Below are 52,057 nucleotides of genomic sequence, written 5' to 3'. Positions count from 1 at the left end.
CCCCGCCGATGCGTGTGCATCGGCGGGCGAACTATATGCCGTGATTAGGCCGAGAGCTTTGCGCGGCCCTTACCGCGGCGGCTCGACAGAATCGCGCGGCCTGCACGGGTACGCATACGCAGACGGAAGCCGTGCTTCTTAGCGCGACGGCGGTTGTTCGGCTGGAAAGTACGCTTGCTCATACTTTGTCTCCTTGATTTTTGCGGTTCGTGCCCTCAGGGGTATCGGAACCGTACGCTTCTTGGTGCACGGAGGTACCGCAACTATTCGCAGTAGGCGGTGCACACACAACAGCACAACTTTAGAAGAGTGGAGGGCGTAAATCAAGTTCTTGACGCTTTTTTCCGCGTGATTCCGGGCTCGTTTGTGGTGTGGAGGCGGTGATTGAGGCGGGTATACAGGCTGTGGAGACACTACATACTCTTGGAGTGTAAGCCTGGGGGTATTTGTGGCGGTATGGTATCCACCACGGTGTATATCCCACCCACACCTCCTACTATCGGCGAGTTATCCACATCCTTGAGCTCTTGGAGTTTTCCGCTAAATATCAAGGAAGAAACCCTGTTGTGCACTTAAATCCACCGCTTATCCACCCCTGTAATTACAAGTTTTCCACCGTGTGGAAAACTCTTGTGGATAACTTTCTCTCCCTGTGTATTAAGCGGGTAGAATCTTAATGACCTCGCGGTGGTTTCCGGCATAATTTCTTTACTGTGCCACCGCTTCACATCGAGTGAAAGTAAAGAATTCCATGACCGACTCCCTTCAGGCGCGCTGGGCGCATCTGCTCTCCATTCTTGCCGCCGATCCGGCAGTGACGGCACGTCAGCGCGGTTTCGTGAATCTTGCGCAGCCTCAGGGGCTAATGGGTTCTTCTCGCCTCATCATTGAGGTGCCGAATAAGCTCACCCGCGCAGTCTTCGAGGAGCAGATTAGTGCTTCGTTCCGTGCGGCCCTGCATGAGGCTTTTGGTCCGTCGACCACCGCGCTTTTCGATGTGAATGAGTCGATGGTTCCGGTTGAACCTGCAAGTCAGGACGTTTTCCATGGTGAGCGCGAGGTGCCTGTTGAGCATCAGTCCATCCCTTCGGTAGCGACGGCTTCTGCACATCCTGAGGTGCCCGCAGGCTCGCGCGCCTTTGAGTACTACACAGAGCCGCATCCGGGCCCTGACCACTATGAGGTGCCCGCCGATGAGCAGGTCACCCGCCCCTCCCTGCAGGCTTTGGAGGCGGAGCGTGCCGGATTTCCCTCCGCACAGCAGCCCGCGCCGGCGCCTCGCGAGTACCCGGCACCCACTTTCGTTCCGGACGCCCCGGCGGTGCCAGAGGCCCAGCAGGTGCATCCGCATGAAGACCCAGAAAACGTGCCGACTTGGGATAGCTCTGCCCGACTGAACCCGAACTACACCTTCGACACCTTCGTGATCGGTCAGTCCAACCGCTTTGCGCACGCGAGCGCTTTCGCGGTGGCGGAGCAGCCCGGCATTGTCTATAACCCGCTGTTCATCTACGGCGGTTCGGGTCTGGGTAAGACCCACCTGCTGCACGCGATTGGCCACTACACCAAGTATCTGTACCCGAATTTGCGGGTGCGCTACGTGAATTCTGAGGAGTTCACGAATGACTTCATTAACTCGATTCGTGATGATGAGGGTTCGTCGTTCAAGCAGATTTACCGCAATGTTGATGTTCTGCTGATTGACGATATCCAGTTTTTGGCGGGTAAAGAGGCGACGATGGAGGAGTTCTTCCATACGTTTAACGCCCTGTACAACCACCAGAAGCAGATCGTGATTACCTCTGATTTGCCGCCGAAGCAGCTGACCGGTTTCGCTGAGCGTATGCGTTCACGTTTCGGTTCGGGCCTGAATGTGGATGTGCAGCCTCCGGAGCTGGAGACTCGTATCGCGATTCTGCGGAAGAAAGCTCAGAACGAGATTTTGCCGGTGCGAGATGACGTCATGGAGTACATTGCTTCCCATGTCACGGCCAATATTCGCGAGTTGGAGGGCGCTCTGATTCGTGCGAGCGCTGCCGCCTCGATGAAGAAGCCGCCGGAGCCCATTACCCTAGCTGAGGCTGAGACTTATCTGAAGGATTTGCTCTCTGACACCGGTGGTGCGGAGATTACGTCGGCGCTGGTTTTGGCGACGGTGGCGAAGTATTTTGATGTGTCCATTGAGGATATGCAATCGAAGTCTCGCACCCGTACGCTCACGAATGCGCGTCAGGTGGCGATGTATCTTCTGCGTGAGCTGACCGAGATGTCTCTGCCGCGTATTGGCAACGATTTGGGTGGCCGCGACCATACGACGGTGATGCACGCGGTGCGTAAGGTGAGCGCGCAGATGGCTGAGCGTCAGACGATTTTTAATCAGGTGACTGAGTTGACGAATTTGATCCGCCAGGAGCAGCGCGCCGCCGGCTAGATGTGTTTTTGTCCCTGTCCCGTAGCTTATTTTGCGCCTCGACTAGGTGTTTTATAGGCTTCGGGGCGGGGCTTCACGATGATTTCGAGGATTTTAGTGACTCGAAAAACTGGATTTTTCGGGGTGTGGATAAGCTGTGCTTTAACTCATGCATTCGTGTGGACGTTAAGTGCATGAATATTCAAAAGGTGTGGAATCGAGGGAATGTATAAATATCCATACACAATGCATCCTCAGCACCAAGTGGGTTCTTCCACATAATGTCCACAGGCTACTTCCGCGTCGTTGCAGGCAAGGAAGGGGTTTTCCACCGTTTCCACAAGCGTTAACAATACTACTGTACTTAAAGAAAAAATCCTCCCCATAACAAGTAGTTCTTCCCGACCGACCTGGCTGGTTCAGGTTTTTCTATGCGTCCCTACTGAAATCGTAGATTTTCACTGATTTGGGTCGATGGCTGCACGCTATCTCTTGGGTTGGGTTTGCGCAAGAAACCAACACTGGGCCATCACTCAGTTCGAACCTGTTTTCGAGTGTGTTTGCCGCCTCTTCCACATATCTTTGTAATTACAAAAATACGGTAACCCTCCATACCTCATCTCACCCGATTTTTCGCTGTAGGGTTGACCTTCGAGTCTCTGTGTAATTACAAAATCCGGTAGGATGGATAGACGCGCGCGCGGAAGATTCACTGCGCATCAGAGCACGCGGTATTTCCGGCTCTATCGTCCAAAGCTTTACGTGCGCCCAAAAACTACTATCTAATTCCGTGAAAGGCGCCTTCTCGATGAAATTCACCGTTGAACGCGATGTCCTTGCCGAAGCAGTCGGCTGGACGGCACGCTCACTTCCGCTGCGTCCCACCTCCCCCGTACTCAACGGTCTGCTGATTACCGCCTCCGCAGGTGAGGTCAGCATCGCAAGCTTCGATCACGAGACCAGCGCCCGTCAGGTCATTGCAGCCGATGTTGAGGCAGAAGGCGTTTGCCTGGTTCCCGGCAAGATTCTGGCAGAAATTTGCCGCTCTTTGCCGAACGCACCCGTCGAGTTCACTGCAGATGAGTCCGTGATTCGTATTCGCTGCCGTTCCGCTAACTTCCAGCTGGCTGGCATGCCGGTCGTGGACTACCCCGAGCTTCCCGAGCTTCCCAAAATTTCCGGTACCGTGGACGGCGCCGAATTTGCTGAAGCAGTCAAGCAGGTTCAGATTGCGGTGTCCAAGGATGAGACCCTGCCGCTTCTGACCGGTATCCGCGTAGAAATCAATGGCGACACCATGACCCTGCTCGCCACCGACCGCTACCGCCTGGCAATGCGCGAAATCAAGTGGAACCCAGCCAACCCCGATGTTCAGGCGGCTGTATTGCTGAAGGCTAAGACCGTCTCCGAGGTCGGTAGTACCCTCTCTGGATCCGGTGAACTGTCTATTGCTCTGCCCGCAGCGGGTGAGCTGATCGGCTTCGCAGCGGGTACCCGCCGCACCACCAGCGTTTTGATGGACGGAGATTACCCCAACATCCGTGCACTGTTCCCCGAGCAGACCCCGATTCACGCGGTGGTTCGCACCTCCGACCTGGCTGAGGCTGCTCGCCGTATCTCCCTCGTGGCGGAGCGCAACACTCCCCTGCGTCTGAAGTTCACTCAGGGTTCGGTTGCTATTGATGCCGGCCGCGGTGACGAGGCTCAGGCTTCCGAGACTCTACAGGCGCACCTGTCCGGTGATGACATCACCGTTGCGTACAACCCCGCCTACCTCTCGGATGGTTTGAAGGTTTTCGGTACTGAGTTCGTTCGTTTCTCCTTCACCGATGCGCCGAAGCCCGCCGTGATTTCCGGTCAGGACGAGCCTCTGGCTGAGGATGACCGCAACTACCGTTACCTGCTGATGCCGGTTCGCCTGCCGTCGAACTAGTTTCAGTGTTTGCCGCCCCGCGCGCCTCCCAAGGTTCTGCCCAAGGAAGCCCGCGGGGCTGTGCTTTCTGCCCTCCCGTACCCATCCCCAACCGAACCGCACGAAAGGAGCTGCTCAGGTGTATATTGACCATATTTCGTTGTTGGATTACCGTACCTACGCTCTGCTGAGCCTGCCTCTTTCGGCAGGAGTTACGGTGTTTCTGGGCTCTAATGGTGTGGGGAAAACCAATATTGTTGAGGCGATTGACTATGCGGCGTCGCTGTCTTCGCACCGCGTGAGCCATGACGGGCCGCTGGTGCGAGCGGGTGCTTCACGCGCCTATATTCGCACCCGTACGGTGCGCGGTTCGCAACAGACGGTGACCGAGTTTGAGATTGCTCCGGGGCAGAGTAACCGGGTGCGCATTAATCGTGCCGCGCCGGTGCGTGCCAAAGAGGCGCTGGGTATTGCCCGTACGGTGCTGTTCTCCCCGGAGGACCTTCAATTGGTGAAGGGAGACCCGGCGGGTCGTCGTCGTTTTGTGGACGATTTGGCAAGCTCTTTGCGTCCGGTGGTTTCCGGGTACCGTAGCGAGTATGAGCGGATTTTGCGGCAGCGTAATTCGCTGCTGAAATCCATGCAGCGTAAGGCGCGGGACGAGAACGCTTTGAGCACGCTCTCGGTATGGGATGAGCAGCTGTCGACTCTGGGTGCTCAGCTGCTTTCTGCGCGTTTTCGTCTGTTGCAGCGTTTTTTGCCGCAGCTTCGCCGCGCCTACGCGGGGCTGACGGACGGCTCTAAAGAGGTCGGTTTCAACTATGAGTCGACTGTTTTTTCGAGCATGGGTGAGCGCTCGATCGAGCATGCGGCACTGATGCGCGTTGAGGACCTCAAGGAGGCTTTGATGCGCGGTTTTGCGGAGCGTCGGCGCGATGAGATTGAGCGTGGCGTGACCCTGGTGGGTCCGCACCGTGAGGATATTACCCTGCTGCTCGGTGGCATGCCGGTGAAGCATTTTGCCTCGCACGGCGAGAGCTGGTCTTTTGCTCTGGCGCTGAAGTTGGCGTCCTGGTTTGTGCATGTTGAGGATGACTCCTCGGTGGGTTCTTCGCCGATTCTGATTCTTGATGATGTGTTTGCGGAGCTTGATTCTGCGCGCCGCCACCGCCTGGGTGCGATGATTGCCGACGCGGAGCAGGTGTTGATTACCTGCGCGGTGCTCAGCGATATTCCGGAGGAGCTGGGTGACTACCGCTTGGTATCGGTGACGGCGGGGCACGCCGAGTATGTGCAGCCTGCCACCGACTCTGTCACTGGCTCTGCGGGGCAGTCGAGCTCGACCGCTTCTGCGCTCGCGGAGGGTGACGGCGATGAGTAACCCCGTCCGCCCTCAAAACCATGTTTCACGTGAAACATTCGGTGAATTCGCGGAACTGCAGTTTACAGAGCCTCAAAACCCGCGCGAGGTTGATAGCGTGGGCGAGTTCTATCGCGACGAGGTGGACGCCCCCTCCGCCCTACTGACCCGTATGCGCGTGGCGGCTCAGGAACGTGGCGAAGCGCCTCTCAACGCCTTCTCTGCGAATAAAATCATGCGCGATTTCGGTGCAGTCATGTCCGGCACCGCCTCGAAGAAGAAATCACGGCGAGCGCAGGGCTGGGACCCTCGCGTGATGGGTGGTTATAGTGGCCCCGGAGAGAGCTCTCGCGACCCTAAACCCCTCGGTGGCATCGTTAGTGCCCTGATTCGCTCTCGCGGCTGGAAAGAGCCCGTGGCGGTCTCTAGCGTGCTGGCGCGTTGGGCTGAGCTTGTGGGCCCCGAAATCGCCGCGCATACCCGCCCGATCAGCTTCGAAAACTCCATCGTTGAAGTCCAGTGCGACTCTACCGCCTGGACCACGCAGCTGCGTCTGATGCATGGGCACCTTATCGAACTTTTCCGCAGGGAACTGGGCGAGGGTGTCGTAGCTCAGGTCCGCGTGTTGGGCCCGAATAACGGTCGCTGGAGTCAGCGAGGCTATCGGCGCGCCACCGGCATGCGCGGTGTGCGCGATACCTACGGGTAGGCGCATCGCGTCGCTGCGTCGCATTGCCACGGCGGGAAACTGAGACATTGGGGGCGTTGTATGAAACGTGCCCCTTTTCTGCACCTCATGATTTTCTGCACGCTATGAAAGCTTTAGAATCGCCGGCAACCTCCACGAAGTGGTGAACCGTACCCCCTATCTCAAAAGGGGGTTGAAACACTCTAAACCGCCTTTGCGGGCTTTTGAGCGGGTGGTGGCGCCCAAAAAAGCTCAATATGTGACGTATGTAGATGGTTTTATGCTCTCTTGCTCGGTAAAATAAAAGAGACAATGCGTAAAGTGTGCCCACCTATGGGCATCACCGGCAACGCGGGTTGTGCAGGCGCCATCTGGTGCCCTTCGTGAGGCGTTCTAGGCTCCCCTCTGAGCTGCCCGCAGTTCTTCTTCGCCGGTTGCATCATCTACTCAAGGAGTTCTGCCTCGTGGCATCTGAACAGAATGCATCTGAACAGCCGCATGAATACGGTGCATCCGATATTACCGTGCTGGAAGGTCTGGAAGCGGTTCGTAAGCGCCCCGGCATGTACATTGGCTCGACCACTGAGCGCGGTCTGCACCACCTGGTCTACGAGGTTGTAGATAACTCGGTCGATGAGGCGCTCGCCGGCTACGCCTCCGAAATTGACGTGACCATTCAGGCTGACGGCTCCGTCCGCGTGAAGGACGACGGCCGCGGTATCCCCGTGGATGAGCACCCCACCGAGCACAAGTCCACCGTTGAGGTTGTCATGACCGTGCTGCACGCTGGCGGTAAGTTCGGCGGCGGCGGCTACTCGGTCTCCGGTGGTCTGCACGGCGTGGGTATCTCCGTGGTGAACGCGCTGTCTACCCGCGTGATTACCGAGGTGCACCGCCAGGGCTACGCATGGCATATTTCCTTCTCGAACGGTGGCGTGCCGGACGGCCCTCTGCGTCGCGGCGAGCCCTCCGATAAGACCGGCACGATTCAGACGTTCTACCCGGACCCGGAGATTTTTGAGACCGTCGAGTTCGACTTTGAGACTCTGCGCGCTCGCTTCCAGCAGATGGCGTTCCTGAACAAGGGCCTGACCATCACCCTGACCGATGAGCGCGAGAAGTTCACCGGTGACGAGGTTGCTGAAGAGGAGAAGGAAAACACCCTCAACCGCGTACGTGCGAACGCTGACGGCTACACAACCGTCACCTACCGTTACGACAACGGCCTGTTCGACTACGTACACTTCCTCAACGCTGGCGCGAAGACCATCGTGAACGAGGAGATCGTCTCCTTTGAGTCCGAAGACACCGACCGCAACATGAGCCTGGAAGTGGCGATGCAGTGGACCGGCGCGTACAAGGAGTCCGTCTACTCGTACGCGAACACGATTAACACCCACGAGGGTGGTACCCACGAAGAGGGTTTCCGCGCCGCTCTGACCTCTCTGGTGAACCGTTACGCGCGTGAGAACAAGCTGCTGCGCGATAAGGACGATAACCTCACCGGTGAAGACGTGCGTGAGGGCCTGACCGCGGTCATCTCGATTAAGATTTCTGAGCCGCAGTTCGAGGGCCAGACCAAGACCAAGCTGGGTAACTCGGAGGCAAAGTCCTTCACCCAGCGTGAGGTGAACGATCACCTCAGCGACTGGTTTGGTCGTAACCCCGCGGTGGCAAAGGACATTGTTCGCCGTGCAATCACTGCCGCTCAGGCGCGTATTGCAGCTCGTAAGGCTCGCGAGACCACCCGCCGCAAGGGCCTGCTGGAGACCAGCTCCATGCCCGGTAAGCTCAAGGACTGCTCCTCGAAGGACCCGTCGATCTCTGAGATTTACCTGGTGGAGGGTGACTCTGCGGGTGGTTCGGCAGTGCAGGGCCGTGACCCGAACACTCAGGCTATTCTGCCGCTGCGCGGTAAAATCCTGAACGTTGAGCGTGCTCGCCTAGACCGTGCCCTGTCCAATGCTGAAATTCAGGCAATGATTACCGCCTTCGGTACCGGCATCGGCGACGACTTCGATATTGAGAAGGCACGCTACCACAAGATTGTTCTGATGGCGGATGCGGACGTCGACGGCCAGCACATTACGACTCTGCTGCTGACCCTGCTCTTCCGCTTTATGCGTCCGCTGATTGAGGCTGGTTACGTGTACCTGGCTCAGCCGCCGCTGTACCGCATCAAGTGGTCGAACGCTCCGCACGATTACGTGTACTCGGATGCTGAGCGTGATGAGGCTCTGGCTCGTGGCGCGGCGAAGAACCTGCGCCTGCCCAAGGATAACGGCATTCAGCGTTACAAGGGTCTGGGCGAGATGGACTACACCGAGCTGTGGGATACCACCATGGACCCGGCACGCCGTACCCTGCTTCAGGTGAAGATGGAGGATGCGGCTGCTGCTGACCAGATCTTCTCTGTTCTGATGGGTGAGGACGTTGAGGCTCGTCGTGAGTTTATCCAGCAGAACGCAAAAGACATTCGATTCCTCGATATCTAGCCCGAAACGGCATATGCCTCATAGGCAATATGCAGACTGGGGCATATGTTGATCGAGATATAAAGTAATGAGAAAGTTATGAGCGAAGAACACCAGAATGAGACTACCAAAGCTGAGGTTGTCAGCAATGGTGGCGCGGAAAGCGTAGACCACCACGGTCACATTGAACAGGTGGACCTGCAGACTGAGATGCAGCGTTCCTACCTGGACTACGCAATGGCGGTTATTATTGGCCGCGCCCTGCCGGATGTGCGTGACGGCCTCAAGCCCGTGCACCGCCGCGTGATCTACGCGATGTACGACGGCGGCTACCGCCCGGACCGATCCTTCAATAAGTGCGCCCGCGTGGTCGGCGACGTGATGGGTCAGTTCCACCCCCACGGCGATAGCGCTATCTACGACACTCTGGTGCGCCTGATTCAGAGCTGGATTATGCGTTACCCGCTGGCTCTGGGTCAGGGTAACTTCGGCTCCCCCGGTAACGACGGTGCTGCAGCGCCTCGATACACCGAGACCAAGATGGCTCCCATTGCCCTTGAGATGGTGCGTGACATCAACGAAGACACCGTTGATTTCCAGCCCAACTACGACGGCAAGTCCCTGGAGCCTACCGTTCTGCCCGCGCGCATCCCGAACCTGCTGGTCAACGGTTCTTCAGGTATTGCTGTGGGTATGGCGACCAATATCCCGCCGCATAACCTGCGTGAGGTTGCCGAGGGTGTGGAGTGGTTCCTGAAGAACCCGCACGCCACCAATGAGGAGCTGCTGAACGCGCTGATGGCGCGCATTAAGGGCCCTGACTTCCCCACCGGCGCACAGATTCTGGGCACCAAGGGCATTGAGGATGCGTACCGCACCGGTCGTGGCTCCATCACCATGCGCGCGGTGGTCAACGTGGAAGAAATCCACGGTCGTACCTGCCTGGTGGTCACTGAGCTGCCGTACCAGGCGAACCCGGATAACCTGGCGATTAAGATTGCTGAGCTCATCAAGGACGGTAAGGTTACCGGCATTGCGGATCTGCGCGATGAGACGTCGGGTCGTACCGGTCAGCGTCTGGTGATTGTGCTCAAGCGTGATGCTTCCCCGAAGGTTGTGCTGAACAACCTGTACAAGCACACCCAGCTGCAGGAGAACTTCTCGGCGAATATGCTCGCCATTGTGGATGGCGTGCCGCGTACCCTGTCCCTGGATGCGTTTGTGCGTCACTGGGTGGATCACCAGATGGACGTTATCGTTCGTCGTACCCGTTACCGTCTGCGTCAGGCGGAGGAAGAGGCGCACATCCTGCGTGGCCTGCTGAAGGCTCTGGACGCTCTGGATGAGGTTATTGCCCTGATTCGCCGCTCCCCCACCGCTGATGAGGCGCGTAGCGGCCTGATGGAGTTCCTGCAGATTGATGAGGCTCAGGCGCAGGCTATTCTGAACATGCAGCTGCGTCGTCTGGCTGCTTTGGAGCGTCAGAAGATTCAGGATCGCCACGATGAGCTGATGCGCATGATCGCTGAGTACAACGCGATTATTGCTTCGGAGACTCGCCAGCGCGAGATTATCTCTGAGGAGCTGGGCGAGATTGTGAACCGCTACGGCGATGAGCGTCGCACCCAGATTATGTACGGCTACAACGGCGATATGTCCATGGAAGACCTCATTCCCGAGGAAGAGGTCGTGGTTACGATTACTCGCGGCGGCTACATTAAGCGCACCCGCAGTGATCAGTACCGTAGCCAGCACCGCGGCGGTAAGGGCATTAAGGGTGCCTCCCTGCGCGGTGACGATGTGGTGGAGCACTTCTTTGTGACGACCACGCACAGCTGGATTCTTTTCTTCACGAATCTGGGTCGCGTGTACCGTGCGAAGGGTTACGAGCTGCAGGAAGCCGGTCGTGACGCGAAGGGTCAGCACATTGCGAACCTGCTGGAGTTCCAGGGCGGCGAGCATATTGCTCAGGTCATGGAGCTGAAGAGCTACGAGGATGCTGAGTACTTGGTCCTTGCTACTCGCGGTGGCATGGTGAAGAAGAGCCGCCTGAGCGATTACGATACGAACCGTACTGCCGGCCTGATTGCGATTAACCTGCGTGAGGGCGATGAGGTTGTTTCGGCGTTCACCGTGTCGGCTCAGGACGATATTCTGCTCGTGTCGCGTAACGGTATGTCGCTGCGCTTCCACGCTGATGATGCGTCGCTGCGCCCGATGGGTCGCTCCACTTCCGGTGTGACCGGTATGAAATTCCGTGAGGGCGACGAGCTGATTTCTGCGAATGTGGTCACTGAGGGCTCTTTCGTCTTCGTGGTCACTGAGGGTGGTTACGCGAAGCGTACGAGCGTGGATGAGTACCGCGTGCAGGGCCGTAACGGTTTTGGCATTAAGGTTGCTAAGCTAGTTGAGGATCGTGGCGCCCTGGTCGGTGGCCTCATTGTGGATGAAGAGGACGAGGTGCTGGTGGTTATGGCTAGCGGCAAGGTCGTTCGTTCGAATGTGAATGAGGTTCCCGCGAAGGGACGCGATACTATGGGTGTTATCTTTGCAAAGCCCGGTAAGGGCGATTCTATTATTGGTGTTGCGCGCAACCAGGATCGTCAGCTGGATGATAGCGACGATGAAACCACTGAGAACACCGAGGCTTCGGAGTCTTCTGAGGCGCCCGGTACGGACAACGAGGGTGAAGCGGCGGCTGCCGATCTCACCGCTACTGGAGGTAACTAATGAGCAGCACTCCCGCGAGCTCCTCTCCTGCGTCGGCACAGCGTTCGGCGTCGGCTGGCGCATCTAAGTCTTCGGGTGCGGCTAAGGCTGGCGCGCGTCGCCCGGCTCAGGCGCGTTCGGGCCAGGCTCGTCCTGGCGGTACCGCTAAGCGTCCTGCCGGCAAACGCCCTGTAAACGCTAAGCGTCCGACCGGTTCCCGCCGTCAGCTGGTGCGTCCGGCGCCGCGTTCTAAGATTCGTCGCGCACGTCTGGTGGTTCAGAAGGTTGATACTTGGTCGGTGGCTAAGCTGATCTTCCTGCTGTCTATTGCTTTGGGCATTGTGACTGTGGTGGCTTCGGTGATTCTGTGGCTGTTCCTGCAGGCTTCTGGCGCGTTTACCGGTGTGAACCAGCTGATTAGCTCGCTGGGTACCGGTTCGACCACTGTGGATATTTCGCAGATGATTTCGCTGGGTCAGGTTGCTTTGGTGACTACTATTTTTGCTGTGGTCAACACTGTGGTCTTTACTCTGCTGGGTATGATTGGCGCGATTCTGTACAACCTGGCTGCGAAGCTGGTTGGTGGCGTGACCTTGACTCTGAGCGATGAGTCCTAGTTTGTAGCTTTTGAGCTTTGTGTGCGGGCGGTGCTGTCTCTGGTGGAGGCGGTGCCGCCCGTTCTGCATACCCCACTCTGTATGCGCGGGAACCCCCAATATTAACATGTGATGCAGAACATGCTTTTTTGATTTGGTGTTACCCTCAAACACCTGTATAGTTATATCTCGTTCTACGGAAGAAATTCCGCAGAGGGAGGGCGTATAGCTCAGACGGTTAGAGCGCTTCGCTGATAACGAAGAGGTCCCAAGTTCGATTCTTGGTACGCCCACTCCACATTATGAAAGGCAATAATGAAGAAATTATTGATTCTTACTGTTCTTTCGTTTGTCACTGTGATGGTTCTGAAAAAGTACCAGAGCAATGAAGTCGTAAAGGCTTGGAAAAATAACTAAACAGTGGTTTCCGCTGAGACGGGGGCGTGGCGCAATTGGTAGCGCATCTGCTTTGCAAGCAGAGGGTTAGGGGTTCGAGTCCCCTCGCCTCCACTTTCCGGTGATTATAGCAAGAGGGAAACGCCTGGCTCCATTCCGAACCCAGAAGCTAAGACTCTTCGCGCCGATGGTACTGCACTTTTGTGGGTGTGGGAGAGTAGGTCATCGCCGGTTTATTTTTGAAATAGACCCCGTATTAAAAGATACGGGGTCTTTTGTTATGTCTGCTGATGCGAATCAGGGGATCCGGTATGGGTGCCTCGTGAAGCTAGTGTGTTGCGTGTGCTGCGGACTGGTGGCCGGGGTTGTTCCTTTTCGATGCTGAAGCGTGCGCCGCTACAGAAAACCCGCTGCCGCAGAGAACTTGCTCCGCCGAAGCCCCAGTACTGTAACCCCAGCTCTGTAAAACCCACAGGAGTATCCGGTGCGGGTAGCTTGGTGACCCAAATGAGGTCTGAATAATAAAGGTGTGTCACAAAAAGAAAGCTGGGAGGTTCCTGAAAGTGAACACTTGGTGAACACACTTTAGCCTATCGATGGATATAATCGCCCCTCTCCCCCACGCCTACGCTTAAGCCACATAAAACAACTTAAGTATTCTGTCGGGTGCACCTATTTTACTGCGGAATGTCAGCGTTTTTACTGTTGAAATATGGGCTCTATAGTAAAACCCTCATAAAAACCCGCTCAATACCGTGGGTTTATCTGTTATTTCGTGTTAATTCGGAATACTTTAGATTTCGCGAAAACCGACAGATAATTTTCTTGTGACTACAGAACTCATTATTCTCGTGATCGTGGTGCTTACCGCGCTCGCCTTCGACTTTACGAATGGCTTCCACGACACCGGTAACGCGATGGCAACCTCCATTGCAACCGGTGCACTGAAGCCTAAGACCGCCGTGGCGCTGTCTGCGTCTCTGAACCTTGTCGGTGCGTTCCTCTCTGTTGAGGTGGCACGCTCGGTCGGTAGTGGCATCGTGAACCTGGATCGTATCGATGTAACAACGGACGGTTCGGCGCTGATGCTCATCGTCTTTACCGGCCTGGTTGGCGGCATCCTCTGGAACGTTTTGACCTGGCTTCTGGGTCTTCCCTCCTCCTCGTCGCACGCTCTGTTCGGTGGCCTGATTGGTTCGGCTATTGTCGCGATCGGCTTTGACGGCGTGCAGTGGATGGGCGTTCTGTCCAAGATTATTGTTCCCGCGGTCCTCTCCCCCGTCATCGCAGCTATCGTGGCGGCAACCGGCACTTGGTTGGTCTACCGTATTGCTGCCCCGGTGGCTGATGATCGTAAGCACGGTGGCTTCCGTAAGGGACAGGTTGCGACCGCATCCCTGATGTCTCTGGCGCACGGTACCAACGATGCGCAGAAGACCATGGGCGTGATCTTCCTGGCTCTGGTTGCTTCGGGCACTCTGAGCAACGATGACGCGATCCCCCTGTGGGTGAAGGCTTCCTGCGCTATCGCTATTGCTCTGGGTACTTACCTGGGCGGTTGGCGCATTATCCGCACCCTCGGTAAGGGTATCGTTGAGGTAGACACCCCGCAGGGTGTTGCTGCTGATGGTGCATCCGCCGCGATTATTCTGACTTCTTCCCACTTCGGTATGGCGCTGTCCACCACTCACGTGGCATCCGGTTCGATTCTGGGTAGTGGCCTGGGTCGTAAGGGTGCTGAGGTTCGCTGGTACGTTGCTGGCCGTATGGTGGTTGCTTGGCTGATTACTCTGCCGGCTGCCGCTATTGTGGGTGCGCTGACCTGGTTGATTGGTCACGGTCTGAATACTCTGACCGGTACTCAGTTTGTTGGCGAAATGACCGTGTTCGCGTTGCTGATTATCTTCTGCTTCCTGATGTGGCGTCATTCCCAGAAGGACAACATTGACGCTTCGAACGTGACTGGCGACTGGGATGAAAAGGAAGGCGCTGCAGTCACCAGCGCTGAAGTCTCCCCAGAAGCTCAGACTCTTGCTACTGAGAAGGCAGGTTCGTAGCCATGCAATACGTGATTGACATTCTGGATAAGGTCATTCCGGTGCTCATCGCCGGTCTGTTCTTCGGCGCGGGCCTTCCGGTGCTGTATGCGTTGGGTCTGCGTCTGCTGGCTGGCCGTACCGAGTACACTGCGGACGGTAAGCTCGTTGAAATTGAGCCTCCGGGAACGGTGGCGAAGATTGCCGCGTCTTGCATTTTTGCTATTATCGTAGCAATCGTAATCATCGGTATTCTCTGGGTCGCTAAGGACTTTATCGACCACACTTTCGGCTGGAATATCTTCGGCGTAACCGGTGGAGGCCACTAATCCCGTGAACACTAAATTGCATATAATGACTGCTTCGAAGGAGGGACTCGATGCCTGATAAGAGCATGATCTCTCGAGTAATCGACTGGCTGAGCGTCGGGTATCCCAAGGATGTTCCGGTGCAGGACCGTGCGGCAGTGATGGCTATTTTGAAGATGCGTCTGACCGATGAGCAGCTGCAGGAAGTTGTTCGCCAGCTCATGCAGTCCCGTGCTGCCCGTGGTGAGGCGTACGTGAGTGACCAGCGCATTAACGAGTACATTCGTCGAGTGGTGGATCATACCCCGACCCCGCAGGATATTGACCGCGTCGCTAAGATTCTTGGTGCGCACGGCTTCCTGATTGCGGAGAATCACGTGAACGAGGACGCTGAGCCTACGGCTGGCGGTACCGAGTACGTGACCTACGATGATCCGACGACCGGCGAAATCCGTATCGCTGAGTTGGCTGCTGAGTCGGCTAATATTCCGGCTCCGAACGCTACGGCTGCGCAGGACGACTAAACAGCCTGCGGTGAGATCTGAGAACTCTCATGAAGTTTGTGACCTATGGGGTGGACTGAGTCCACCCCATAGGTTTTCTTTATGCCCTTGTGATTGATGCGCCGCGATTCTTCAGCAGGTGCAAGGGCGCGAGCGGTATTCTAGAGGGACTTCACTCCCCTCAAACCGCTGGTGGGCTTTACGCTCGCCCTCAATCTGGAGAATCTGTGTCTTCTTCACCTACCCTTGAACCCGAGAACTCTCACATTCTTGATACTTCTACCCCGGGAGCCTCTCAAGGCTTTTCTGAGGCGGCATCCGTTGCCGCTGAGGACGCTGTTGCTCAGACCCCCTCTACCCGCGTAGATGCCGCTAAAGAGTCTATTGCTGGGCAGGCGCGCCGCCTCGTGATGCCCCGCCGTTCCCTGCTTCTGACCGGCGGCGTGGCCGCCGCCGCCGGGGTGCTTGCCGCAATGCCGCAGATTGCCGCCACCGGTGTGCTGGGCGAGGATGCAGCGGTGGTGGTTTCAACGGAGAAGCTGTTGGCGCGTCGTGAGCGTCTGGTGCGTGAAAATATCGATACCCGCTACCTGAAGATTGAGTCGCTGGGGCGTATTTATGTGGGTCAGGGGCGTCGTGAACAGGATCTGCGCCTGGTGGGTTCTTTCTCCCTCACCGAGGCGGCACAGGCCGATTTGGCGGCGGCTGCTACAGCGCTGACGAACCTGTCTGTCTACGGTTCTCTGCATCGGCTGAGCGTCACCTATGGCGGTGTGGACTTGGCGAATGATCCGCAGAATGTTGCCAATACGGTGACGAATGAGCCGGTGAGCCCGCTGCGTGTGAATGAATCGGCAATCCTAAACGAAGAGCAGTGGCTGAAGGTGCTGACCGCTAACGCGGCGTTGGGAACTAATGCGAGCTACGCCCAGGTGGGTCTGCTGGCGGATGAGCTGCGCCTGAATGCTGTGGTGATTGATGAGAACTATGAATCCCTGATGAAGCGTTTCCGTACTCTGGCTGAGCTGGATTTGAAGAACGAGCGGGTGCAGCAGATTCACCTGAATATTCAGTTGGCTCCGGAGAAGGCGCTGAGCCTGCCCTCGGGTGCGCAGTCGAAGATTTCGGTGAGTGTTGCCGAGTCTTCGCGCGTGGCAACGGTTTCTGATGTGCTGTCGAAGGCTGCGACGAAGAAGGAACTGAACACCTTGGCGTCGTTCTCGCTGGTGTGGAATGCTCGTGAGAAATATCCGTCGGCGAGTCAGTGGGATGGACTCAAGCTGGGTTTCACGGCTCCTGAGTCGAAGGAGGAGTCTGCGAAGGAGGCACAACGCACTGCGGTTCGTAAATATCTGCAGGAAGTGAGTGGTCCCTTGCAGGCTCTAACGAAACGGGAGGCGACAGTGCCGGGTGAGGTGATTACCTAAGCCCCTCAGAGGTGTGATGGGTCTAACTAAAAAAATACGCCTGAGGATTTGGTGAAGCCACAAAAGGTGTTATAGACTAGTAAAGCACCGCGGGGGCGTGGCGCAATTGGTAGCGCATCTGCTTTGCAAGCAGAGGGTTAGGGGTTCGAGTCCCCTCGCCTCCACTTTCCGGTGATTATAGCAAGAGGGAAACGCCTGGCTCCATTCCGAACCCAGAAGCTAAGACTCTTCGCGCCGATGGTACTGCACTTTTGTGGGTGTGGGAGAGTAGGTCATCGCCGGTTTATTTTTGAACCGAGAACCCCATGTCGAAAGACATGGGGTTCTTTGTATATCCGGGTATGTTTGTATATTCGGGTATGTCTGGGAAATACCGCAGGGTGCACCCCCGGGGCATATGCACGGGGATATTCAGCGCTCTATCTCTAGCGCCTCCTCTCTCCCCCTTTCCTTCCCCCCCCCAAAAAAGAACAAACAAAAGCCGCCCGCCAGAGTAAAACTCTAGCGGGCGGCTATCTTTCATAAAGCGCTCTCTTACGCCGCTAGCGGCGCCTCAGAAAGCTATCTCAGGATGCCTCAGAAGAAGGATGCGGGAACGCTTATGCGTTCTTCCAGGGGTCCTCCACAGGACGAGCTGCGTTGTAGGCTGCGGCGCCTGCAACACCCAGGGCAACCAGCAGGCCCAGGAATGCCAGGCCCTTACGGGGGCGCTTGCCGCCGTTACGCTCAATGCGAGCCAGTTCCTTCTCAGCGGAGCGAACGGTCTTTGCAGTAGCCTTACGAGCCTTGTTCAGGGCCTTCTTGTTGCCGGTCAGCTTCTCAGCGAACATCTCAGCGGTCTTACCTTCCAGCGCGGACTCAACAGCAGCCAGAGAAGAGACAATAGCCTGAGCCTTAGCAGCCTTGCGTGCCTTACGCTTCTTGCAGCAGAACATGGGGTGACCTCCATCGGTTGAAATGCGCCAGCGACCAGAAAACGCCGCCGCGCGCGTAGTGTTCACCTCTCAGGATATTCAATTCCCGCCCAAAAAGCCCGCCCAACGGTGCGCCCGGGGCGAAAAAACATGTTAGATGGCGAATGAGCACCGCCCCGTGCCACAATAGAGCCATGACTAATGCAACTGCTAAGGCAACTATCCACACTAACTACGGTGACATCGTCGTCGAGCTCTTCGGCAACCACGCACCGCTGACTGTTGAGAACTTCATCGGCCTCGCTGACGGCTCCCGTCAGTGGAAGCACCCCCGCACCGGTGAAATCGTGAACACCCCCCTGTACAAGGACGTCGTGTTCCACCGCATCATCAAGGACTTCATGATTCAGGGTGGCGACCCCCTGGGCATGGGCGTTGGTGGCCCCGGCTACCAGTTCAAGGACGAGATTCACCCCGAGCTCTCCTTCTCCAAGCCCTACCTGCTGGCAATGGCTAACGCAGGCCCCGGCACTAACGGTTCTCAGTTCTTCATCACCCCCGTTGAGACCCCCTGGCTGAACGGCCGCCACACCATCTTCGGTGAGGTTACCGACGAGGCATCCAAGAAGGTTGTTGACGCTATTGAGGGCGTTGAGACCGGCTTCCAGGACCGCCCGGTCAAGGACGTTGTCATCTCCTCGATCGACATCGAAAAGCTCTAATAAACCCCATCAGAAGGCTCATACGAGCATTCTGCTGAAGGTGTTGAGAAAACACGTATAGTTCAGGGGCCCGCCAGGATTTTTCCGGTGGGCCCCTGCGCTTATATGCCCCCACACCACCCCGGTTGATCCGGTACACAACCCCTGGAGGTTCAGTGGAGAACTTTCCCAACTACGCAGGCTACGGGCAGACCCCCACCGTCTGCGTCAACCACCCCAACCGCGTTAGCTACGCCCAATGCAAGCGCTGCAACCGTACCGTCTGCGGCGAATGTCAGACGGCACAGGATGCGGGTGTAGTCTGCCCCGACTGCTACCGTGACCTCAATGGAGGCGCCTCGAGCCCGACGCGTTCCTTCATCGCCCGTCACTGGCATATTACGTACACGCTCATTCTGATTAACGTCGTGGTGTACGGTCTGCAACAGATTATTCCATTCCGTTGGGTGTATAACCTCGGCATGATGTCGGGTCCCCGTGTTCACCATGGTGAGTACTACCGCTTGATCACGCACGGGTTTGTGCACTCGCAGAATGACCCGATGCACATGGTGTGGAACATGATTTACCTCTTCATCTTCGGTGTATCTCTCGAACGCATGATGGGGCGGTGGAAGTTCCTCTTCGTATATATGGCTGCTACCTTGGGCGCTGGCCTCAGCGTGTACATCTTCGCCTACTACCGCGGCGCCGTGGGCGCCTCAGGCGGTGTGTACGGCCTCTACGGTGCCTTCTTCGTGATCCTGCTTCTCAGGAGGCAAAAGGACACAGCACGCCTCTTTATGCTGCTCATCGGCATTGGTGTGGTGCAGAGCCTCTTCCAACCGAATATTTCCCACGCGGGACACTTTGGCGGTCTTGTCAGCGGCGCACTAGCAACCCTGCTGATTATCCCGTTCGTGAAGAAGCCCGAGTCCTCGAATCCGCCGCCGCAGAGCCCGCTGCAGTGGCTCAATGGAAGGTATTGAACCCGAAAAACCGCGGAAATTCGCCGCAGAAGAGGGTTATCCACAGAGGTTTTCCACACTGTGCATAACTACATTCGTGTAATTCCACGATTGTGAGTACATGTTAAAAACCTGTGGATACAGGCTAAAACAACCGAATTACACAGGGTGAATTACACGGATGTAAGAGTTTTCCCCAGATTTCTCCACAGATGTGGAAAACCTTAAATACCAGGGTGTGTGTAATTACAAAAAAATCCGGTGCTACGCACCAACAAAAAGTGCCCGGAAGGATCAACCTTCCGGGCACTTTTACGTATCGAGCCCCTCACGGGGTGAAGAAACAGCGGGCGCGAACCTAGTTCGCCTGAGCCTCCGCCTCCTCAACCTCCTTGGGGGTGAGCTCCACGCCGGTGTACAGGCGGAACTGCTCAGCAGCCTGCAGAGCAATCACCTCGCCGCCGTGAATAACTTCCTTACCCGCCGCGCGAGCCGCACGAACCAGCGGAGTCTCAACGGGCATCGCCACTACGTCAAAGACTACCTGCGCCTCAGCAATAGCCTCCTGAGGGTAGGACAGCTCCTCGCTCTCCTCACCGCCAGCCATGCCAATCGGGGTCACGTTTACCAGAATCGGCGCTCGCAGGTTGCCCACCTCCGGCGCCCAGGCGTACTCGTAACGCTCAGCCAGCGCGCGACCGGTCTCCTCGTTACGGGCAATAATCATGCCCTGCGAGAAGCCCGCTTCAAAGAACGCGCCAGCCACAGCCGCAGCCATACCGCCCGAACCGCGCAGCAGGAACGGCAGAGACGGATCCACATTATGCGAACGCAGCAGGGAAGCCACCGCAATCACATCCGTGTTGTACGCCTTCAAGAAGCCGTCAGTGTTCACAATCGTGTTCACTGCACCAATAACCGCAGCCGAGTGGTCCATATCGTCCATCAGCGGGATAACAGCCTGCTTAAACGGCATAGACACCGAGCAGCCACGAATACCCAGAGCACGCACGCCGGCGATAGCACCCTCAATATCGGTGGTGGTCATCGCCTTGTACAGGTAATCCAGACCGTGCTTCTCGTACAGGTAATTGTGGAACTTAATACCGTGATTCGATGGGCGACCAGACAGAGAAATGCAGACCGTCGTATCGCGGTTCAGCGCCGGGCGAGCCATCTTAAGCCTCGCCGCCAGAGTTGAGGGTGTTCTCAATCAGCTTCTTCACCTTGTTGCGGCTCACCAGGTCAGCGACCACAAAGTGGGTGTCGCCGGTATCCACGGTGGGGACGGTCGCGTTGCCGTCGTTGAGGGACTTCACGTGCGCCTCAGCCTGCGGATCCTCCCAAATGTTGACCCAGGTAGCGTGGTCGCCCAGCTCGCCCAGCTTAGAATCCAGAGCCTCGCAGTAGGGGCAGCCGGGGCGCCAATAAATGACGACGCCGCCATCCTTCATGACCTCGCGTGCCTTCTGCTGATCGGACTGCTGACGTTCAAACATAGTTCCTCCATAGACGGGGTGCTCCGCGGTCTTCAGGAGGCACTGAAACCTACCTGAGGGCGTAGCTCAATAAGTTGACATATCAAGCATAGCCTGAGGTTACAGGGGCAGGGGAGAGGTCCTCATAGGGCGAACGCCCGCACCGCACTCCCATAGCCCGTGCAGCACTCCCGCAGAAGCCTTCACCTTGCGCTCCAGAAGCCTCCGCCCCGCCCCAGAAGCTTTTACCCTGCGCATTAACGGCATACGCCCCACACCAAGGTTGCCGGACCAATGATGCGGGGCGTATACAGTTCGCGAGAAAGCGCGAGTACTTGTGCTGAGTAAGAGTAAAAGAAGAGTGAAAACAGGCTACCAGGCGGTAACCGAAGCTGAGCAATATGCCGAGTGAGTCGGTGAATGAAAGAACCCAGGCGGGGCAGAACGCCCCATTATTTGAGAGAGATGTTGAGTGAAAGCCTGTAATGCACACCCAGGGAAATGGCGCCCTACCCCATGAGGAGGCGAGGCAGGGCGCCCATCCAAAGGAGGCTGTCGCCTTACTTGCCGAACTTCTCGGTCAGCTTGGAGACGTTCTCGGTCACGACCTCTTCAACCTTGGCAACATGCTCGTCGGTGACGATCTCCTTGCCAGCCTTCTCGTTGATGACTTCCTGAGCCTTGTCGAGGCCCTGCTCAACGGTACCCTTGATATCGAAGCCCACGGGGGCCTCCTTTCTGCGCTTTTGCGCTCTAAAGCCTCACTCTTGGTGAGGTACCTGCCCGGGGTGGGCAGAAAACTGGAGTGTGATGCTTTGGTGGACGAAACCTGCAAGCTGGGCTTGTATGTGACGGTCGAACCCAGTGTAGATGCTATCCATATGCCGGACTATGCGCATCGAAACTTTACAGCTCACGGATTGCGTCCGTCGATAAGTGTACATACCCGCGAAGGCAAGGAAAACCACCCTCAGAAAACGTGGCGCCACTTTTGACCAACGACCAAAAAAATTATGGCTTATCAGCGCGTTATTACGGGGGATAACCGGAGGAAAATTGCAGAAACTCGCAGGAAACTTCCAGCTATGAATATTGTTCAGACCTCGAAAAAACGCCCCTATGACACCCCGCCGATTTATGACAGACCCCAGCGCCCAACCCTACAACACCGGAATATCCGTAGGATCAGCGCCCGCAGCCCAATCATGAGACGCCGCAAAACCAGCAACCATCGGCAAAAAACGAGGCGCCGCATAGCCGCGCACAGCATATGCAGTAGCCACCGCATCCGCGGCAGCTTCCAGCTGAGAGGTCGGAATCAGCGCCATCACCGCGCCACCAAAACCGCCACCCACAATACGGGCACCCAACGCGCCCCGATCCAGGCACACCTGCACCGCATCATCAATCTCAGGGCGAGAAACGCGCAACTCATCACGCATCGACACAAAAGACTCCGTAAAAATACGGCCCGCCTCCTCAAACGCCGCGCAACCCAACTCATCAGCATGCTGCAACAGATAGCTCGCACGACCCACCAGAGTCATATCGTGGAACGCATGACGCACCCAACCACGCGGGAACGAACACGGACGACCCGCGTCCTCCAGAGCATCCAGGGCACGATTCACCGAAGAATCCACCAAATCAGCACGCCACGCCTTCGCAGCACGCGCATCCATACCCGCACACGACAAATCCTCCGGTAGGGCATCACGCAAAAAACGCAGACCCAAAGCGTCAGCGCACGCCTCAGATGCCGCACGACGAGCCGCAAAACCGCCATCCGTCAGCTCATGCGGAGTGTTCGTATCGATCACCAAAAAACTCAAGCCATGCTGGGCAATATCCACCGCAACCGGCTCAACCGAAAAATCACGGAAATCAATCACCAGAGCCTGCTCCGGATACGAACGCAACGACGCCGTCTGATCCAGGCCACCCGTATGCGCGCCAGCCACCTTATTCTCAGCCGTAATACACACCTGAGCCAGACGCGCACGCAACGCATCACTATCAGCCGGGGTAGCATCCGCCTGCGGGCACTCCTCACGCACCGGACACGAGAGCTCCAACAACGCCAACGCCGTCGAACACTCCAAAGCCGCCGAAGACGACAAACCGCCACCCACCGGAACACGAGAATTAATCAGCAGGTCAGCACCAAACTCATCGGGCAGCATAATATCCCTGCCGCCCTCCTGATTCATCGCCCACGCAACACCCGCCACATAGGTGAACCAGCCCTTCAAATGACCCGGCTGAATATCGCGAATCACAACCGTGCGCTCATCGCCGGGCATCTGCAAAGAAGCCGCGCGCAACACACCATCACGACGCAACGCACCCGCCACATAGGTGCGGTACGGCAACGGCATCGGCAGACACGAGCCACCCAAAAAATCAATGTACTCGCCCAAAAGATTCAGACGCCCAGGCGCAGACCACACACCATCAGGCTCATAACCATACGCAGTAATAAACTCCTCACGCACGCGCGCAATCTCCGCGCTATGGTCCGGAAGAGCCGCCCACTGGGCGGTAGCGGTCATCGACATGGAACACCTCTGATAAAGCCCAACAGGGCACTAAGACATAAACGACACCCTGCCCACAGCCATGCACTCCGGATGCAAGCACGTGTCACCTCTAGACTAAAGCAGAAAACCAGCGAACATCGACTCAGCCACCAAACCGCACCGGTATCAGCACGCGGCAGGGCAGTCAAAGCCAGCGCATGCAAAAGCCCCGCACCCCATAAGGGGGCACGGGGCAACATACATAACTAATAAACCAAAAGAAGGGCTAAGCGATTACGCATCCTGCGTATAGGGCTCCTGCACCACCATCATCGTGTCAATGGCAGAAAGCAGATCCTGACGGTAACGGTTAAACGCATTCTCAATCAGGGGAACATCGCCGCTCGCCACAGCCTCCTGCGGAGAAATCAGCGGCAGAGTCTGATACTCCTCCACCAGGCTCAACGCAATATGCGTCAGCAAACGAGCACGACGCAGCGCCTCCGCATGACCCAAACCAAGCGCCTGGAACTCATGAGCCATCGCCACCACAGGCTTCAACTCACGCGGGTGCAGAGCCAAGCTCAAACGCACCACCTCAGGGCACTCACGAATCGGGTACAACAGAGAGAACAGAAGATCACCGCGGCGAATCATCGAAGCGCGAATAGCCTCCGGATTCGGCTCAGCCTCCTCAGACATCGACTTCGGGGCACGAGCCAGAATGTAATCCGCCAACAGAATCAGAAGCTGCTGCTTATTCTTCACGTGGTAGTACAGAGCGCCGGGAGCCACGTGAAGCTCCTGAGCAAGGCGGCGCATGGAAAGGTCCGCCAAACCGTAGGTCGCCAAGACCTCGTAGGCGGTATCTAGAATCTTTTCACGGGAAAGTACCACCCTATCATTTTAGGGTGTTCAAATCTGTAACGTGAGCAAGATGCACCCCGCGGCAAACAAAAACCGTGCAAATACGCGGCACAGCCTCAAAAATGAATGTTGATTCTCACTCAATCAGAGCGAACGTTTCGCGTTTCACAAGCACTTTTGCCACCAAAAACACTCCAGCACGCACAGAATAGGTAGCCGCCCACGCTCTCGGCATAAAATCACGTCTTAAACCGCCCAAAACCGCCAAGACAGGTAAACCTCGCGGGCGCACGCCCCAAAATCAGGTGTTTAATATTCGGTATGAGCAATGCATTTTCTGAACTAATCGAGCGCGCCACTGCAGGCGAAGGCCTCAACCGCGAAGAAATCCACACCCTCCTCGTGGATGGTGAAGGCCAGGACTTCGCCCTCATTGAGGCAGCCTCCGTCGTGCGCCGCAACGAATTCCGCAACATGATTGCGATCCACACCGAAGACGAAGCACTCGCCGACGCCCTGGGCACCCGCTCCATCGCCGTGGACTCCTACGAAGTACTGGATATCTCCCGCGATATCGACTCCGAAGAACTCGCGGCAACCATCGAACGTATTGCTGAATCCTCCGCCATCGGCGTGACCGTACTACTGCCCGAAAATGCAGTACCCATGATGCTGATGCGCGTGCTGTCCATCCTGCGTCTGGCGGCACCCGCCAAGGTCATTCACCTGCCCGAAGGCTACGAACAGTCCCTGCGCTCGCTGACCTCCCTCGCAATGCACGTCGTCAGCGCCATCACCATTACCGACGACATTGAGCAGTGGCCGATGGTCAACGAGGTACTCAAGGCACTGCGCCACGGCGGCATCGTCATCTCCGGCACCGGTGGACGCGACGCCCTCGCAGGCTACCTGCGTTACCTCTCCGACCTGGGCGTGGACCTCATGGGTCACCGCGACGCACGCGGCTCCGCCTGCGGCTCGGTCGACGGTGGCGGCTGTGGCTGTGGCTCGGGTGGCTGCGGTAGCCACGAGGAGCCGGCACCTTCTGCCGGTGGTTGCGGTTGCGGCTCGGGCGGATGCGGTTCCTCCGCTGAAGCTCCGGCTGAGTCTCACGGCCACTCCCACGGTGGTGGCGGTTGCTGCGGCGGCCACGACGAGCCGAAGGAAGAGCAGGGTGGCTGCTGTGGCGGCCATGACGAGCCGAAGGAAGAGCAGGGTGGCTGCTGTGGTGGCCATGACGAACCTGAACCGATCGTGGAGGAAGCTCCCGCTGGCGGTTGCGGCTGCGGTGCTGGTGGATGCGGCTCTAAGTAATCCGCTAGAGGTAGCCACCCCAAGCAATATATTCCAAATATAGAATTTTCCCCTGAATAACCTGCTGAAAAGTGAGGATATTCAGGGGAAAACTCTATATTCCACATAAAGCATTAGGCTTAGAGGTAAACAACGCCACAATAAACGCTGCAGAACCCCCATATCCGAAAAGCGGAATGAGCCCCTCCGGTAGAGTAGAAAGACGTAGCCGACTAACCCTAGCCGTGCGAAAGGAACAACACCGGACCAATGCTTTACCTCTCCGTTATTGTCATCATCCTGATTGCGACCGTGTTCATGGTCAGCGTCGGTGATCGACTCAACCTCCCCTGGCCGGTCATGATGACACTGCTCGGCACCGCCGCGCTCTTCATCCCCAACCGACCGGATCTTACTATCGACAGCGACATCATCCTGCCGATCTTCCTTCCGCCGCTACTGTGGGCCATCGGCGTTAAATTCTCCTGGGGCACCCTGCGCCGCCGCTGGAGATCCGTACTGCTCTACTCGGTCCTTCTCACCGCCGTCTCCGCCCTGGCAATTGCCGGCGCAGCCATGTGGTGGGTCCCCGGCATGACCATCGCCGTCGCCCTTGCCGTCGGTGCCGCCGTCTCCCCGCCCGACCCCGTCGCCGTGGAAGCAGTGGCTGAGCCCGTCGGCATTCCCCGCCGCCTTATCGGCACCCTGCAGACCGAAGGTAGCTTCAACGACGCTATCGCAATCGTTCTCTTCCACGCCGCAATCCACTCCATGACCAGCGGTCACCACACCGAGCCGCTCTCGGTCGCCAAAGACTTCGTGCTCGGCTCGATCCTCGCGGTCATTATTGGTTATATCTTCGGCTGGCTCGGCGGCTACGTTCGCCAGCGCGCCCACGACGTGGTCACCAGCAACGCCGTGACCCTCGTGATCCCCTTCGGCGCCTACCTCGCTGCTGAAAGCGTGCACGCCTCCGGCGTTATTGCCGTGGTCATCGGTGCTATCCAGTTCACCAGCACCAAATACATGGCGGCACTCGAAGCGGAAGAACGCCTCTCCTCCACCTCCTTCTGGCAGATTATTGAGTTGCTCATGACCGGTGTCGCTTTCGGCCTCATCGGCCTGCAGGCAAGTAGTATCATCGCCACCGCCGACCCCTCCCGTATCGCAAGCCTCTTCGCTGACGGTGCCCTGGTCGCACTGGTCGCCATCCTGGTGCGCCTCATATGGTTCACCATCGTCTGGCTGGCAGGACGCAAGAACCCCATCCACGAGGGCGCCCCCGAAAGCTTCGCCGAAGTTATCGTCATGACCTGGTCCGGCATGCGAGGCCTCGTGACCCTGATTCTTGCCCTGTCCATCCCCGTGGTCAACGGCACCGAACAGGTCCGCCAGGATGCCATCGTCATGATGCTCTCCGTGCTCTTCTTCACCCTCGTGCTACCCGGCCTGACCCTGCCCATGCTCGTGAAGGTCCTTGGCGTGCGGGCTAACCACGAAGAAGAAACCGCCGTACCCGAACTGCTCAAGATCGCGCAGGTCGCAGCCCTCGAGGCGCTGCAGGCTGAAGCGAAGGCAACCACCGACCCTGAGACCTACGCCCGCGTGAAGGAAATGTGCTCCGCCATTACCCGCCGCGACGAAATCAGCGAGGCACTGCCCGAAGAATACAAGCAGCACATGGAGAAGCTTAAGGACAAGAGGAACGACTTCGTGCGCCTGCGCGACGCCGCCCTCGTCGCCGCGCAGAACGAGGTTATTGCCGCACAGGACCGCTACGACTCCCACGACGTGACCCGTGTGGTGCGTAAGCTGGACATCCTGGCGCAGGCAGAAAGCATCCGCTCCTCCGGCATGTTCATTCTTCCCGCCATGACCGCCGGCGCGGTCGCCATGGAACGCTACAACCTCTGGAAGAAACACCAGGGCACCCTGAGCACCCGCGCAATCCCCGTGGTGGAAAACGCGCCCGCCTCGCCCCTGGTCACCAACGAGGTAACCCCCACATCCTAGCCGGTACCTGCACCGCGTGCATGAACGTTACGTTTCTGCCCCTGCCTACGCCACCGAGATAAGCCCGTTGGTCTTTAGCTCACAGGCGATAGACAAGGGCAGAAGCAGATTAAGCCTCAACTATCACCTAAAATGAGAACCGAACGTTAGCTCTCTCAAACTCACGAACACTTTGAAAGTAGACATGGATTTCAAGACTCTCTCGCCTGCGTACCTGACCTCCCTCTGCGTAATTTTTTGCGGCGCGCTCTTGATCGGAACCTCCAACCCCTGGCTCCTGTGGCTCGGCTGGATCCTTCTAATTCTTGCGTTGGGTCTGAATGTCCTTGCCTTTGTGCTGTCCGTGGGTAAAGCGAAGGGTGACCCGACCCCCGCACTGGTGACCAACCTGGACGGTCTTGAGTCCTCCGTTGAGAACCGCATCCGCGAGCGCTCGGAGCACCCCCGTGAAGAGCGTGAAGCTGCTGAGCACGAGGCAGTTGAGCACGATGCTGCGGCGCAGGCTAACCAGGAAGTAGCTCCCGCTGAGGTGGCTGAGACCGTTGAGGTGACCGAGCCCGCTGAAACTGCAGAGGTCCGCGAGGAAGAGCCCACCGAATCTCAGCCGATTGTTGATCGTGCCCCCGGCCATATGAGCGTTCTGCCCTCGCGTCCCCGTTCGGGTCGTGCCCCCAAGCCCCGCTCCAACGCACGCTAGGTAGGTAGGTCGGTAGTGAATACGAAGTTTTTGCTTTCCCCGGCGTACCTGGTTTCTGTTGCCCTGATGCTTTTCGGTGCGGTGCTTTCCGGTGGTCGGTTCATGCTGATCGGCTGGATTCTGTGTATTGTGGGTGTCTGCTTGAACGCCATGACCCTGGTGGTGCTGACGAATCGCGAGCAGTTGTACACCATGGAGGCGAAGGCTGCCCGAGGCACCCGCCGTGGCTTTGATGACCGCCCCGCTGTGGTGCAGCGTGTGGACGACGCCCCGGCTACTGACGAGGCTGACGTAGAAGCCACCGAGGAAGCCGCAGAAGAGCCCGTTGAAGCACCCGTGCAGAAGATCAACTAGGGTGTAACCCCCCTAAGACGTAAAAGACCCCCGCAGAGAATATCTGACGTGAATAAAAGACCGTAACCGCCCCCGTGCAGGGGAGTGGTTACGGTCTTTTGTTGTGCTTGAACGCTCACCTCGACTAACGCTCCTCGAATACTTTTGTCTTTTGGGAGAGGGAGGGGTGAGTGAGCGCAGCGGGGTCTTTAGCGCTGAGTACCCAGCTTCTGCGCCGCGAAATCCGCGTACTCCTGCACGTGCGCGCAAGCCTGCTTGGTCAGCGCTTTATTCTCATCCAGGATGCGCGCCGACTGCGCAGCCATCAGCTCCAGGTACTGGCGGTCGCGGGTCTTCTTCCATGCGGTGCGTGCCGCCTCCAGCTCCGCGAAATCGTTGAGCGCCTGACGCTGCATCGTGTAGCGGACCCACATGAGCACCAGAATCAGCACCAGCGGAATGAGGCACGCCCAGCTCTGCCACAGCCCGTACAGTGCCGCCGCAATGGCACCCAAAACAATCAGCACCGGGGAGATAGAGACGATGGGGGAGTCCGGGCGGTTCTTCTGGTTCTTCACGAGCGATTCACGCGCCATAGCGCGGAAGGTATCAGAGAAGCTGGACGGGTCGTAAGACTGGGCAGAATCGGCCTGCTGGCTCTTCTGAGACTGATCCTTGCCGGGCTGACCCTTGCTGGACTGATTCTTTGGGGGTTGAGCGGGGCACATAGAAACCTCACGGGGATACACGGGGAGTACGGGAAAGCGGGTGTTTCACGTGAAACGTGGGAGTAAGCGGCGAGTACGCGCGAGAGAAGCGGCGAGCACACGGAAGTGGCTGGCAGGCTCAGTGCTCGCCGCGCCTGAACGCCGCCTCGGCAGCTTCTACAGGGAAGCCTCAATAAACTCGTACGCCTTATCCACACAATCGGTGGTGACAGCCTTAACCTCATCGGGGGAGTAGTTGAACGACGCCGAACGGTCAGCGTAGCGGTGCATGTCGATATCGTTCCACGAATCACCAATCGTATGCACCTCATAGGAGCTACCCGGATGCTCCGACTGCAGGTACTTCACCAGATGCTGCAGACCGGTGCCCTTCGTGCAGGCGGGCGGCACAATATCCAGGAAATCCTGGTTCTTGTGGCAGTCCACCGAATCACCAAAACGCTCCAGAATCCAGGTGTACGCCGCCTCGCGAACCTGAGCATCCGGAATCCACAGGGGCACGCCCACGTACTCGTGGTTCTGCAGGTCATCAGCCGGCAGGGGAGTGAACTCCGGCAGAATATTCGTAGATGAACCCACCCGGTCGCAGAGGCTGTAATCGTTATCCAGGGTGGTCGCGAACAGTGCCACGCCGTCCACGGTGCTGAAATGCTCGTAGCACGCCTGCACAACACTCACCGGAAGAGGCTGATGGTAAATCACCCGGTACTTCCGGTCGGTAATCACCGCACCCGTGTACAGCACGTGGTAGTCAAAGCGGATGGCGGTCGGGTTCAACGCCAGCTGAGTAGCAAAAATGCTCTTGCCCGTGCACGAGACCGCCAGGTTACCCTCCGCCTGCCAGCGGGCAATCGCCTGCTCATTGGCAGGCTCTACGGCACGGTTAAACAGGATCGTGCCGTCCAGGTCGAAAGCCATCAACTTGGTCATAGAAACTCCTTCGCGGGAGGGCTGCATTGCCGCGAATTGTGCGCCGCAACCGATAGAAAACGCCCATGAAAAACGGGGGTGCCGCCGGTACTTTTAAGTGTACCGACCACACCCCCACCACTTGAGACAAGCCCCCGAATCTCACGCCTTCACTGAAGGGTGAAAGGGCTCATCCCTCAGATTTTTAGAGAGCCAGGAAGCCCAGGTACGAACCGAGGATACCCACGGCAAACAGAGCGAAAATCAACCAGATAGCGTTGACCTTCTTCTTCAGTAGCCACATGCACAGGAAGCACAGACCCAGCGACGCAAGGCCCGGTAGCAGATCGTTCAGCACCGACTGAACGGTCACATCCACCATCGCGCCAGCCTGGTTCTTGTAGCTGGTTAGCGGCAACGGAATGTTCACGCTCGTCCAGCGGTACACCAGCGCACCCATCACGAACAGACCCATCACGGAAGCGCCCTGAGTGATCTTCTGCAAGGTGTTACCGCCCGCCTCAGTCACAATCTGGGTACCCTTCTCGTAACCGTACTTGAAGCCGTACCAGCGGGTCGCCCAACGAATCGCGGTCAGGCCGAAGAAGAACAGCAGCGGGCCCAGAATATTACCGGTCACCGCCAAGGAAGCACCCAGAGCAGCCAGCACAATACGTGCGGTACCCCAGTAAATCGGGTCGCCCACACCAGCCAGCGGGCCCATCAGACCCACCTTCACGTTGGTGATAGCAGCCTCGTCAATGTCCTTACCGGCTGCCTTCTCACGCTCCATTGCAGCGGTCACACCCATAATCGAGGATGCAACCCACGGCTGGGTGTTGAAGAACTCCAGGTGGCGGGTCAGCGCCTCCGCCTGGTCTTCCTTCTTGGTGTAGAAGCGCTTAATAGCCGGAATCATGGAAACCGCGAAACCGATGGACTGCATACGCTCGAAGTTGAACGAACCAAGCAGGAAAGTGGAGCGGATGTAGGTTTCGACCTTATCGCGCTGGGTGAGCTCGGGAACTTCAACGAGCTCGACGTTCTTGTTCTCAGTCATGATGATGTTCCTTACTCGAGCTCGTTATCGAGGTCGTTTGCTGCGGCTGCCGGTGCTGCGGCGGGTGCCTCACTCTTATGGAAGAGCGGGTTCAGCTGGGTGTACAGCAGACCCAGGCAGGCGCCCACAATACCGATAGCAACCAGGTTGAACTGTGCCTGACCGGACAGGGTTGCGACGAGGTCCTTCGCGCCCTCGGTACCAGCAATCGAAATCGACTGGGTTGCCGGGATAGCGGCGGCGGCAATGAAGCCGAGGAAGAAGAAGGGCATGAGAGCCTTCGAACGCATCATGTTGATGACCATTGCGAAACCGACCACGGTAATCATGCCACCTGCGATACGCAGACCAACGGTCACCTCGGTGGGGATCATATTCAGCAGGCGGGTCAGCTCTTCGGAGCTAATCAGTGCCACAATAGCGGTCGGGATAGCCACACGCAGACCCTGCAGAGCCATACCGCTAATGTGCATCAACTCAATACCGCGGAAGTTCGCGGTCTTCGCGAAATTATCAGCCTGATGCTGGAAGAACACCGTAATGGTACGGACGAAAATGGTCAGAACCTGACCTGCCGCCGCCAGCGGCACAGCAATAGCAATACCGGTGGTGATGTCCTGGTGACCCTGAATCACAACAACAGCGGAGATGGTGGATGCCAGAGCCGAGTCGGGAGCCATCGCCGCACCGACGTTCATCCAGCCCAGTGCGATGAGCTCCAGTGCGCCACCGAGCATAATGCCGGTAGTCGGGTCACCCAGCGCACAACCCATCAGGGTACAAGCAACCAGGGGTCGGTGGAACTGACGCTCGTCCACCACGGATGCGACGCCCGCAATGAACGCCACGAGAACAACGAGAATAAACGTCAGGGCGCTCATGCGTCCAGGCCTTTCTGCTTGAGGGTCTTTTCCAAATCAACCGGGGAGTGGTTGGGTAGCTGCTGCACCGTCAGCTTCACACCGCGCTTAATGAGTTCGCGGTAGGCTTCCAGATGCTCCTCGGAGGCGTACACTGCGTCCGAGAGCTGAACCATGCCGGTCTTGAAGGTGACGCCACCAACGTTCACTTCGTTGATCTTGACGCCTTCGTCGAGCAGTCGAACTACGTCAACGGGGGATTCTACGACGAACATGGTCTTCATGCCGGTGTACTTGGGGTTGTTGTACACGCGGCCAGCCTTAGCGATGTCCAGGACGTTGGTCTTCACGCTGGTCGGCGCGACCTGCAGCAGCAGGGACTTGCGCAACTGATCGTGTGCCGCATTATCGGATGCCGCGATGAAGGTCTGCGGTGCGATATGCGGAACCCAGGTGCCTGCCACCTGACCGTGAATCAGGCGGGAGTCGATGCGGGTGAAGATGGCGTCCATGGTGCCGCCGGGAACCTGCTGAGCAGCCGGAACCTCAACCGCCTTGGTCTCTGCGGGCTTCGCCTCGGCGGGCTTGGCGGCTGCGGGCTGGTTCGCCTCCTGGAAGGAGCGAATACCCTTAGTGCCAGCCTTGTGCGCCTTAGCGACCAGGGACTTGAGGGTTGCGTTCTTACGGCCTGCACCGGAGATGACCTCAATAAGCATCGGTACGTTGACACCGGAGACGACGTCGACGCCCTCGCGAGTGGCTGCGAACTGCGCACCGGCGTTGTAGGGGCTACCGCCGAAGAGGTCGACCAGCAGCAGGGTTTCTTCTGCTTCAGACGCCTCAACGATGCGGGTGTATTCTTCGACGAGATTTTCGGGGCCCTGACCCGGCAGGAACGTGACCGGGTGGACGTTTTCGAAGTTACCGAGGATCATGCCGGCGGTCTTCAGCAGAGCCGGAGCCGACTCGCCGTGTGCCGCCACAATGATAGTGACCATAGTGGTCCTCTCGTGTTCGTGACATGGTGTGTAGTGGCCCCGTGAAGGGCCTAATAATTCTCAGATAGTAACACGTTGTTTTTGTGTTTTGTGGGTTTTTTCTGAGCATGCACGCTTTAGGTTCTTGTGACATTTTTTCACGTGTTGGAATATGGGTTTTTGATGTCAAAACACATATTTATTGCCAGGGTGTAAAAAATTTAAACAGAACACTGAAAAAGGTTGCCAAGGCGAAGGGTGAGGCGTTATTTTTGTGAAATTTCAGGAATGACGGCATCTTGTAAGCGGGCTGACGAGGTGCTTGAGTCGGGATATTTGGGCTGCGACGGTGTAAGAAAATGATTTACAAAGAAAATATCGAACGAAAAATGGATACACGAATCAAAAGATGTGGGATTAATAAACAATCCACATTTGTCTGAGGTCTGTCCACAGAATGGTATTTCTGGAATATGCCGTTATAAACCGTCATTTCAAAATTTAAATCGACGCGCTAACGCGCGAAGAAAAACCCAGGAAAACGACAATTTAGTGACAGGTTGTATATATAAATAACAACCCACCTTTAACGGCCACGTTCTGCCCGGCGCGCCCTACCCAAACCTGGATACAGAAAAGCGGCCGGAGTACCCTCCAACCGCTTTCACCGCTGCATTTTTTGGAAGCACAAACGCTAAGCGTTAATGCCCCACATATCCCGCGCCAGACGCGCAATATGAATCGTCAAATACGTCAACTCATCACGAGTCAGGCTTTGCTTCAGCTGCATCTGCAGTACCAGCAAAACCTTCTGTGCACACGCGTAGGCGCGCGGCGCATCCGCACGAAGAGCCGCCAACAAACTCGGCTGCGACACCTCATCAGCATCCTCCGCGCGATTTGCGGAGGCGCGGCTCGCCCGCACAAACAGGTACCGCAGGTGCGTCACAAAACGTGCCGCACTCATCGAGTCCGGGTCGAGCTTCCGCTCGTAGCTTGCCTCAATAATTTCAAAAACCTGCGCGAAAACCTCGGTCATGCGGAATGCCTGAGACATGTCCGCCGTCGCAAATTGCGCATTGACCAGGTGCAACGCCAAAGGAATAGCTTCGTTCGGGTCCAGCTCAACCTGCAGGCTCTCGCGAACCATCGCCAACACCGTGCGGCCGTACTCCACCTCGCGCGGGTAGAGAACAGTCACCTCCGGGGCGAGCGGATACTGCACCCGCACCCCGTCACGCGCACGAACCACCGCATAGTGCAGGTGATCAGCCAGCGGAAGAATAAACGAGTTCGACAGCTCCAGTGCACCCTCGGCGCGCACCTTCGACTCTAAAAGCGTGGCAATCGACAGAATCTCCGCCGGAATCTCAGACAGAGTCATACTAAGGTGCTCACCCGACATGCCCTGCTCTGGAACAAAGGTCTGCTCCACCGCAGACGGGTCAATCAGCTGACCCTTACGCTTACCAAAAGCAATGCCGCGACCAATCATCACGGACTCCTTGCCGTAATGATCCACCGTGAGGACAACATTATTGTTATAAATACGGCTAATGCGCATGTGTCATCCTCCTTCGCGGGTGTTGGGTCGCCGGAACAGAAACGGCAAAATCAAAAGATACGCAAAGGTGATTGAGTGTTACCTAAGCTAGTACAAATTCTACCGAAAGTTTGAAGCCGTCATGAAGGGGTAATGCGCAAATGCGGGGTAAAGCTGTGTCTCAGCTGTGGTGCGGGCAAGCATTCCATAAGTTTGCGGCTGAAAACCGGCTCCCGCCCCGCCACGAATCCTAAATCGCGATACCCTTAATCACATGAGCAGCAAAGCAACCGAAATCGCAAAGAACCTTCCCGCGCTAGAGCACCCGGACGGTAGTCCCATCCGCGCCCTCGTTGTTGACGACGAAGAGATGCTCAAAGAACTCGTCAGCATGGGCTTGAAAATGATCGGCTGGGAGGTGCAGTCAGCAGGCGACGGCCCCTCCGCGCTCGCGATTGCCCGCGATTGGCGCCCCGACGTGCTCGTGCTGGACATTATGATGCCAGGCTTCGATGGTCTGGAGCTGCTATCCCGTATCCGCAAGTTCTACCCCGAAGTTCCCTGCCTCTTCCTGACCGCTAAGGATTCGGTCGATAACCGTATCGAAGGCCTTGCCGCCGGTGCGGACGACTACGTGACCAAGCCCTTCTCAATGGAAGAAGTGATGATTCGTCTGCACCGCCTGGTGCAGCGCTCCGGTGTTGCCGCCATTGACGACGCTGAGCTGGTCGTCGGCGATCTGGTGCTGAATCAGGATACCCGCGAGGTGACCCGCGGTGGCGAGCAGATTAACCTCACCGCAACACAGTTCGACCTGCTGCGCTACCTTATGGAGAACGCGAAGCGCGTGGTCTCCAAGAGTCAGATTCTCGATAACGTCTGGAACTACGACTTTGGCGGCCAGGCAAATATTGTGGAGCTGTACATCTCGTACCTGCGTAAGAAGATTGACGTGGGTCGCGAACCGATGATTCACACCGTGCGCGGTGCTGGTTACGTGCTGCGTCCCGCTGTATAGTTTTATTCTCTGCTCTTCATATGGCGCGGTATAACACCCGGTTATACCGCGCCATATCAGTTATATTCCGTATTTCGAATATAGAAAGAAAGGATGCTCGTGGGCTCCTACTCACCCGGTGACCCCGCCTCCCCAGATAACGAAGCAACCCGCCCCCTGCGCGCGGGTACCCCCGCACGAGACGGCGCCGCGCCCTTCCGCGGGAACTTCTTCGTGCGCCTCCGTGCCGCCTGGAAGAGCATGCGAAACCCCGAAGCATCCCCCGAAGAACTCGGGTATGTACCCCACATGCGCTCGCGCCTTATCGCCATCCTCGTGACTGCCCTCGGCATTGCATGCCTCATCATCGGCCTGTCCACCTACGTGACCCTGCAGAACTCGCTCTACCATCAGGCACAAAGCGACCTCAAAGAAACCAGCCACCGCGTAGTGCAGCCGCTCTCCCGAGACGGCAAGCGAGAAGAAGTGGACTGTAGCGACCTGCAGAACAGCAGCTCCCTCTTTGCGCCTGGTCAGGCGTCCGGAACTATCATCACCTGCGTGGAATCCGAAGGTGCCGTAGAAATCGCCAGCAAGCTCACCAAGGAGGGCACCATACAAACCCTCTCCGCCAACGACCAGGTAACCCTCGGAACCATGGCACTGAACGCCACCAAAGAAGAAGTCCGAGAGGTCAAGCTGGAATCCGGCCTGTACCTCATCAAAATCACCCCGAAGGCTAATAGCAGCGCCGATGCCCAGGTGGTTGGTATTCCGCTTGCCAACGTACAGCAGACCCTCACCATCTTCGTGATTGTGGTAGCCCTCGGGTCTATTGCCGTGATGGTCGGTGCCGGCGTGGTGGGCTCCTACATTATTCGCGGCACCATGAAGCCCCTGGAGCGAGTCTCCGCGGTGGCAACCGACGTGGCGCACCTGGATCTGGAAGAGCACACCATCTCCTCGGCGGTGCGAGTGGAGCCGAGAGATTCCGACCCGCGCACCGAAGTGGGTGCCGTAGGCTACGCCCTCAATCAGCTACTCGATAACGTGAACTCCGCCCTCGAGGTACGCGAACGCACCGAACATCAGATTCGCGCCTTCATTGCGGACGCCTCCCATGAGCTGCGCACGCCCCTTGCCGCCATTAAGGGGTACTCCGATATGCTCCGCTGGACCGAGCCGCTCAGCGAATCCGGCCAGTCCTCCCTGGCGCGTATCGATTCGCAGACCGAGCGTATGTCCCGCCTCATTGAGGATCTGCTGACCCTTGCTCGCCTGGACGAGGGTCGCGAACCCAAGCTGGAGCAGGTTGACCTGACCGAGCTGGTGCTTGAATGCACCTCCGACATGCAGGCGGCAGCACGCACCCACGAATGGCACCTGAACCTGCCCGACGAGCCGGTTGAGGTTGTTGCCGATCGCTCCCAGATTCAGCGCGTGATTCTGAACCTGCTCTCGAATGCTCGCAAGCACACCGATGAGGGTACGCGCGTGACCGCTGGCCTGGCCGTGGATGCTGCACGCCGTGAAGCCGTGGTGACCGTGACCGATAACGGTCCGGGTATTGCCCCGGACTTCTTGCCGAAGATTTTTGACCGCTTCACCCGTGCCGATAAGGCGCGTTCCGGTTCGGATGGAACCACCGGTCTGGGTCTGGCGATTGTGCAGGCGATTGTGCAGGCGCACGGCGGTTCGATTCAGGTGCAGAGCCAGCCGGGGCATACGGTCTTTACGGTGCGTCTGCCTTTGGAAGCGGCGCGCGCCTAATGCGCCTGCCCTGTAGTTCGCTGAGCGGGTAGCCGGGTGAGTGCTCGAGGGGGTGGGGTGTGTTGTGCGCTCCCCGCCCCTTTGGTGTGCGTTTTTGGGGTGTTATAGTGCCCTGACGTGCCAAAATACTAAATTACTCGTTGAGCAAACATTAAATCTACACTTCAAGCTTATTGCCTTCAGTGCAAATATGTGGTGAATCTAACCCTCAAATAGTTACTCCCGGTGAAACATTGTGCGTATTGTAAAAAGCATGGCTAATCTTGTTGAATCCCCCGCAAACATCACGGACAAGCGTTCCGCCCGCAAGGCAGAGAACCGCATCGCAATCGTTGAGGCAGTAGAATCCCTCATCCTCGAGGGCGGCTACGGCGCCCTCAATGCAGAAGCACTCGCAGAACGCGCAGGCGTCTCCCGCCGCACCATCTTCAACCACTTCGCCTCCGTAGATGACGTGCTGGTCACCCGCATGAACCAGTACTTCAACCGCATCTTCGAAGAATGCGACTTTACCATCTCCGGCGAAAACGCAAGCATGGAAGCCGAAATGCTCTCCATCGCCCGCAAGGTCTTCATGAGCAACACCCTCGAAGAGTACATCGCACCCTTCGCACACCTGCTCTACGCCCTCGAAATGGACAGCCCCGCGAAGTTCGAAGAATACTCGCACGTCATCCTCGAGCGCACCTACGACATCTTCCTCGAACAGTATCTTGCGGCATACCCCGACCTGCCCTACCTGCGCGTGGCAGTCTTCGCCTCCAACCTCTCCGAAACCATCGGTGAAGGCGTCTACTACTACCTCACCCGCGCCGAAGAAATGACGGTCAAGGTCGCAGCAGAAGCCCCCGAAGGCACCCACCCCGAAGCACTCGCCATTGAAGCAATGCGCCAGTGCGTACTCGAAGCACTCGACTACCTGGGTCGTCTGGTCCAGGGCGAATTCGCAAGCTAAGCCCCATAGCGTTAACGCTCAAACACTCTCGCTTCGGGCACCTCATCTGCAGGTGCCCGGGGCGGGGTGTTTTTTGCCCAAAAACAGGCAGTAGCATTCGTAATGCAGAGCAAAACTGCTGGGTAAAACGGCAAGGCAAACACCACACGCGCCCAACCAACTCACCGCTCCCTACTCTTCACTCAACTTCAAAGGACTGAATCATGGCTACATGGCTCTACCGCATCGGTAAAGCCGCCTGTCGCGCATGGACTGTCATCCTCATCTGGGCACTCATCATTGCTGGTGTAGCGGGTGCCTACGCCGCGTTCCACGGCAAGCTTAGCAATACCTTCACCATGCCCGGAACGCAGACCCAGCTGCTCTCCGACGAGCTCGCACAGCGCTTCCCCAGTGCTAACCGCGGCTCCGGCCAGATCATTCTTACGACCGGTGATGTCCTTCCTCCCGACCCTGTTCATCGGTATTCTTTTTGGTCTTGCCATGGATTACCAGATGTTCCTAGTGACCGGCATGTGTGAAGCGTACGTGCACGGCAAGGATGCGGCGACCGCCATTGTGAGCGGCTACAACCATGCGGTGCGTGTGGTCGTGGCTGTCGCAATCATCATGATTTCGGTGTTTGGCGGCTTCATCTTCGCTGACTCGACCATGATCCGCCCGAGGGGCTTCGGTCTGGCGTTCGGCGTGCTCGTGGATGCGTTCATTGTGCGCATGGCGCTGACCCCGGCGATTATGGCTCTGTTGGGGGATAGGGCGTGGTGGATGCCGAAGTGGCTGGATCGCCTCACTCCGAATATGGATGTTGAAGGCGCTGCGCTGAGTGAGAAGATGAGCGAGAAGATTCAGTATGAGCGCGAGTCTGCCGCTACTGACTCGGGTAGCAAGCTCTGGGTCAGAGTAAAGTATTAGTGTGCGTTTGTGCGCTACGGCGCACTCTGAAGACTAATACGAGATGAAAGGGCAGGTGCACGGCGATGAGGAACCGCGCGAGTACCCGACAGTGGATAGGAGGCGTTCTGAGCCGTGTGCCTGCCCCTTTTCTTGTCTTTTTGGGCGGTGGCACGGGTGCACTGTGCCGCGTGCACACTCCCGGCGGTGTGCTGGTGGCGAACCTGCTGGGTTCGTTTACGCTGGGACTGCTGACGATGGTGTGGAACGCCTACGCGCGCCGTGACGGTGAGGAGCGGATTCATTCGTTCCGTCTGCTCTTTGGTGCCGGCATGATGGGCGGCTATACGACGTATTCGTCGATTGCGGCGGTTTTGGCGCAGACGATTTTTCTGCCGTACACCATCAACTACACGTACATGATGTTGGCGGTGGCGGTGCTGCTGGTGGGTGGTTTGGTTGCCGCCGCGGCGGGCATGCTGACGGGTCGTTTTGTGGCGTCCCGCTTGGTGCCCACCCGTGATGTTGAGGAGGGCCGCTAATGTTTTTCGCTCTGATGGTTTTCCTGTGCGGCGGTTTGGGTGCGATGACCCGTTTCTTCTTGGATAAGGTGATGTCGCCTCGCCTGCGTACGGAGTCGTCGATTATTAGCCCGGTGTTCGTGATTAACCTGGTGGGCTCGTTCCTGTACGGCCTGCTGATTATGCCGGTGTCTAATCCTCGCGCGCTGGGGGTGCACTATAACGCCACGGATCAGGTGGCGTTCTGGTGCACGGTGATTACGACCGGTCTGCTGGGTGGGTTTACGACGTTTTCGACCGCTATGGTGGAGGCGCTGACCGCCCGCTCTGAGGGCAAGATGGTGAAGTTCCTGATGCTGTGGCTGGTGCAGGTTGTGGGTGCGATGGTGGCAGCCCTGGCGGGTGCGCTCTTGTTTGTGTTGTTGTTTGGTCGGTATATTGCGCCGGTGTTCCCGCCGGATGTTCTGTACTGACGGCGCCGGCTGTGGTGGTTCTCATGGCATGTTTGGGTGCGTGTACAGCTTTTTCACAGTTTCGCCTAGGGTGAGCCATAGAGCGGTCTTTTACACTGGTGGTGAACGATATGCGGCGGGTATGAATAGTAACCCGCTATATACCACCAAGAATATATGTTAGAACAGGCATATATGCAGGTGGGGTGCGTATAAATCACTCTCACGCCCTAAGGAACACACGGCATGCAGGAACTGCTCAGTAAACATATGATTGGCACCTTCACCATCGAGATTGCGGCGCTTACTATCGCGCTCTCCATCATCGGATTTATTGGTATGCGCCTGCGCGCCAAGAAGACCGGTCGAGCACACAGCATCCGCCAGTACTTGTTAACCGCGTCTTTTGCGCTGTTCCTTGCTTCTATTCTTTCTCTGACGCTGACCCCGATTGGCTCTTCCAATAGCGTCACGAACCCCGAGCTGTACTACCCGCGTTTCTATGTGGGCTGGAGCTGGCAGCAGGCGTGGGAGCTGACTGCCGGCATGGGTCTGCGCCGCTTCGCAACCACCGTGTATGCGCAGCTCTTTTTCAATGTTGCCATGTTCATCCCCTTGGGCTTCTTTACTGCGGGCTGCCTGTGCTGGGGTCTGCGCGCCACGGCTTTGAGTGGCTTCGTGCTGTCGAGCTTCATTGAGTTGAGCCAGTTGACCGGTAACTGGGGTCTGGCGGGCTTCACCTACCGCACTTTTGATGTGGATGACATTGTGAATAATACTGCTGGCGCGGTTCTCGGTGCGGTCTGTATCTGGGTGGTGCGTGCGATTCAGAAGCGCCGCGCGGCTAAGCATGACCGGGCGCTGGCAATGGCTGCCGCCGCCGCGTAGGAGCCTCTGAAAGTCCCCATGTCCCTTCCGTGAGGTAGACGCAACGAACCCCTCATTTTCATAACCTGACCGATATTGTGCAGGTTATGAAAATGAGGGGTTCGCTGTTTTTAGATGAAACCTCGCCGGATAAATCTATTCAGATAAACCCGGCTCGATGAAACCCTAGACAGGGAAGTTCTCGGGCGGGAAGACTACTCGTCCTCGGTCAGTCGGTTCACGACGCGGGTACTGCGGTTGCCCTTCACCTCTTCGGGGAGCAGAATCGGCATGGAACCGGTCGGAGTGTAGGTTGCCGCGCGTGCCGCCGCGGTAGCGTGGGTGTCCTCAAACTCGGGGATAACCTCGGCACTGGGTGCACGGTACAGGTGGCTATTAGCCCACCACGCGAAGAGCAGAACCGCAATCGCCAGAGCGCTGGAGACGAACAGCCACGGGCTGACCTGACCCTCGTAGTAGAGCTTGAAGAACGCGCCACCCATGAAACCGCCGGCAATCGGGCCGCAGATCGGAACCCATGCGTAGAACCAGCGTGAGGTGCCCTTATCGTGGATGGGCAGCAGGGCGTGCATGAGGCGCGGACCGAAGTCACGGGCGGGGTTCAGGGCGTAGCCGGTCTGACCACCCAGGCCGATGACGAGCACGGCGACCATGAAGCCGAAAGCGAGGGGCTTGAGCACGTCGTTGAGGTTGAGAGAGAGTTCCACACCGCCGCTGATGGACGGCTTGAAGTTCACGCCGGTGTACAGTGCCGAGAAGACCAGCATGAACGTGCCAATCATTTCGGAGAGGGCGTTGGTGAAGTAGTTGTGAATAGCGGGGACGGTACCGAAAACGCCGAGCTTAATTTTCTTGTCGGCGGTTGCCTTCCAGTGCGGCAGGTAGTTGAGGTAGACCAGCCCGGCGCCAACCATTGCGCCAAGCATCTGGGCGATGATGTAGCCGGGGACTTTCTCCCAGGGGAATTCGCCGTAGGCTGCCAGGCCGATGGATACGGCGGGGTTGAGGTGGCCGCCGGAGTATGCGTGGGAGGCGTAGACACCGAAGGTGACGGCGAAGCCCCAACCGAAGGCGATGGTGAAGAAGTTGTCGCCGTGGCCTTTGGATCGGCGAAGTTCGACATTGGCGATGACGCCGCAGCCGATGGTGCACATGATGAGCGTGCCGAGGAATTCGGCGAGGTAGGGGCTGATGGTGTACACGGGGTGTCCTTCAGGTAGTGAACTGCGGGTGGTAAACCGGGATTCGGCCGGGTGCGCAGTGCCGAGCGTGAGGTAGGTGTGGTTTTGTGTGGGGCTATGCCGCCCGAGTGGCGTGTTTAACTTTTGGCATCTATGGAACCCTGAATACCCTAGAAGAGCAATACTTTGGTGTTATTTCACCCTTAGACATAAGCGGTTTTTCGGGTTTTTCGTTTAAAAATAAATGTGGAAGATGAGGGGAAAATCGGGCATAGTCCACACCTTGGACTCACTCCCTCAATTCGCGGTTGAACCCATGGAGAAACTCAAAAATAAACCCGCGATCAAACCAACACTCGCCCCCGCCATCAGCACCCGCCTGTCAGCACCCGCCTGCACCACCTGCCATCAGCACAGAATGCCCGGGCACCTCACGGGGTACCCGGACAGTTTCTGTAATTTTTATGCGGCTCTTACTGCGGCTCTTGCGAACCGCGGTGGACTGGCTGTTACGCCGCTACACGGTGATTACACGGCCGCTACACGGTGGCAACATGTGCTACTTGGCGCTCGCCCAGTCGAGAATCGCCCCGAAGAAGCGCTCGCATTCGCTCAGCTGCTCCAGCTCAATCCACTCGTTCGGGGTGTGCGCCTGGGCAATATCGCCGGGACCGCAAATGATGCTCTGCACGCCGGCACGCTGGAACTGGCCCGCCTCGGTGCCGTAGGTGACCTTCTGCGGTGCACCGTAGGTGCCCAGCCACTCGTGTGCCAGGTGAATGAGTGGCGCGTCGTCTTCGGTGCCCAGGCCCGGCACGGCGGCGAGCAACTCGTGCCTCACACCCACGTGGGAGGTGAGGCTACCGGGCTGTGCGCCGGTCAGCTTTTCGGCGCGTGCGGCGCGTGCCTGCAGATCCGGCAGGATCACCTCCGAAAGCTCGCGGTCAATATGCTCCACGAAGGACTCGGTGGTCACCTGCGGCAGGGTGCGCACATCGTACTCCACGACCGCCTGCTCGGCGACGATGTTGTACTGCAGGCCGCCGGTTGCCAGGTTCACGCTACCGGTGGAGTGGGGAATGATGAACGACTCGTCGAACGGGCCTTCTTCTTCCCACCGGTCCGCCATGTCAGTGAAGAAGGTAATGAATTCGCCGGCTGCGGCAACCGCGTTCACGCCGTGGGTGGCAAGGGAACCGTGCTTGGCCACGCCGGTGAAGGTGACGCGACCGCGGTGCGCGCCCTTGTGCGCGGAGATAATGCGCATGCTGGAAGGCTCACCAACAATCGCGTAGTCGGGGGCGAGGTCGCGCGCCACGAACTCCTCAATGAGGGAGGGCGCACCGACGCAACCGATTTCTTCATCGTAGGAGAACGCAAAGTGCAGGGGAATGCGCAGCTTCGCCTCGGCAACGCGCGGCAGCAGCCAGAGCGCGATGGCGAGGAAGCCCTTCATATCGCAGACGCCGCGGCCGTAGGCGCGGGTACCCTCCACGCGCAGGGTGAACGGGTCGGCGTCCCATGCCTGACCGGCAACGGGTACGACGTCCGTGTGACCGGAGAGGATAACGCCGCCGCGGGTGGTGCCGTCAGTGGCGGGAATCGTGACCAGCAGATTGGCGCGGGTGCCGTCATCGTTGTAGGTGCGCACGCCGCTGTAGCCGTAGCGGGCAAATTCGGCTTCGATGAGCTCAATAAGTTCCAGGTTGGAGGTTCCGGAGACGGTGGGGATCGCGATGAGCTTTTCGAGCCAGGGGAGGGATGCGGGCTGGGCGGTTTGAGCCGTCATGACTGTTCCTTCTGAGCTGTGTTGCTGTGCACTATGTTGCTGCGTGCTGTCGTGTGCCGTGTGCGCTTTTACGTTTAGGGTACGCCGCGGGGCGGTATTCCTCGCCTCATGGTCGTCGAATACCGCCCCGTGACCCATGTGCGGGGTTAGATGCTGTAGTTGTTCACGTTCGAGTGGTCACCCAGTGCGTGGAAGTTACGCGAGTGGTAGACCAGCGGGGTGCCTTCGCAATCGTTGCGGACGAACTCTTCAACCTGCGCAGTGAAGACGATTGCGGGACCAGCCTCAACGCGGCTGAGCGGGGTTGCGCGCAGAACGCGGCGTACGCCGTGGACGAGGGGCTCGCCGGTGGAGACGAATTCCCAGGTGCTGGTGTCTGCGAAGCGGGGGTAGTCGTGGGTTGCGAAGTTCTTCGCGATGGTGACATTCTCAGCGTCGAGCATGTGCACGAGGAAGGAGGATGCAGCCGCGATCTTTGCTGCGGAGCCGCTGTTTGCCTTGAGGGAGAAGGCGATGATGGGCGGTTCTGCGGCGACGGAGGTCAGCGAGGAGGCGGTGAAGCCTGCGGGGTCGCCGTTTTCGTCGGTGGCGGTGATGATGGCGACGCCGGCGGGCTGGTGGCCGAAGGCGAGCTTGAACTGCTCGGTGGTGTCGGCGAGGGGTGCCGGTGCTGCAATGGTTTCGGTCATGATCGACCCTTTCTTCTGCGGCTGCGTTTGAGGGTTCGTCCCGATGTGTATGCGTTGGACGACCCTTTGTATAAGGGGAGATATGTTTCAGGGTAAAGCTAATGGGTGCTGAACACCTTATTTATTGCCCTATGTTTCTTAGGTGCACCTTTCATGACGTAGGGCGTGAAATATTACGTCATATTCTTCGCCGGTTGGGAGCGTCCCGGAGGTGTTCTGCGGGGCACCCCGTGAAAGGCTCGGAACGCTTGGTTTTGGGTGCTGTCCCTCTCTCTTCCGCGGGGTTTCGCGGGGGTGATGAGGGATCTAGGGTATCCTTGCTTGGTACGCGAAAGCGCACCGACCCCCGTATTTGAGGGGTTTTCGGGTGCGTGAACTGTGGGGAGAAGAGGGTTAATGAGCTGGTTGGCAACTATTCCGCTGCTACTTTTTGCGGTCGTGTTGGCTTTTGGCCCCGGCTATGCAATGGGCTGGGCGCTGCGTGTTCCCGCACGTCTGCGCGTCTTCCTCTCTCCGCTCCTGTCCTTTGCCCTGGTGGCTGTCTCGGCAATTGTGCTGGGTAAGATTGGGATCGCGTGGAACCTGACTTCCTTCGTGGTGGTCGCGGTCGTGTTGGTGGCTACGGCAGCGGGCCTGATGTGGCTAGTGGGTCGCCGCTGGCCCGCTCTGACCTCCGCAGAGTGGCCGGGTAACGATGTTCCTGTGGCGTGGCCGGTGGTGGGTGCTGTTTTAGGCGGATTCCTGGTGCTGCACATGACCGAGGACATGGTCTACGGACCTGAGGCGTTCTCGCAGAGCCTGGATAACTCCTTCCACATGAATGCGATTCGCTGGATCCAGGAGCATGGCGACGCGTCGAGCCTGACCCTGGGCGCGGTATCTGCGGCAGACCAGCAACCGGCATTTTATCCGGCGGGTTGGCATGATTTTGTGTCCCTGATTTATAGCACTATGGGTACGAGCATTGCGACTGCCACCATCGTGACCGTGTTACTGGCTGCCGGCATTTTGTGGCCCTGCTCGCTGGTGGCGCTAAGCCTGAGCATCCCGAAGCTGCGTCGCCTGCAGGCGTTGGCAATCCCTGCGCTGACCTGTGGTTTTGCAGCGTTTCCCGGTCTCCTCCTGCGTTGGGGTGTGCTCTTCCCGAATCTGCTGGGTTACGCTCTGGTGCCATCATTTGTGGCACTCATGGTATGCCTGGTGCAGGTGATGATGCGCGGCGAGTACGCAGCTCTGCTTTCCCTGTGTCTTGCCGCCCTGGTGGGTGTCGCAGGTCTAGCGCTTGTGCATCCGAACGCGGTGGTGTCTGCTGTGGTCTTTGCTCTGCCGCTGGTGCTGGCCGGGGTGGCGTGGGTAGTGCGCTCGCGCGAGCTGGCCTCTCGCCAGAAGTGGGTGAGATCCGCTCTACTCGGGCTGGTAATTCTTGGGTGTGTGGGTGCCTGGTGGTTCCTGCGTCCTGGCGCATCTGCCAGCAACACGTGGGAGCCTATGCTCACCGAAGGTGAGGCGCTCTACCAGTTCCTCTTCTTGGGCCTGGAGAACGCCAATCAGTTGAGAGATACGTTCAATCCCTCGTATCTGGCCGGTTTCCTGGCCCTGTGGGGCGCGGGGTACCTGCTGTACAAGCACCGCAACCTGTGGCTGATTGCCAGCTGGGTGCTGATTGGTTACCTATGGATTGTGTCCGCCTCGGTGCCGCGCGGCGAGTTCCGCTTGTTGATGGTTGCTCCCTGGTACACGGATCATTTCCGCTTGGCGGCGCTGGTGGTATTCCCCTCGGTGATTCTGGCTGGTATCGGCTTGGGCGGCTTCGTGGAAGGTCTGCTTACCTGGGTTGCGCGCCGCGCGCCGCGCCCGGCACGATTGAAGGTTGCGACCGTCGGCATGGGCGTTGCGATGGTTCTGGTACTGGTAGTTGCTGGTCTTTCTTCGCGTGTACCCTCGGTGCAGGAGACAACTCTGGCGGTATCGCAGGAATACCGAGTGACCCCGACCTCTGTGGTGCTGAATCAGGACGAGATGAACGTCATTAACGAGATCCCGAAGATCGTGCCGAAGGGCGATGTGATCGTGAACAACCCCTGGGACGGTAGCGCCTATATTTACGCGCTGGCAGATCGTCACCTGACGGGATACCACTTCGAGTTTGAGACCTCACCCAAGTACTCGGCGATTATGCACAACCTCAAGGACGCTCGTACAAATCCGGAGGTGTGCCGCGAGGTGAACAAGTACAAGGCCCACTGGTACGTTCACCTGGAGAACCAGTTGAACTTCGGCCCAGACGCACAGAAAAACTACGACGGCCTCGTGGCTGCCATTGGCACGGACGTTCTGACCCCGGTGTACTCCTCGGGGCCGATGACTCTGTATCGCATTAGCGCTTGCGATAATAACTAGTATCTGGCACTTTTGGGCTGCCTGAAGTATTGCGGGGGTGGCGTGGAGACTAGGCCACCCCCGCGGTGCTACTTCGAGCGTCGTTAAGAGAGTACTGATAAGATGTAAAACCGGTATGCCTTTGTGCGCATACTAACTTCCGTATGCCATACACACAAGAGATAGCACCGCATGGAATCAGAGACTTTTACGCAGACCCCTCGGCCCCTCATCATTATGCCCGCGTGGAATGAAGAGGAAGTTATTGGGGGCACAATTGAAGAACTTTTCCGCATGATGCCTGAGGTCGACCTGGTAGTCGTCAATGACGGGTCCACCGACCGCACCTCTGAGATTGCGCGCGCTACCGGCGCTTTCGTGATTGATCTTCCCTACAACATGGGTATCGGTGGCGCTTTGCGCACCGGTTACAAGTATGCTCGCCAAGCCGGATATGATTGCGCGATTCAGGTTGATGCTGATGGCCAGCATGACCCGAAGGGTATCCGCACTGTGCTTGCTGGCCTGGAGGATGTCAACATCTCGATCGGTTCCCGCTTTGCTGAGGCGACGAACTATAAGGTGTCTGGTCCGCGTAAGTGGGCGATGGTGGTTCTGGCCCGTATGTTTACGATGATTTCAGGCGAGAAGTTCACCGACGCCACCTCCGGCTTCCGTGCGGCAGACCGCAAAGCGATTGAGCAGTATTGCGAGCATCTACCTGCTGAGTATCTGGGTGACTGTATCGATGCCTGCGTGATGGCGATTCGTTCTGGCTTGACTGTAAAGCAGGTGCCGGTTGAGATGCGTGAGCGTCAGGGCGGTACTCCTTCTTCAAGCCCGTGGAAGTCTGCGGTGTACCTGGTTCGTTCTTTCTTCTCGTTTGGCATGTCGATGACTCGCCAGAAAACGAATGTGGGGTCTAAGTAAATGAGTGCAAATATTTTCTTCCTTCTCATCGTGGTGGTGATGGAGGTTCTCGTTCTGGCGCAGGTACGCAACCAGAAGATGAAGGAAAAGTACGCCGCACTGTGGCTTATCGTTGGCGTCATCATGATTGTGTTGGCGCTTTTCCCGAAGCTTTTGGATGCCCTCTCGCGTCTGGTGGGTATTGAGACCCCGGTCAACCTGCTGTTCCTACTGGCGATTATTATGCTGATGGGTATCAGTCTGCATTTGACTCTGGCTATCTCGAAGATTACGGATGATATGCGTACCCTCGCTGAAGAAGTTGCGATTATGAAGGCTCTTCAGCGTCAGCCGCAGGGCGCTTCCCGCGCTACGGAGCGAGAGCAGAAGAAACCCTAAAGCCCCTGATTTTTATACGTCTCTACACGTTTGAGCTTGGAGTAATACCTCATGACCGTTGATATTCTGTTCCCCTACTACGGCGACGTTGCCATGATGAAGCAGGCTGTGCTGTCTGTGGTCGGTCAGACCAACCCGGACTGGCGCATGATTGTTGTCGATGACGGCTACCCGGACGACTCGATTCCCGGATGGTTCGAGTCGCTCAAGGATGAGCGCATCACCTACATGCGTAATGAGAAGAACTTGGGCGCGAACGGTAATTACCGCAAGTGCTTGACTTTCGTAGAGAATGACCTGGTCACCGTCATGGGTGCTGATGATGTCATGCTCCCCAACTATGTGCAGTGGCTGGTGGATTCGGCGGCGAAGCACCCCGAGGCATCCATTTTCCAGCCTGGCGTGGTTGTGATTGATGAGAACAACGGCCTGTCGAACACCCTGGTGGAGCAGACTAAGGCGTTCTACCGCCCCAAGGGTGAGGCTGTTCTGCAGGGTGAGGAGCTGGCTACCTCCCTGCTGCGCGGCGCGTGGTTCTACTTCCCGTCCTTGGGCTGGCGTAAGGACGCTATTGTGGGCACCGGCTTCCGTGAGGGCCTGAACGTTGTGCAGGACATGGCGCTGATCCTCGACATTACGATGCGTGGCGGCTCCCTGTACTACGATCCGCAGGTTGCGTTCATGTACCGTCGTCACGGTGGTTCTGACTCGTCCTGGCGTGCCCTGGAGGGTACCCGCTTTGATGAGGAGCGCCGCTACATGAACACTATTGCTGATGAGATGGCGGCTCTGGGCTGGTCGAAGGCTGCCCGCGTGGCCCGTATCCGTTTCTCCTCGCGTGCTCACGCGCTGACTCTGCTGCCGAAGGCAGCCCTGGCGAAGAAGTGGCAGGGTGTTAAGAACCTTGCCGAGCATGTGGTGAAGTAAACCTATATTTGTGTGCGGTGCGTCGTACATCCTGCGGTGGATGTGCGGCGCATCTGCGTATGTAATGATGGTCTGTGTTAGCGGCTAGTGTTGGCGGCTAGGAACGAGGAGGACACCGTGGAAGCCCAAGATACTGTAGGAGCCCAGGACGCCGTTGAGGCTCAGCCTTCGGGCACGGTCACCCGCTACCAGTCCCTGGCGCTTTTGGGTTCGTCCCTGTTGGCGGCGGTCTCCACGCTGGTGGTGACGATGATTGCTCAGCGTGCCCTGAATGGTTCGGAGCTGACGGAGTTCCTGCTGTTTTGGGCGGCGCTTTTCACGGTGACCGGCATTATTACGGGCATTCAGCCGGAGATTACGCGCGCGGTGGGTACGGCACGCACTCGTGCTGTAGCTGACAGGGCTGCATCCGGCGGGGCTGCATCCGGCGGGGTTGCATCTGCTGAGGGTTCCGCGCCGCAGGGCGCTCGCGTGGTTACGGTGACCGCGGCTTTGGGTGCTATCGCTGGTGCGTTGGTGTTGGTGAGCTCCCCTCTGTGGGCGGGCCAGCAGATTCCGCATTCGGCGGCGGTGGGCGTGACCGTTATGGCGGTGGGCGTGTTCCTCTACGCCCTGCAGGCGACTATGAGCGGTGTGACCGCCGGTGAGGACCGCTGGTACCTTTTCGCGGCGGTGGGCGGTCTGGAATCTGCCGGGCGCCTCATCCTCATGCTTGCGGCTGCGCTCATGATTCCTTCCCTTGCCGGCCTTGAGGTGGCAACCGTCGTGCCGATGGGTCTGTGGCTCATCCTGGCGTTCGTGACCGTTTCGGGTCGCCGTCTGTGGGTTGCCCGCGCCGATGTGCCCGCGCGCCGCCTGAGCTTAAATATCCTCTGGTCGTTCCTGTCCTCTGCCGCCGCGGCGGTGCTGATGATGGGCTTCCCGAACGTGCTGAAAGCGAGCGGCGCCGCGGAGAGCGAACCGGTCGTGCTGGGTACCCTGATCCTGGCGATTTCCATTACCCGTTCGCCGATCATGATTCCCCTGCAAGCGTTCCAGGGTGTGGCGGTTTCTGCCTTCTTGAAGCAGCGCCACCGCCCCGTAGCGGCGTTCATTAAGCCTGCCGCCGCAGTGGTGGCTGTGGGCGCTGTGGGCGCGTTGGCGGCGTACCTGGTGGGTCCGCTGCTGTTCCGCCTGATTTACCCGCCTGCCGCAGGTGCAGAGTCCGCGTACGAGGCGGTAGCCTCCGGCATCACCCTGGGCGCGCTGGTCTTCGCCTCGGCACTGCTGGCGCTCATGACCCTCTCGGGCAATATGGCCCTCGCGGTGAACCAGCACCGCATCTACCTCGCCGGTTGGGTGGTTGCCGCGGTGGTGACCTTGAGCCTGGCGTTCTTGATTCCTGCGCCGCTGGTGCCGCGCGCTATTGTGGCGTTGGCGGTCGGCCCGGTCTGCGGCTTTGTGGTGCACATGGTGGGTGTATCTGTCACCGCCCCCAAAGGATAATCCTGCATTAAGAATGCCCCTCGGCTGACATTCAGCGGAGGGGCATTCTCTGCGTAGCGGCTAGGCTGCAGACTGGACTGTAGGCTTCTTACCCGAAACCAAAGGGTTACGGCCGAGAGCCATGGCCCGCTTCTCAACAAAGGTCCAAGAAAGCCATGCTAGGCCGAAGGTGATGATGGCGTCGAGGATGATATTAACTGAGATTCCGAGGGAAACGCTTCCCAGGAGTACAAGAATCTGTTGTACCGGCCAGGCGTAGATATACACGCCGTAAGAGATATCGTTGGTTTGCCCCAGAGGAACGTTAAGACAGGTGCCCAGGGCAATAATTCCGAAGGCCAAAACAATCTGAGTCCACTGCATAATGTTGGCGTGAGGAACGAGCCAGGTGAAGTAGAACCCGGCGAGAGTACAAATTGTAGCCAGGAGCGGAGTGATTACCGGACGGAGCGTGATACGGCGGCTCACGAGGTAGAGTAGAGCCCCGGCAAAAAAGAAGGGGTAGAGGCGTGCTGAAGCCTTGAGGTTTCTAGGGTCGAGGCCCAGCGCCCAGGTCATCCAATCGTAGCCAAGTACCTGAATGAGTACGTAGTAGCTGAGGCTCACAAGGTAAGCGAGAGGAATAAAAACCTTTAGGTGCCGGCGAATGAACGGAAGATAGAAGATGGGGAGAAGTAAAAGGTAGCAGAAGAACTCGTATTCTAGCGTCCATGCTGAACCGTTCCATGAAGGGGAGGTAAACGGCACGTCGGCCGGTCCGTTAAAGAGTCCGTACTGCAATTGGGAGAGATCCCAGTTGTTGCGGAAATATAAGATGGCGTTGGGGATGTCCCAACCCATGGGGGCGTGGCCTGTGAGGACGGAGAGCGTTCCACCAATGAAAATTACAAAAAGGATGGAGACCCAGTAACCGGGGAAAATACGCAAGATACGCTTCACCAGATATGATCCCGCGGAACTCCGGTAGGCGCTGTGCGCAATTAAAAATCCCGAGATGGCGAAGAAAGCATTGACTGCAAAATCGCCAAAGACATAGAACTCTTTCCACAGGGGGTTTTCATCAACCTTTACCCCCGCCACAATGTAGGGCGTGTGGGAGAAAATCACAAAGGTCGCGAGGACTAGGCGAATGAAGTTGAGAGAATT

45 protein-coding genes, 3 tRNA genes, 2 rRNA genes and 1 pseudogene (1 of these 51 cut by a window edge) are annotated in these 52,057 nt (G+C 57.8%); 34 read left to right on the top strand and 17 right to left on the bottom strand.

From position 1 onward, the window contains the following. Nucleotides 1-44: 44 nt before the first annotated feature. Nucleotides 45-182, bottom strand: a complete 138-nt coding sequence (rpmH, locus tag HMPREF2779_RS07095) for a 50S ribosomal protein L34 (RefSeq protein WP_005504094.1) — start codon at nucleotides 180-182, stop codon at nucleotides 45-47. A 569-nt stretch (nucleotides 183-751) separates the two neighbouring features. On the opposite strand from rpmH, the gene dnaA reads away from it, so the two are divergent. From dnaA to rrf (HMPREF2779_RS07015), 16 genes are all read left to right on the top strand, one after another. Beyond that, nucleotides 752-2,431: a chromosomal replication initiator protein DnaA gene (dnaA, locus tag HMPREF2779_RS07090; protein WP_070684780.1), complete on the top strand. Its 1,680-nt coding sequence runs from the start codon at nucleotides 752-754 to the stop codon at nucleotides 2,429-2,431. A 787-nt stretch (nucleotides 2,432-3,218) separates the two neighbouring features. Then, nucleotides 3,219-4,343: a DNA polymerase III subunit beta gene (gene dnaN / locus HMPREF2779_RS07085; RefSeq protein ID WP_105361183.1), complete on the top strand. Its 1,125-nt coding sequence runs from the start codon at nucleotides 3,219-3,221 to the stop codon at nucleotides 4,341-4,343. Between the two features lie 118 nt (nucleotides 4,344-4,461). Further along, on the top strand, nucleotides 4,462-5,703 hold the full coding sequence (gene recF, locus HMPREF2779_RS07080) for a DNA replication/repair protein RecF (protein WP_049354142.1): 1,242 nt from the start codon (nucleotides 4,462-4,464) through the stop codon (nucleotides 5,701-5,703). A 97-nt stretch (nucleotides 5,704-5,800) separates the two neighbouring features. Beyond that, on the top strand, nucleotides 5,801-6,391 hold the full coding sequence (locus tag HMPREF2779_RS07075) for a DciA family protein (RefSeq protein ID WP_369825420.1): 591 nt from the start codon (nucleotides 5,801-5,803) through the stop codon (nucleotides 6,389-6,391). A gap of 443 nt (nucleotides 6,392-6,834) precedes the next feature. Next, nucleotides 6,835-8,865, top strand: coding sequence for a DNA topoisomerase (ATP-hydrolyzing) subunit B (gene gyrB, locus HMPREF2779_RS07070; protein WP_049354140.1), 2,031 nt, complete (start codon nucleotides 6,835-6,837; stop codon nucleotides 8,863-8,865). Nucleotides 8,866-8,943: 78 nt separating this feature from the next. After that, the gene (gene gyrA / locus HMPREF2779_RS07065; RefSeq protein WP_105361181.1) at nucleotides 8,944-11,574 is read left to right on the top strand and encodes a DNA gyrase subunit A; all 2,631 of its coding nucleotides are present in this window, start codon (nucleotides 8,944-8,946) and stop codon (nucleotides 11,572-11,574) included. Continuing rightward, entirely contained in the window at nucleotides 11,574-12,170 is a 597-nt protein-coding gene (locus tag HMPREF2779_RS07060; RefSeq protein ID WP_005508012.1) for a DUF3566 domain-containing protein, read from the top strand. The genes gyrA and HMPREF2779_RS07060 overlap by 1 nt, the downstream gene beginning before the upstream one ends. 198 nt (nucleotides 12,171-12,368) lie before the next feature. Further along, nucleotides 12,369-12,442: transfer RNA gene (locus tag HMPREF2779_RS07055), tRNA-Ile, on the top strand. Between the two features lie 144 nt (nucleotides 12,443-12,586). Next, nucleotides 12,587-12,659: transfer RNA gene (locus HMPREF2779_RS07050), tRNA-Ala, on the top strand. Between the two features lie 3 nt (nucleotides 12,660-12,662). Next, nucleotides 12,663-12,779 (top strand): 5S ribosomal RNA (gene rrf, locus HMPREF2779_RS07045). 593 nt (nucleotides 12,780-13,372) lie between these two features. Beyond that, entirely contained in the window at nucleotides 13,373-14,602 is a 1,230-nt protein-coding gene (locus tag HMPREF2779_RS07040; RefSeq protein WP_105361180.1) for an inorganic phosphate transporter, read from the top strand. A 2-nt stretch (nucleotides 14,603-14,604) separates the two neighbouring features. Then, entirely contained in the window at nucleotides 14,605-14,910 is a 306-nt protein-coding gene (locus HMPREF2779_RS07035) for a hypothetical protein (RefSeq protein WP_070684768.1), read from the top strand. Nucleotides 14,911-14,960: 50 nt separating this feature from the next. Next, the gene (locus HMPREF2779_RS07030; RefSeq protein WP_012902638.1) at nucleotides 14,961-15,413 is read left to right on the top strand and encodes a DUF3349 domain-containing protein; all 453 of its coding nucleotides are present in this window, start codon (nucleotides 14,961-14,963) and stop codon (nucleotides 15,411-15,413) included. 206 nt (nucleotides 15,414-15,619) lie between these two features. Further along, nucleotides 15,620-16,819, top strand: a complete 1,200-nt coding sequence (locus HMPREF2779_RS07025; protein WP_105361179.1) for an acetamidase — start codon at nucleotides 15,620-15,622, stop codon at nucleotides 16,817-16,819. A gap of 91 nt (nucleotides 16,820-16,910) precedes the next feature. Continuing rightward, nucleotides 16,911-16,983: transfer RNA gene (locus HMPREF2779_RS07020), tRNA-Ala, on the top strand. Nucleotides 16,984-16,986: 3 nt separating this feature from the next. Then, a 5S ribosomal RNA gene (gene rrf / locus HMPREF2779_RS07015) occupies nucleotides 16,987-17,103 on the top strand. A gap of 315 nt (nucleotides 17,104-17,418) precedes the next feature. Here the strand turns inward: rrf (HMPREF2779_RS07015) and HMPREF2779_RS07005 are convergent. Further along, complete coding sequence (locus HMPREF2779_RS07005; RefSeq protein WP_070684764.1) at nucleotides 17,419-17,754, bottom strand: hypothetical protein; 336 nt, start codon at nucleotides 17,752-17,754, stop codon at nucleotides 17,419-17,421. Between the two features lie 173 nt (nucleotides 17,755-17,927). On the opposite strand from HMPREF2779_RS07005, the gene HMPREF2779_RS07000 reads away from it, so the two are divergent. After that, complete coding sequence (locus HMPREF2779_RS07000; protein WP_105361177.1) at nucleotides 17,928-18,455, top strand: peptidylprolyl isomerase; 528 nt, start codon at nucleotides 17,928-17,930, stop codon at nucleotides 18,453-18,455. 155 nt (nucleotides 18,456-18,610) lie between these two features. Beyond that, nucleotides 18,611-19,423 (top strand): rhomboid family intramembrane serine protease, encoded by an 813-nt coding sequence (locus HMPREF2779_RS06995; RefSeq protein WP_070684762.1) that lies wholly within the window; start codon nucleotides 18,611-18,613, stop codon nucleotides 19,421-19,423. Between the two features lie 337 nt (nucleotides 19,424-19,760). Here HMPREF2779_RS06995 and HMPREF2779_RS06990 read toward each other — a convergent pair whose 3' ends face one another. The 5 genes from HMPREF2779_RS06990 to HMPREF2779_RS06970 all read right to left on the bottom strand — a co-directional run bounded on the left by HMPREF2779_RS06990 (nucleotide 19,761) and on the right by HMPREF2779_RS06970 (nucleotide 24,296). Continuing rightward, on the bottom strand, nucleotides 19,761-20,579 hold the full coding sequence (locus HMPREF2779_RS06990; protein WP_105361176.1) for a shikimate 5-dehydrogenase: 819 nt from the start codon (nucleotides 20,577-20,579) through the stop codon (nucleotides 19,761-19,763). 1 nt (nucleotide 20,580) lies between these two features. Continuing rightward, on the bottom strand, nucleotides 20,581-20,901 hold the full coding sequence (locus HMPREF2779_RS06985) for a glutaredoxin domain-containing protein (RefSeq protein ID WP_049326839.1): 321 nt from the start codon (nucleotides 20,899-20,901) through the stop codon (nucleotides 20,581-20,583). Between the two features lie 539 nt (nucleotides 20,902-21,440). Beyond that, nucleotides 21,441-21,605, bottom strand: coding sequence for a hypothetical protein (locus tag HMPREF2779_RS06980; RefSeq protein WP_005508004.1), 165 nt, complete (start codon nucleotides 21,603-21,605; stop codon nucleotides 21,441-21,443). Between the two features lie 435 nt (nucleotides 21,606-22,040). Next, entirely contained in the window at nucleotides 22,041-23,438 is a 1,398-nt protein-coding gene (locus HMPREF2779_RS06975; RefSeq protein ID WP_070684758.1) for a galactokinase, read from the bottom strand. A gap of 255 nt (nucleotides 23,439-23,693) precedes the next feature. Continuing rightward, a complete protein-coding gene (locus tag HMPREF2779_RS06970; protein ID WP_049338650.1) occupies nucleotides 23,694-24,296 on the bottom strand; it encodes a TetR/AcrR family transcriptional regulator in 603 nt (200 codons plus the stop codon). 291 nt (nucleotides 24,297-24,587) lie between these two features. Between HMPREF2779_RS06970 and HMPREF2779_RS06965 the strand changes: the two genes are divergently transcribed. The 4 genes from HMPREF2779_RS06965 (at nucleotide 24,588) to HMPREF2779_RS06950 (ending at nucleotide 28,623) form a co-directional block, all read left to right on the top strand. Continuing rightward, nucleotides 24,588-25,580, top strand: coding sequence for a biotin synthase (locus HMPREF2779_RS06965; protein ID WP_105361175.1), 993 nt, complete (start codon nucleotides 24,588-24,590; stop codon nucleotides 25,578-25,580). Nucleotides 25,581-25,829: 249 nt separating this feature from the next. Continuing rightward, complete coding sequence (locus HMPREF2779_RS06960; protein ID WP_105361174.1) at nucleotides 25,830-27,572, top strand: cation:proton antiporter; 1,743 nt, start codon at nucleotides 25,830-25,832, stop codon at nucleotides 27,570-27,572. Between the two features lie 184 nt (nucleotides 27,573-27,756). Further along, nucleotides 27,757-28,269: a hypothetical protein gene (locus HMPREF2779_RS06955; protein ID WP_070684752.1), complete on the top strand. Its 513-nt coding sequence runs from the start codon at nucleotides 27,757-27,759 to the stop codon at nucleotides 28,267-28,269. A 15-nt stretch (nucleotides 28,270-28,284) separates the two neighbouring features. Beyond that, complete coding sequence (locus HMPREF2779_RS06950; protein WP_070684750.1) at nucleotides 28,285-28,623, top strand: ATPase; 339 nt, start codon at nucleotides 28,285-28,287, stop codon at nucleotides 28,621-28,623. Between the two features lie 188 nt (nucleotides 28,624-28,811). On the opposite strand, the gene HMPREF2779_RS06945 is transcribed toward HMPREF2779_RS06950, so the two are convergent. The 6 genes from HMPREF2779_RS06945 to HMPREF2779_RS06920 form a co-directional block, all read right to left on the bottom strand. Continuing rightward, the gene (locus HMPREF2779_RS06945; protein WP_199774570.1) at nucleotides 28,812-29,330 is read right to left on the bottom strand and encodes a hypothetical protein; all 519 of its coding nucleotides are present in this window, start codon (nucleotides 29,328-29,330) and stop codon (nucleotides 28,812-28,814) included. Between the two features lie 156 nt (nucleotides 29,331-29,486). Further along, nucleotides 29,487-30,260, bottom strand: coding sequence for an HAD hydrolase family protein (locus HMPREF2779_RS06940; protein ID WP_105361173.1), 774 nt, complete (start codon nucleotides 30,258-30,260; stop codon nucleotides 29,487-29,489). A gap of 184 nt (nucleotides 30,261-30,444) precedes the next feature. Then, nucleotides 30,445-31,299: a PTS system mannose/fructose/sorbose family transporter subunit IID gene (locus HMPREF2779_RS06935; RefSeq protein WP_070684746.1), complete on the bottom strand. Its 855-nt coding sequence runs from the start codon at nucleotides 31,297-31,299 to the stop codon at nucleotides 30,445-30,447. 11 nt (nucleotides 31,300-31,310) lie between these two features. After that, the gene (locus HMPREF2779_RS06930) at nucleotides 31,311-32,180 is read right to left on the bottom strand and encodes a PTS mannose/fructose/sorbose transporter subunit IIC (RefSeq protein WP_105361172.1); all 870 of its coding nucleotides are present in this window, start codon (nucleotides 32,178-32,180) and stop codon (nucleotides 31,311-31,313) included. After that, nucleotides 32,177-33,157 carry a mannose/fructose/sorbose PTS transporter subunit IIA gene (locus HMPREF2779_RS06925; protein ID WP_105361171.1) on the bottom strand — a complete coding sequence of 327 codons (981 nt, stop codon included), beginning with the start codon at nucleotides 33,155-33,157 and terminating at the stop codon, nucleotides 32,177-32,179. The genes HMPREF2779_RS06930 and HMPREF2779_RS06925 overlap by 4 nt, the downstream gene beginning before the upstream one ends. Nucleotides 33,158-33,830: 673 nt before the next feature. Beyond that, the gene (locus HMPREF2779_RS06920) at nucleotides 33,831-34,700 is read right to left on the bottom strand and encodes a PRD domain-containing protein (RefSeq protein WP_105361170.1); all 870 of its coding nucleotides are present in this window, start codon (nucleotides 34,698-34,700) and stop codon (nucleotides 33,831-33,833) included. A gap of 253 nt (nucleotides 34,701-34,953) precedes the next feature. Here HMPREF2779_RS06920 and HMPREF2779_RS06915 point away from each other — a divergent pair, with 253 nt between their 5' ends. The 7 genes and pseudogenes from HMPREF2779_RS06915 to HMPREF2779_RS06885 all read left to right on the top strand — a co-directional run bounded on the left by HMPREF2779_RS06915 (nucleotide 34,954) and on the right by HMPREF2779_RS06885 (nucleotide 41,153). Further along, a complete protein-coding gene (locus HMPREF2779_RS06915) occupies nucleotides 34,954-35,697 on the top strand; it encodes a response regulator transcription factor (protein WP_005507990.1) in 744 nt (247 codons plus the stop codon). A 93-nt stretch (nucleotides 35,698-35,790) separates the two neighbouring features. Continuing rightward, nucleotides 35,791-37,446 (top strand): sensor histidine kinase, encoded by a 1,656-nt coding sequence (locus HMPREF2779_RS06910; RefSeq protein WP_233992312.1) that lies wholly within the window; start codon nucleotides 35,791-35,793, stop codon nucleotides 37,444-37,446. A gap of 253 nt (nucleotides 37,447-37,699) precedes the next feature. Further along, on the top strand, nucleotides 37,700-38,401 hold the full coding sequence (locus HMPREF2779_RS06905) for a TetR/AcrR family transcriptional regulator (RefSeq protein WP_105361169.1): 702 nt from the start codon (nucleotides 37,700-37,702) through the stop codon (nucleotides 38,399-38,401). Nucleotides 38,402-38,830: 429 nt separating this feature from the next. Continuing rightward, a pseudogene (locus HMPREF2779_RS06900) lies at nucleotides 38,831-39,313 on the top strand (MMPL family transporter); the annotation flags it as partial. 116 nt (nucleotides 39,314-39,429) lie between these two features. Next, nucleotides 39,430-39,834: a fluoride efflux transporter FluC gene (locus HMPREF2779_RS06895; protein WP_233992311.1), complete on the top strand. Its 405-nt coding sequence runs from the start codon at nucleotides 39,430-39,432 to the stop codon at nucleotides 39,832-39,834. Next, a complete protein-coding gene (locus tag HMPREF2779_RS06890) occupies nucleotides 39,834-40,286 on the top strand; it encodes a fluoride efflux transporter FluC (protein ID WP_105361167.1) in 453 nt (150 codons plus the stop codon). The genes HMPREF2779_RS06895 and HMPREF2779_RS06890 overlap by 1 nt, the downstream gene beginning before the upstream one ends. Before the next feature lie 225 nt (nucleotides 40,287-40,511). After that, nucleotides 40,512-41,153: a VanZ family protein gene (locus HMPREF2779_RS06885; protein ID WP_105361166.1), complete on the top strand. Its 642-nt coding sequence runs from the start codon at nucleotides 40,512-40,514 to the stop codon at nucleotides 41,151-41,153. Nucleotides 41,154-41,347: 194 nt separating this feature from the next. On the opposite strand, the gene HMPREF2779_RS06880 is transcribed toward HMPREF2779_RS06885, so the two are convergent. The 3 genes from HMPREF2779_RS06880 to HMPREF2779_RS06870 all read right to left on the bottom strand — a co-directional run bounded on the left by HMPREF2779_RS06880 (nucleotide 41,348) and on the right by HMPREF2779_RS06870 (nucleotide 44,812). Then, nucleotides 41,348-42,355: an MIP/aquaporin family protein gene (locus HMPREF2779_RS06880; RefSeq protein ID WP_105361165.1), complete on the bottom strand. Its 1,008-nt coding sequence runs from the start codon at nucleotides 42,353-42,355 to the stop codon at nucleotides 41,348-41,350. A 538-nt stretch (nucleotides 42,356-42,893) separates the two neighbouring features. After that, the gene (argE, locus tag HMPREF2779_RS06875; RefSeq protein ID WP_105361164.1) at nucleotides 42,894-44,123 is read right to left on the bottom strand and encodes an acetylornithine deacetylase; all 1,230 of its coding nucleotides are present in this window, start codon (nucleotides 44,121-44,123) and stop codon (nucleotides 42,894-42,896) included. A gap of 146 nt (nucleotides 44,124-44,269) precedes the next feature. Further along, nucleotides 44,270-44,812 (bottom strand): flavin reductase family protein, encoded by a 543-nt coding sequence (locus HMPREF2779_RS06870; protein ID WP_105361163.1) that lies wholly within the window; start codon nucleotides 44,810-44,812, stop codon nucleotides 44,270-44,272. Between the two features lie 396 nt (nucleotides 44,813-45,208). Here HMPREF2779_RS06870 and HMPREF2779_RS06865 point away from each other — a divergent pair, with 396 nt between their 5' ends. The 5 genes from HMPREF2779_RS06865 to HMPREF2779_RS06845 all read left to right on the top strand — a co-directional run bounded on the left by HMPREF2779_RS06865 (nucleotide 45,209) and on the right by HMPREF2779_RS06845 (nucleotide 50,911). Further along, nucleotides 45,209-47,212, top strand: coding sequence for a DUF6541 family protein (locus tag HMPREF2779_RS06865; protein WP_105361162.1), 2,004 nt, complete (start codon nucleotides 45,209-45,211; stop codon nucleotides 47,210-47,212). Nucleotides 47,213-47,383: 171 nt separating this feature from the next. After that, complete coding sequence (locus tag HMPREF2779_RS06860; RefSeq protein ID WP_005507977.1) at nucleotides 47,384-48,121, top strand: glycosyltransferase family 2 protein; 738 nt, start codon at nucleotides 47,384-47,386, stop codon at nucleotides 48,119-48,121. Beyond that, nucleotides 48,122-48,499, top strand: coding sequence for a DUF2304 domain-containing protein (locus tag HMPREF2779_RS06855; RefSeq protein WP_005507976.1), 378 nt, complete (start codon nucleotides 48,122-48,124; stop codon nucleotides 48,497-48,499). Nucleotides 48,500-48,550: 51 nt separating this feature from the next. Then, on the top strand, nucleotides 48,551-49,426 hold the full coding sequence (locus tag HMPREF2779_RS06850; protein WP_105361161.1) for a glycosyltransferase family 2 protein: 876 nt from the start codon (nucleotides 48,551-48,553) through the stop codon (nucleotides 49,424-49,426). Nucleotides 49,427-49,543: 117 nt separating this feature from the next. After that, a complete protein-coding gene (locus HMPREF2779_RS06845) occupies nucleotides 49,544-50,911 on the top strand; it encodes a hypothetical protein (protein WP_199774569.1) in 1,368 nt (455 codons plus the stop codon). 60 nt (nucleotides 50,912-50,971) lie between these two features. Here HMPREF2779_RS06845 and HMPREF2779_RS06840 read toward each other — a convergent pair whose 3' ends face one another. After that, a protein-coding gene (locus HMPREF2779_RS06840) for an acyltransferase family protein (protein WP_105361160.1) crosses the window boundary here: on the bottom strand, nucleotides 50,972-52,057 show its 3' portion. The gene runs 57 nt beyond the window's last position; 1,086 of the gene's 1,143 nt are visible here — the last part of the coding sequence; the start codon falls outside the window, past its right edge; it ends in the stop codon at nucleotides 50,972-50,974.

The organism is Rothia sp. HMSC069C03, from assembly GCF_001811075.1.
Taxonomy (GTDB): domain Bacteria; phylum Actinomycetota; class Actinomycetes; order Actinomycetales; family Micrococcaceae; genus Rothia; species Rothia mucilaginosa.
This window is presented reverse-complemented; position numbering and strand designations above follow the sequence as displayed.

Bases quoted from the DNA above. Each gene is read 5' to 3' on its own strand.
- HMPREF2779_RS06930 (WP_105361172.1), bottom strand. From the start codon at position 32,180: ATGAGCGCCCTGACGTTTATTCTCGTTGTTCTCGTGGCGTTCATTGCG.
- HMPREF2779_RS06915 (WP_005507990.1), top strand. From the start codon at position 34,954: ATGAGCAGCAAAGCAACCGAAATCGCAAAGAACCTTCCCGCGCTAGAG.
- HMPREF2779_RS07060 (WP_005508012.1), top strand. From the start codon at position 11,574: ATGAGCAGCACTCCCGCGAGCTCCTCTCCTGCGTCGGCACAGCGTTCG.
- argE (WP_105361164.1), bottom strand. From the start codon at position 44,123: ATGACGGCTCAAACCGCCCAGCCCGCATCCCTCCCCTGGCTCGAAAAG.
- HMPREF2779_RS06965 (WP_105361175.1), top strand. From the start codon at position 24,588: ATGAGCAATGCATTTTCTGAACTAATCGAGCGCGCCACTGCAGGCGAA.
- HMPREF2779_RS07005 (WP_070684764.1), bottom strand. From the start codon at position 17,754: ATGTTCTGCTGCAAGAAGCGTAAGGCACGCAAGGCTGCTAAGGCTCAG.
- HMPREF2779_RS06920 (WP_105361170.1), bottom strand. From the start codon at position 34,700: ATGCGCATTAGCCGTATTTATAACAATAATGTTGTCCTCACGGTGGAT.
- HMPREF2779_RS06850 (WP_105361161.1), top strand. From the start codon at position 48,551: ATGACCGTTGATATTCTGTTCCCCTACTACGGCGACGTTGCCATGATG.
- HMPREF2779_RS06985 (WP_049326839.1), bottom strand. From the start codon at position 20,901: ATGTTTGAACGTCAGCAGTCCGATCAGCAGAAGGCACGCGAGGTCATG.
- gyrA (WP_105361181.1), top strand. From the start codon at position 8,944: ATGAGCGAAGAACACCAGAATGAGACTACCAAAGCTGAGGTTGTCAGC.
- HMPREF2779_RS06890 (WP_105361167.1), top strand. From the start codon at position 39,834: ATGTTTTTCGCTCTGATGGTTTTCCTGTGCGGCGGTTTGGGTGCGATG.
- HMPREF2779_RS06960 (WP_105361174.1), top strand. From the start codon at position 25,830: ATGCTTTACCTCTCCGTTATTGTCATCATCCTGATTGCGACCGTGTTC.
- HMPREF2779_RS06990 (WP_105361176.1), bottom strand. From the start codon at position 20,579: ATGGCTCGCCCGGCGCTGAACCGCGATACGACGGTCTGCATTTCTCTG.
- HMPREF2779_RS06945 (WP_199774570.1), bottom strand. From the start codon at position 29,330: ATGTGCCCCGCTCAACCCCCAAAGAATCAGTCCAGCAAGGGTCAGCCC.
- rpmH (WP_005504094.1), bottom strand. From the start codon at position 182: ATGAGCAAGCGTACTTTCCAGCCGAACAACCGCCGTCGCGCTAAGAAG.
- HMPREF2779_RS06865 (WP_105361162.1), top strand. From the start codon at position 45,209: ATGAGCTGGTTGGCAACTATTCCGCTGCTACTTTTTGCGGTCGTGTTG.
- dnaN (WP_105361183.1), top strand. From the start codon at position 3,219: ATGAAATTCACCGTTGAACGCGATGTCCTTGCCGAAGCAGTCGGCTGG.
- HMPREF2779_RS07035 (WP_070684768.1), top strand. From the start codon at position 14,605: ATGCAATACGTGATTGACATTCTGGATAAGGTCATTCCGGTGCTCATC.
- dnaA (WP_070684780.1), top strand. From the start codon at position 752: ATGACCGACTCCCTTCAGGCGCGCTGGGCGCATCTGCTCTCCATTCTT.
- HMPREF2779_RS06870 (WP_105361163.1), bottom strand. From the start codon at position 44,812: ATGACCGAAACCATTGCAGCACCGGCACCCCTCGCCGACACCACCGAG.
- HMPREF2779_RS06975 (WP_070684758.1), bottom strand. From the start codon at position 23,438: ATGTCGATGACCGCTACCGCCCAGTGGGCGGCTCTTCCGGACCATAGC.
- HMPREF2779_RS07030 (WP_012902638.1), top strand. From the start codon at position 14,961: ATGCCTGATAAGAGCATGATCTCTCGAGTAATCGACTGGCTGAGCGTC.
- HMPREF2779_RS06860 (WP_005507977.1), top strand. From the start codon at position 47,384: ATGGAATCAGAGACTTTTACGCAGACCCCTCGGCCCCTCATCATTATG.
- HMPREF2779_RS06855 (WP_005507976.1), top strand. From the start codon at position 48,122: ATGAGTGCAAATATTTTCTTCCTTCTCATCGTGGTGGTGATGGAGGTT.
- HMPREF2779_RS06940 (WP_105361173.1), bottom strand. From the start codon at position 30,260: ATGACCAAGTTGATGGCTTTCGACCTGGACGGCACGATCCTGTTTAAC.
- HMPREF2779_RS06885 (WP_105361166.1), top strand. From the start codon at position 40,512: ATGCAGGAACTGCTCAGTAAACATATGATTGGCACCTTCACCATCGAG.
- HMPREF2779_RS06935 (WP_070684746.1), bottom strand. From the start codon at position 31,299: ATGACTGAGAACAAGAACGTCGAGCTCGTTGAAGTTCCCGAGCTCACC.
- HMPREF2779_RS07000 (WP_105361177.1), top strand. From the start codon at position 17,928: ATGACTAATGCAACTGCTAAGGCAACTATCCACACTAACTACGGTGAC.
- HMPREF2779_RS06910 (WP_233992312.1), top strand. From the start codon at position 35,791: ATGCTCGTGGGCTCCTACTCACCCGGTGACCCCGCCTCCCCAGATAAC.
- HMPREF2779_RS06955 (WP_070684752.1), top strand. From the start codon at position 27,757: ATGGATTTCAAGACTCTCTCGCCTGCGTACCTGACCTCCCTCTGCGTA.
- HMPREF2779_RS06905 (WP_105361169.1), top strand. From the start codon at position 37,700: ATGGCTAATCTTGTTGAATCCCCCGCAAACATCACGGACAAGCGTTCC.
- HMPREF2779_RS06925 (WP_105361171.1), bottom strand. From the start codon at position 33,157: ATGGTCACTATCATTGTGGCGGCACACGGCGAGTCGGCTCCGGCTCTG.